Origin of the sequence: Azospirillum brasilense (assembly GCF_007827815.1) — a bacterium.
Classification (GTDB): Bacteria; Pseudomonadota; Alphaproteobacteria; order Azospirillales; family Azospirillaceae; genus Azospirillum; species Azospirillum brasilense_C.
Genome location: NZ_VITH01000006.1, coordinates 1 through 57671, shown reverse-complemented (window position 1 = coordinate 57671; position 57671 = coordinate 1). Strand labels below are relative to the sequence as shown.

Here is a 57671-nt window from a genome sequence, read left to right as displayed (position 1 = left end):
CTCCGGCGGCGGCGTTTGGGCGCCGGCCGCGATGCTGTTCACCACCGCCTTGGCGACACCGAGCGCGTTGCGCGAGCGACGGGCGGCCAGGGCGGCGCGCTCGGCGACGAAACCGCGCAGTTCGCCAGCGGGCAGCACCCGGTTGACCAGCCCGGCGGCGCAGGCCTCCTCCGCCGACAGAAAATCGGCGAAAAACAGGATCTCCTTGGCGCGCCCCGGCCCGACCAGCGAGACCAGACGGCGGGTGTCGTCGTAGGAGTAGGCGGCGCCGATCTTCACCGGGGTGATGGCGAAGCGGCTGCGCTCGCTGGCGTAGCGGAGGTCGCAGGCCATGGCCAACGCGCAGCCGCCGCCGACGCAGGCGCCGTCGATCTCGGCGATGACCGGCTTGGGGCACCCGGCGACCGTTTCCAGCGCGTGGGCGATCGCACCGCCGTAGGCCGCCGCCGCGTCCGCCGTGGCGAAGGCCGTCGCGAACTCCGCGATGTCGGCGCCGGAGCAGAAGGCACGGCCGCCGCGGGCCGCGATCACCACGGAACGGACCTCCGGCGCGGCCCCCAGCGCCGCGACCGTCTCTCCGAGGGCGACCCAGGCGTCGCGGTCGAGCGCGTTGTGCTTGTCGGGCCGGTCCAGCGTGATGCGGGCGACGGGCCCGTCGCATTCGAGGTTGAACGAGGCGAGGTTGAACGAGGAGGGGCTGAAGGAGGAGGGCATGGTTCGGGTTCCTGTCGGTTCGGGCCTCAACGGAGCGCCGCGGGCAGCCAGGTGACGATCGCCGGAAAGAGGGTGATCAGCGCGACGTGGACAACCATCAACGCGCAGAAGGGGGCTGCCGCCCGCGCCAGCCAGGCGATCGACTTTCCGGTCATGCTGTTGAGGATGAACAGGTTGAAGCCGACGGGCGGGGTGATCTGGGCCATCTCGATCGTCACGATCAGGAAGACGCCGAACCACAGCGGGTCCAGCCCGGCGTTGACGACCAGCGGCAGCGTCACCGGCAGGGTCATGACGATGGTGGACAGCCCGTCGATGACGCAGCCCAGCACGAGGTAGAAGGCCAGCAGAAGCAGCACCAGCATCATCGGCGACAGGTGCAGCCCCTCGATCATCCCGGCGACCTGACCCGGGATGGCCAACCGCGCCATGGCCTTGGTCAGGAACAGCGCGCCGGCCAGGATCAGGCCGATCATGCTGCAGGTCTTCACCGTGCCCAGCAGGCACTTGCCGAGCATGGCCCAGGAAAGCTGCCGCTCCCAGGCGACCAGGATCACGGCCCCCAGCACGCCCATCGCCGCCGCCTCGGTGATCGAGGCGAAGCCGCCCAGCATCGAGCCGATGACGAAGGCCATCAGCAGCACCGTCGGGGTGAGCTGGCCGATGGCCCGGACCCGCTCGGCCATCGTGAAGCGCGCCTCGTCCACCGGGGCGAGCGACGGATCGAGCGCGCACCGCACCGCGATGTAGCCGAAGAACAGCGCCGCCAGCAGCAATCCCGGCAGGACGCCGGCGATGAACAGGTCGAGGATCGAGACCTCCGACAGCACGCCGTAGACGATCATCGGGATCGACGGCGGAATCAGGAAGCCCATCGTCCCCGACCCGGCGAGCGAACCGTAGCTGAGCATCTTCGAATAGCCGCGCTTGTCCAGCTCGCGGATGGTGATGCGGCCGACCGTGGCGGTGGTCGCCGCCGAGGAGCCGGAGACCGTGGCGAACAGCGTCGAGGCCAGCACATTCACCTGGATCAGCCGCCCCGGCAGCAGCCGGGCGAAGGGGCTGAGCCCGGCGAACAGGTTCTCGGCCAGCCGGGAGTGGAACAGCACTTCGCCCATCAGGATGAACAGCGGCAGGGTGACCAGCTCCAGCGCCGTCCCGGTGCTCCACAGGTCGGAGGCCAGGAAGCGGTCCACCCGCATGTCGCGGAAGAGTTCGAGGGAGAAGACGCCGACGGCCATCAGCGACATCCCGACCCACAGGCCGGAGACGAGCAGGCCGGCCAGCGCGAGGACGATGAACAGGGAGGGAGCGAGCATCTCAGACGGACTCCACGGCGGCCGGGGCGCTGCGCGCCGGCAGGGCCGGCTGGCCGCACAGGAGCCTCAGAAGCCGGTTGAGGAAGCCGAGCGCCAGCAGCGCCATGGACAGGGCGAGGAAGCCCTGCGGCAAGGCCAGCGGCGTGTGGCTGACATAGACGCTGACGGAGCCCGTGCCGAGGCTGCGCAGGGCGTTCTCGGCGGTGGCCACCGCCATGAACAGCGCGACGCCGAAGCCGAACAGCACCGTGACGCCCTCAAGCGCCGCCTGGAACCGCTTCGGCAGCCGCGCCGTCAGCAGCGAGACGCGGATGTGCGCTTCCTGGTCGAGCGCCCAGCCGGATCCGGCGAACAGGATGACGGCCAGGAGATAGCCCGAATATTCGATGGCCCAGGGCTGCGACCAGGTGAAGAAGGAGGTCGTGACCACCTCGAAGATCAGCATGACCGCGAGCAGGGCGGCGGCGGCGCAGGCGAGGAGTGCGCCGCCGAACAGAATCCGGTCGAAGACGCCGATGATGCTCTGCATGACAAACCCTCCGGACGGGACAGGGAAGCCCGGACGGGCGGCGACGCCGGTGCCGCCGTCCGGGACGGAGCGGCGTTTACTTTTTGAAGGCCGCGATGACATCGGCCGACGGGCCGCCGACCTTGCGGATGAAGTCGGCGGTCATGTCGGCGGTGGCCTCCTCCAGGGCCTTGCGCAGCTCGGGGGCGATCGGCCCGACGGTCATGCCGTGCGCCTGGAGCTCCGCCATGCGGCGGGTGTGCTCGCCCTCCGAGACCGTCCAGAAGTCCGGCTCCAGCCCGGCGGCGACCGCCTCGATGGCGGCCTGCTGCTGCGGGCTCAGCGTCTTCCCGGAGTCGAGGTTGACGGTCATCAGGTTCGACGCCCAGAGATGGTTGGTGTTGAAGCCGTATTTCAGGAACTCCCAGTATTTCTGGGCGGCCGCGGTGGAGCCGGCGGTCATCGCGGCGTCGACCTTGCCGGTGGCCAGCGCCGCCACCACCTCGGCGTTGCCGAGCTGGAGCGGCACCATGCCCAGACGCTGGACCATCGCCGTGGTGTTGGCGTCGTAGGTGCGCATGCGCACCCCCTTCATGTCCGCGACCTTGGCGATGGGGGTCTTGGTGAAGAAGTTCTGGCTGGGCCACGGCACCACATAGAGGATCTTCTGGTTCCGCTTCGCCAGCTCCGCCTCCCAGATCGGGCGCAGGAGCGTGTGCAGCCGGCGCAGCTCCGCGTAGTCCTTGACCAGGAAGGGGATGGCTTCGAGACCGAGGATCGGCACGTCGCCGACGTTCAGGAAGCCGGCGACCTCGGCCATCGGCACCGCCCCGTCCTCCACCGCACGCAGCGATTCGTTGGCCCGGATGCCCAGCGAGCCGCCGGAATGGATGGTCAGCGTCACCTGGCCCTTGGTCGCCTCGCCCACGGCCTTGGCGAAGCGCTCGGCGTTGACCGTGTGGAACTCGGACGCCGGCCAGGGCACCGAAACGTCCCAGACGGTGGCGGCGCGGGCGGTGACGCCGCCGGCCAGAACGAGCGCCGCGACGGCGGCGGCCTTCAGAACCGCGGCGGGGGTCGCCTTCAGAACAGCATGAAGCATCCTGTCGTCCTTTGATGGGGGGCCGTTCCGGGAAGCCGGCCGATCACGGGAAAGGGGAGTTCAGACGCCCGTCCAGGGCACGCAGGCGGCGAAGCGCCGGGCGATGTCGAGCCGCGAGGTGATCCAGACGTCCGGATGATTGCCGACGTGGCGGAGAAACTTCTCCAGCGCCCGGATGCGGCCGGGCCGGCCGATGATGCGCAGGTGCAGCCCGACCGACAGCATCCGCGGCCCCTTGCGCCGGGATTCCGCCAGCATCCAGTCGAAGCTGTTGCAGACGTAGGACAGCCACTGCTCCGGCGTGTAGGAGGGGTGGGTCCAGAACTTCATGTCGTTGGTGTCGATGGCGTAGGGGACGCAGACCAGCGGCCGCAAGCTGCCGTCCGCCATGGTCACCGGCTCCCAGCGCGGCACGTCGTCGGACACATCGTCCATGTGATAGAGGAACCCCTCCTCCACCAGCAGCCGGCGGGTGCGCGGCGTGTGCAGGTAGCGGCTGAGCCAGCCGGCCGGGCGGCGGCCGGTCGTCCGCTCGATGCCGTCGGCGGCCTTGACGATGAAGTCGCGTTCACGCGCCTCGTCGTAGGAGAACTGGTGGACCCAGCGCCAGCCGTGCGAGCAGACCTCGTGTCCCTGGGCGACGATCCGGCCGGCCAGCTCCGGCGCCCGCTCCAGAGCGACGGCGGCGGCGGTGAAGGTCGCCGTGATGCCGTGGTCCTCCAGCAGGTCGAGCACGCGCGGCCCGCCGGCGCGGATGCCGTACTGGTAGTTGCTTTCGTTGACGTAGTTGCGGATGGGCAGGCCGAGCGCCAGCCCCAGCTCGTCCACCGGCTCCGGCTTCTTGTCGCCGTCGGCCAGGGACATCTCGGCCCCCTCCTCGACGTTGACGACGATCGACAGGGCGAGGGTCCGGCCGTCCGGCCAACTCAGTTCAGGCGATGGGTCAGGCATGTCCGTCGTTCCGTTTCGCAATCGTGGGATCGGGGGTCACCGCCCGTAGAGCAGGACCGTCTTGGCTTCGCCGAGCGCGTTGGCCTTGCTCAGGAAGCCGACCAGGGCCGGCATGGAGTCGGCGGTCACCATCGCGGGCAGGGTGGGGAGGCCCAGCGCGGTGAGGGTGACGGTGTAGCGATGCTCGGTTCCCTGCGGCGGGCACGGGCCGCCGAAGCCGGGGGCGCCGAAGTCGGTGCGCGATTCCAACGCCCCCGCCGGCAGGCGGTCGGCCTTGCCGCTGGCGCCCTCCGGAATGACGCGGGCGTCGGCCGGGATGTTGGCGACCACCCAATGGGTCCAGCCGATGCCCGTGGGCGCGTCGGCGTCGTGGATGGTCAGCACAAAGCTCCGCGTTCCCTCGGGAGCGTTGTCCCAGCGGATCTCCGGCGAAAGGTTGGTGCCGTCGCAGCCGAAGCCGTAGGCCGCCGGAAGGCTGTTCTTCGCCTGGAACCGTCCATCGGCGTGGCCCGGCAGGGTCAGGGCGAAGGGCTTGGCCTGGGGCTGGCTCTGGGCCTGGGCGGTGGCGGTCACGGCGCCGAGGGTCAGGGCGGCGGCCAGCAGAGGCGCCCACAGAGGCTCTGGACGGGCGTTTGGCCGGGTAAAGGGCATGGAAGCATCCTGTCGTCGTGGTCGGCCTCCAGCCTAGGGCCACTCCCCTCCCCCCGCTGTCCCGAGCCGATCAAACCCGATGCCGGACTGCTCAAAATGGCGCGCGCCTCCCGATGCGCCGTCACATCGCCGGGACGGCGGGCGGCGCCGCCAGCCGCAGCGAGGAGGGCGGGAAGCCGAAGCGGCTGCGGAAGCGCCCGGCGAACTTCGACGGGCTTTCGTAGCCGACGGAGAAGGCGACCTGGATGATCGGCAGGTCGGTGGACTGGAGGAGCCGCAGCGCCTGCCCCATCCGCATCTCGGTCAGCAGGACCGACAGCGAGGTGCCCTCCTGGGCCAACCGGCGGCGGAAGGTCGCCTCGCTGAGGCCGAGGCGGCGGGCGAGCTGGTCGGTCGTCCAGCGCGCCGCCAGATCCTCGGTCAGCAGCGCGCGCACCCGGCCGGTCGTCGAGCAGCGGGCGGGGCGCGGAAGGAAGCCGCACAGCTCCTCCACCCAGGCCAGCAGTTCCATGACGCGCGGCCGCCCCACGGCGGCGGGCGCCACGCACTCCTTCAGGATCGCTTCGCAGGCACGCTCCACGCTGTCCAGGAACACCTCCTGGACCTCCGAATTCGGCGCGTTCACCGGGCTGGCCACCGTCCGGCGGTCGCCACCGCCCTCCCTGGCGTCGCCTTCCCTGGCGTCCAGGGCCCCCAGCAGGCGGTTGTCGAAGGCGATCCAATGCGCCTGGTAGAGGCCGTCGCCGTCCGGGACGTTCTCCACGTCGATGGCCTCGCCCGCCTCGATCAGGACGGCCTCGCCGGCGTGCACCTCCAGACATCCGGATGGCGTGGAAATGATCTTGTAGCCTTTTTGAACGGCAACCAGCATCGGGTCGCCGAGCACGAGGGAGCGGGTCAGCAGCCGGACGTTCTGATCGACGCGGGCCGCCGACGCCACGCCGTGGAGCTGCGCGATGGACCGCGGCATCCGCAGACCCTGGCGCTCGGCAATCGCCGCCATCTCGCCGTCGCTGTAGCGCGCGGCATGGAAACCGGTCTGCGGGTCCCGCCCCTTCATCGCCATGCCGGACTGCACGTGGCTCGACATTCGGCCTGCTCCCTCGTTGCCCGAAATCCGTTTCGGTCTCGGAATTACGCAAGGATTGGGCCACAAGGCGCCGTCAAATCCGGTGAGACCACCGGGCCGGGTGCCGGCGCACGGAGGCGGGCCGGACCGGTTGTTCCCCCCTCGAACGCCCGGCGTTTCCGCTCCCGCCCGTGGAAATGTCACCGTTTGGTTCGCCTGAGCGGCGGCGGGGGCCTGCCGAACGTGGCCGTTCCGCGTCCGGTGTGCCAAGATGATCGACCGCCCCCGATCCAGGGAGGCGGCTCGGACAGGGTGGGGGCATGAAGGGGCGTTTCAGAACCAAGATCATCATCGGTATGACCGCCGTTCTGGCCGTGGGGGCGGCGGCGGTCACTTCCGTCTCCCTGCTCCTGTCGCGCGACGCGGCGGAGCGGGCGGTCACGACCCTGGTGGCCGAAACCGCCGACCACCACGGCGCGCGGGTGGCCGCCGACATCTCGGCCGCTCTGGCCGACGCCCGCTCCGCCGCCGCGCTGGTGGAGGTCGAACGCTCCACCGGCGCGCCCCGCCGGGAAACCGTCAACCGCTACCTCAACCGCCTGATGGCGGTCGGCCCGCTCTACGCCGGGGTCTGGGTCGACATGGCCGACGACGGATTCGACGGCCGCGACCGCGAGGTCGCCGGGCTGGACCGCGCCGGCGAGATCCTGGGCCTGCCCGGCACCGGGCGGATGAGCCTGCTGTGGCTGCCCGGCCCGAAGGCCGACGACAGCGAGGGCTATCCCTTCGCCGACGTGAAGGAGAAGGAATATTACCGGTCCGCCGCCGCGGCGGGAAAGCCGGTGCTGACCGAACCCTATCTGGACGATCTGACCAAGGCGCTGATGACCAGCGCCGCCGCACCGGTCAAGGACGGCGACCGGGTGATCGGCGTCGCCGGCGTCGACCTGACGCTGAGCGGCCTGACCGATCTGGTCCGCCGGGTCAAGCCCTACGGCGACGGCCACGCGGCGGTGCTCACCGGCTCCGGGGTCTATGTGGCCCATCCCGACGCCGGCCGCCTCTCCCGGACCGCCGACGACCTGCCGGCGGAGGCGCGCCGCGCCATCGCCGAGGGGCGGGCCTATGACGGCGTCGTCACGCTCGGCGGTGCCCCACATTACCTGCGCCTGTCGCCGGTGCGCTTCACCGGCGCCGACGGCGCGTGGTCGTTCCTGGTCGCCGCGCCGCAGTCCAGCGTGATGGCCGACGCCAACCGGCTGACCCTGCTGACCATCCTGGTCGGGGCGGGCTGCATCCTGCTCGGCGGTCTGGTGGCGTGGCGGGTGGGCGACGGCATCGCCCGGCCGGTCGCCGGGCTGACCGCCGCCATGGACCGGCTGGCCGCCGGCGATCTGGACGCCGCCATCCCCGGCGCCGACCGCAAGGACGAGGCCGGCGCCATGGCCCGCGCCGTCGTGGTGTTCAAGCAGGGGCTGGTGCAGGCCCGCGACCTGGGCCTCCAGCAGGAGGCGGAATGGCGCGCCAGGGAGGCGCGGACCGCCGCCCTGCTCGACCTGCAGCGCGGGTTCGAGGGGCGGGCGGGCGGCCTGACCGGGGCGCTGGCGTCGGCGGCGCAGCAGCTCGAATCCACCGCCCGCGCGCTCACCGGCATTGCCGAGCAGACCCATGGGCGGTCGGAGCGGATGACGCTGTCCGCCCATTCCGCCGCGGACAACGTGCAGACCGCCGCCGCCGCGACCGAGGAGCTGTCGGCCTCGGTGGAGGAGATCGGGCAGCAGGTGGGCGAGTCCGCCCGCATCGCCGAGGCGGCGGTGGCCGATGTGAAGCGCGCCGACGCCGCCGTCGCCGTTCTGGCCGACAGCGCGGAGCGGATCGGCGCCGTCGTCGGCCTGATCAGCGACATCGCCGGCCAGACCAACCTGCTGGCGCTCAACGCCACCATCGAGGCGGCCCGCGCCGGCGAGGCCGGAAAGGGCTTCGCGGTGGTCGCCGGCGAGGTCAAGAGCCTGGCCAACCAGACCGCCCGCGCGACCGAGGACATCGTCGGCCAGATCAACGGCATCCGCAACGCGACGGGCGATGCCGTCGATGCGGTGCGGGGAATCAGCCAGACCATCGCGCAGGTCAGCCGCATCGCGTCCGGCATCGCGGCGGCGGTGGACCAGCAGTCCGCCGCCACCCGCGACATTGCCCGCAGCGTCCTGCAGGCCGCCGACGGCGCCCGCGAGGTCAGCGGCGGCATGGGCGAGATCCGGGTCGGGGCGGGCGACACCGGCGCCGCCGCCGACCAGCTCCTCGCCGCCGCCGCCGGGGTGGCCGGCCAGTCCAAGGCGCTGGCGCGCGAAATCGACCATTTCATCGCCGGGGTCCACAAGGCGTGAGCAGCGAGGCGTGAGTAGCGGGGAGCAACCCGCCGTGAGGCGCCGGGGATTGGGAAGCCGTCAGGCGGCCAGCCCGTGGTCGATGGCGATGCGGATCAGGGCGCGCGTGCTGTCGGCGCCCAGCTTGTCCTTGATCTGGGTGCAGGCGTTGGCGACGGTCTTCTGGCTGATGCCCAGCGCCTCGGCGATGGCCGCCGCGGTCAGGCCGCGCCCCACCAGCGCCAGAATCTCCCGCTCGCGCGGGGTCAGCACCGCCAGCGGGTCGTCGGCCGGGGCCAGCGCCATCAGCGCCAGTTCGCGCGCCAGCGCGTGGTCGAGATGGACCCGGCCCGCCAGCACGCAGCGCACCGCCGTCACCAGCGTCTCCGGCGCGTCGTTCTTGGTGACGTAGCCCCTGGCCCCGGCCTTCAGCGCCCGCGCGGCGATGGCCGGGTCCTCGTGCATGCTGAAGATCAGCACCGGCACCGCCGGATTCTCCACCCGGATCAGCCGCAGAACCTCCATCCCGCCGCCATCCCTCCCCCCAATGCCGCCGGGCAGGTTGAGGTCGAGGATGACCACGTCCGGCCGCTCCGAACGCCACAGCGCCAGCGCCGCCGCCACGTCTGCGGCCTCGACGACGCGGCCGAGCCTGGCTTCGGCGAGCAGGCTCTGACAGCCGGCGCGCACCACCGGATGGTCGTCCACCAGGAGGATGGTCGGGGTCATGCCACGCCCTCAAGCCCGGCCGGGGCACAGGGAAGGCAGGCGGCGACGCGGGTGCCCTGCCCGCTGTCCGATCCGATGCGCAGCGTGCCGCCCAGCGCCCTCACCCGCTCCGCCATGCCGGAGATGCCCAATCCACCGCGCTCGCCCTCGTTGGTTTCCATGGATTGCCCCTCCGCGAACCCCGGCCCGTCGTCGGTCACCACGACCTCCACTTGGTCGGCCCGGCGCCGCACGGTCACCGACACGCGGGTCGGGCGGGCGTGGCGGAGGGCGTTGACCAGCGATTCCTGGGCCAGCCGGAAGACCGTCAGGCGCAGCACCTCGTCCAGCCCGTCGATTCCGTCCGGCGCATCGTCCCCGGCGACGTCCAGCGACCAGCGCACCGCCGGCTCCCGCCGCGCCCACTCGTCGATCAGCCCGGACAGCGCCTCGCCCAACGGCAGCTGGTCGAGCAGGGACGGGCGCAGGCGGACCAGGATGCGCCGGCTCAGCCGGTGCACGTCCGAGGCCATGGACAGCACGGCGCGGGCGCGTCCGGCGATCTCCACCCGCTCGCTGATGGTCGCCTCCGGCTTCGGCTCCTCGCTCAAGCGCAGGATGCGTCCGGCGTCCACCTTGATGGCGAACAGCGCCGCCCCCAGCTCATCGTGGATCTCGCGGGCGATGTCGCGACGCTCGCGGTCCTGCGCCTCGATCAGCCGCTGGCCGAGCCGACGGTTCTCCCGCCCCGCCGCCGCCAGCTCCCCGGCCAAGTCGGCGATGCCGGTGCCCAGCCGGGCCAGTTCCGGCACGCCACCGCCGGCGAGGCCGTTGCGCGGTCCGGGTTCGTAAACACCCTGGCGCAGGCGCCGCACCGCCGCCTCAATGCGGGCAAGCGGGGCGAGCGCCCGCCCCACCGCCACCCAGGCCGCGCCCAGCAGCAGCAGCCCGACCAGCAGCATCGCCAGGGCGAGGTCCCGCATGTCCTCCCAGACCTCGGCCACCTCGTCCTGCGGTTCGGCGACCACGGTCAGCAGGACGCGCCCATCGCCACCGCTCAGCGCCTGGGCCTGCGGCGCCACACCGACGAGCGCCCTGAACCAGCCGGGGACCGAGGGGTGGCCGGGCTCGCCCTCATCGGCGGGTTCGGGAGGCGCGTCGCCCACGACGAAGCGCAGATGGCGCAGGCCCAGCCGGTCGAGCGCCGCGACGGCGTCCGGAACCGCTCCCCGCCCGGCCTCCGCCCGCCCCACCGCGACGCCGAGATCAAGGGCGGAGGCCATCTCCGCGCGGACGGCGTCGCGCGCGTTGGCGATCATCACCGCAGCACCGGCCCCCGCCAGCAGAGCCAGGAACAGCCCGATCAGGGCCAGCATGCGCACCCGCAACGACACCGCCGTCCGATCCTTCCAACAGAACCAATAGGACCATCGGCGGAATGTTAACGAAACATCCGGTCGTCCCGCTATGCGTCCTTCGACCAAGGAAGGGCGGCCGGCCGGCCTTTTGCCGCAGCGTCGGGATGTTTTCCCGTCCCATCCGGGATGCCGTCACGCCCGACTTGCCAGAGTTTCGTTCCCGTATCGTCCAATGGAACCGGAGAAGCGCCAAGACGAACATGCAGGGCGTAAGACGCGGTGCCGGAGCCGGGGCGGATCGGGCGGACGATCCGCCCCGGCAAAATTCGGCCTTTCACGGGGGGAAACGCATGACTTCATCCTTGCACACCAAGCCGGAAACCAAGGCGGACAGCGGGGCCGGACGAGTCCGGCGCCGGATCGTCACCGCGCTGGTGGCTGGTTTCCTGGCTTCCACCGCCCCGGCGGCCTGGGGAGGCGCCCAGGCCGCCAACGTCACCTGGGACGACATCGCCAACGACGCCAAGTCGGCCGGCGACGTGCTGATGTACGGCATGGGGGTGGAAGGCAAGCGCTTCAGCCCGCTGAAGCAGATCGACACCACCAGCGTGTCGCGGCTGGTCCCCGCCTGGTCCTTCTCCTTCGGCGACGAGAAGCAGCGCGGGCAGGAGACGCAGGCGCTGGTCCATGACGGGGTGATCTACGTCACCGCCTCCTATTCGCGGATGTTCGCGTTGGACGCGCGCACCGGCAAGCGGCTGTGGACCTACGCCCACCGCCTGCCCGACGACATCCGGCCCTGCTGCGACGTGGTCAACCGCGGGTCGGCGATCTACGGCGACAAGGTGTTCTTCGGCACGCTCGACGCCTCCATCGTCGCGCTGAACAAGGACACCGGCAAGGTCGTCTGGCGCAAGAAGTTCGCCGACCACAAGGTCGGCTACACCATGACCGGCGCGCCCACCGTCGTGAAGGACCAGAAGACCGGGCGCATGCTGCTGATCCACGGCTCGTCGGGCGACGAGTTCGGCGTGGTCGGCCGCCTGTTCGCCCGCGATCCCGACACCGGCGAGGAGATCTGGATGCGCCCGCTGGTCGAGGGCCACATGGGCCGGCTCGACGGCAAGGACAGCACCCCCACCGGCAACGCCAAGGCGCCGTCCTGGCCGCGCGATAAGGACGGGCAGCTCGTCGAAGCGTGGAACCACGGCGGCGGCGCGCCCTGGCAGAGCGCCACCTTCGACGTGGAGACCAACACCATCGTCATCGGCACCGGCAACCCGGCGCCGTGGAACGGCTGGGCGCGCTGGCCCGGCGACAGCCTCTACACCTCCGGCCAGGCCTACGTCGATCCGACCACGGGCGAACTGAAGGGCTTCTACCAGCACACACCCAATGACACCTGGGACTTCTCCGGCAACAACGAGCTGGTGCTGTTCGACTACAAGGACGCGTCGGGCAAGACGGTGAAGGCGACCGCCCACGCCGACCGCAACGGCTTCTTCTACGTCACCGACCGGACGAAGCTGGCGACGGCGGGCGGCGAGGCGAACAAGCCGAACAGCGTGCTGGCGGCCTTCCCCTTCGTCGACGGCATCACCTGGGCCAAGGGCATCGACCTGAAGACCGGCCGCCCCATCGAGGTCGAGGGCCAGCGCCCGCCGCCCCCCGCCGAGGGCGAGAAGCGCGGCAAGGCGGTCGAGGTCTCCCCGCCCTTCCTCGGCGGCAAGAACTGGAACCCGATGTCCTACAGCGAGGACACCGGCCTGTTCTACATCGCCGCCAACCACTGGAAGGAGGACTATTGGACGGAGCATGTCGGCTACAACCCCGGCTCCGCCTATCTCGGCATGGGTTTCCGCATCCACAAGATGTTCGAGGACCATGTCGGCGTCCTGCGCGCCATCGACCCGACGACCGGCAAGGTCGCCTGGGAGCACAAGGAGGAGCTGCCGCTGTGGTCCGGCACGCTGGCGACCGCCGGCGGGCTGGTCTTCACCGGAACCGGCGACGGCTACGTCAAGGCGTTCGACGCCAAGTCCGGGGCGGAGCTTTGGAAGTTCCAGACCGGCTCCGGCATCATCTCCTCCCCGGTCACCTGGGAGCTGGACGGGGTGCAGTATGTCGGCATCACCACCGGCTATGGCGGCGCCGTGCCGCTGTGGGGCGGCGATCTCGCCGACCTGACCACCCGCGTGACCCAGGGCGGCTCCTTCTGGGTGTTCAAGCTGGCCGACGTGAAGGTCTCCAGCGCCAAGTGACCGCCGCTAAGTGACCGCCCGCCGGGACGGGGAAGCGGGCGGTCCGGCCCGTTTCCCCGCCCCGGTCTTCATGCATCGCAGCGATGGGAGTTCTCCCCATGAACCGCCTCTTCCGACCCGCCTTCGCCCTGTGCGCCCTGCTGTCCCTGTCCGGCCCGCTCACCGCCCCGCTGGCGGCGGAGGTTGAAACCGCCAGCCTCGGCGGCGGCGAGGAGGAGCGCGTCACCGAGGTCGCCGGCTGCGTCCTGACGGCTAAGGCGGTCTGCCCCGGCATCGACCTGCGCCACCGCAACCTGCGCGGCCTGTCGCTGGCCGGTGCCGACCTGCGCGGTGCCAACCTGATGCGGGCCGACCTGCGCCACACCGATCTGCGCGGGGCCGACCTCAGCGGGGCGATCCTCGACGGCGCCGATCTGCGCACCGCCTTCCTCCAGGGCACGCGCCTGTCCGGCGCCCGCCTGCGCGGCGCCAACCTGGAGTTCGCCCGCGCCAACGGCGCCGACCTGCGGCAGGCCGACCTCACCGCCGCCAATCTGGAGGCGCTGCGCGCCGACAAGGCCGACCTCACCGGCGCCAACCTGGAGGGCGCCAACCTTCAGGAGGCCAAGCTCTCCCTCACCAACCTGTCACAGGCCAACCTGGAAGGTGCGAAGATCCGCTTCGCCATCTTCCAGGATGCGCTGATGACCGACTGCCGCTCCTGCCCCACCGACTGGTGACGGGAAGGCCGGCGGGCGGAAGAGGATCAACAGGGCAGCGCGGCTTAAGGCGCCGTTACAGCGCCGTCAGCACCTCGTCGAGCGTGGCGAGGAACAGCGTCGCGTCCTCGGACGAGAAGACCAGCGGCGGGCGGATCTTCAGGATGTGCCCTTCCTGGCCGGTCGCGCTGATCAGCACCCGGCGCTGGCGCATTCCGTTGACCACGCGGGCCGTCTCCTCCGACGCCGGGGTCTTGAGCTTGCGGTCGCGCACCATCTCGACGCCGATGAACAGACCGCTGCCGCGCACGTCGCCGATCAGCTCGTGCTTGGCGGCGAGCGCGCGCAGGCCGTCGATCATCTGCGTGCCGACCGCCAGGGCGTTCTCCTGCAGGCGGTCCGTCTTGATCACGCGCAGCACCGCCAGCGCCACCGCGCAGGACACCGGGTTGCCGCCGAAGGTGTTGAAATAGCGCTGGCTCCTGCCGAACGCCTCGATCACCTCCGGCCGGAACACCGCGCCCGCCACCGGGTGGCCGTTGCCCATCGGCTTGCCGACCGTCACGATGTCCGGCACCAGCCCGTGGCGCGCGAAGCCCCACATGTGCGTGCCGAGCCGCCCGAAGCCCGGCTGCACCTCGTCGGCGATGAAGAGGCCGCCAGCCTTGCGCATCACCTCCACCGCCGGGGCGAGGAAGCCGGCCGGGTCGGTGAAGACGCCGCTGCTGGAGAAGATGGTGTCGACCAGCAGCGCCGCCGGGGCGATCCCCTTCTCCCGCAGGTCGGCAATGGCCGCCTCGACGGAGCGGGCGAAGGCGGCGCCGACCTCGGCCTCCGGCATGCGGTAGCCGTCGGGCGCCGGCACCACGCGGACATGGTCGCCCAGCTTCACCGCCGCGCCCAGCGAGGGCGACATCTCGGCCAGCGCCGAGGTCACGCCGTGGTAGGCGTTGTGCGCGATGACGACGCCGGTGCCGCCGGTGTGGACGCGGGCGACGCGCAGGGCCAGATCGTTGGCCTCGCTGCCGGTGCAGGTCAGCATCAGGTGCGACAGCTCCGCCGGGAACTCCGCCAGGAAGGCTTCGGCGAAGTCGAGGATGCCGTCGGTCAGGTAGCGCGTGTGGGTGTTCAGCACGGCCGCCTGCTTGGCCATCGCCTCCACCACCTCCGGCCGCGAGTGCCCGACCGAGGCGACGTTGTTGTAGGCGTCCAGATAGCGGTTGCCCTCGGCGTCATAGAGGGATGAGCCCTCCCCGCGCACGACATGGATCGGGTCGGCGTAGAACAGCCGGTAGGCCGGGCCGAGCAGCCTCTCGCGGCGGGCGATCAGGGCGCGCTCGCGCTCCGGCAGGGTCCCGGCGGAGTCGGGCGCGTAGGCGTTGATCATGGTCATGGCGGTTCACACTTTCTGGCAGGCGAGATGGAGCAGGCGGCGGGCGGTGGCGGCCTCGTCGCCGGTCAGCCGGTCCAGGCCGGCGAAGGCGCGTTCGGCGTTGCGCAGGATGTAGGCGGCGTTGGCGGGGTACTCGGCCGCCCGCCAGCCGGTGATTCCGATGGTCAGGGCGAGGCGGCCGGCCACCAGATCGGGCAGCAGGTCCACCTCGTCCGCCGTCAGCGGCAGCACGGCGTTGTAGGCGCGGGTCATCTCGACCACGGAGCCGAAGGGCGTCTCGCCGGTGGTGACGTGGTAGGCGAGCGCCGTCGCCAGATCGTTGACCAGCGGCGCCCGCAGCGCGTCGCCGAAGTCGATGATCCCGGTGACCGCCTCGTGCCCGACCGGATCGACCACCGCGTTGTGGGGGTTGAGGTCGTTGTGGATGACTTGGTGGCGCAGGGCGGGCAGCCGGGGGGCGATCTCGTCGGCGAAGCGGGCGACGAAGCGCTCGACCATCCCACGGCGCCGCTCGTCCGCCACATAATGCAGCCGGTCGGCGACGCTGGCGGTGCGGGTGATGTCCCACAGCAGGTCCCGCTCCGAGCCGGGATGCTCGTAGTCGGCCAGCGCCCGATCCAGCCGGGCCAGCGTCGTTCCCAGCGCCCGCATCAGCCCCGGCGAGGGCGGTGCTGCGTGGAGCGGCGTTCCTTCGAGATAGGTCAGCAGCCGCAGCACCATGGCGCGGCCGTCGATGTGGACGATCGCCTGGGCCTCCCCGTCCAGCGTCGGCACGACACGCGGCACCGGCAAGGTCGGGTCGCGGTCGGCCACATGCTGCATGGCCCCGGTCTGGAAGCTTGTGACGGGTTGCGGCTCCGCCGGGTTGGTGAACTTCAGCACATAGCCCTGCCCGTCCTCCCCTCGCTCATTGGGCGTGGCGATGTGGAAATTGCGGTCGCGCTCGCTGCTCAGTTCGCGGACGGTGCCGGCCACGCCGAACCAGCGCTGCAGGATGGCGCTGGCCTCCTCCATGGAGATTGCCGGCGCGGCGGTGGTCAGAACGTCACCCTGGGTCGGGGCCGGTGTCATCGCCGGTGTCTCCTCGTGGTTCGAAGCGGTCAATGTTTGATGCATCATGGTGGCGGGTGGATCGGCTGCGGAAGCGGATGGGATCGGCGGGGAAATCAGACGGCGAGCGGCTCGGGACACACGCCGTCGATCCTCTCCAGGATCGGACCGCTGGCCAACAGGATGTCGGCCTGGATGGCGCGGGCGGCGGCTGGTCCGTCGTGGCTGCGGATGGCGTCCATCAGCGGGTAGTGATGGTCGATCATCGTGCGCCCGGCGCCGCCGTAGACGTCGGCGATCAACGGCCCCATCTGCAGCCAGAGCCGCCGCAGAATGTCGCCGAGCACCGGCATGTCCGCGATCTCGGACACCGTGAAATGGAAGATCTGGTTGAGTTCGGTGGCCAGCGCGGTGTTGCTGGCGGCCATCGCCTCCTCGTTGCGCTTGAGCAGCGATTCCAGGGCTTCGATCTGGGCGGGCGTGGCCTGTTCGGCGGCCCGCGCGGCGGCCAGCCCTTCCAGATTGACGCGGATGTCGCGGATCTCCAGGTAGGTGGCCCGGGTCAGCATCGGGACGCGGATGTCGCGCGGCGAGCGCAGCACCAGGGCCTGATCCTGCACCAGCCGCAGGATGGCGTCGCGCACCGGCGTGACGCTCGTCCCCAGCCGGTCGGCCAGATCGCGGATCTTGAGGCGGTCGTTCGGCTTGAAGGCGCCCTTCATCAGGGCCTCGCACAATTTCTGGTAAATCGTGCCGCCGAGATTGTCGTGTTCGAGAAGGGTGAGATCAAAACTGCTCATCCTCCGCCCTTCCCGCCGTTGCCGGTCATCTGATGTATGATGCATCATAATGCCGTGGAGGCGGGCGCAGGTCAAGCCGGTCTGAGCGGTCATCTAGAATTGTTGCGATTGCCCCCCTCTCCCGCCCTGGGAGAGGGGAGGGGCCCGCGCGAAGCGCGGGAAGGGTGAGGGTGCCGACAAGGCTTGGTCCACCGATCCTTGGCTTTACCCTCACCCGCCCGCTCCGCGGGCACCCTCTCCCGGGACGGGAGAGGGGTTAAACGCCGAACGCACTCCCGCCGAACGCCCCACCCCAACCGGCATTATTGCGCTGGCTGTAATGATGAACTGCCAAACCGGGTCATTCCGATGATCGGCTGACAGGCGCACTCTCGGTGTGCGGATCGGGATGGTCCCGGCCGGCATCGCAGGAGTCAGCCATGAAGCTCTATCATCACCCGCTGTCGGGCCATGCGCACCGCGCCCGTCTGTTCGTCTCCCTGCTCGGATTGCCGCATGAGTTGGTCGAGGTCGACCTGAAGGCGGGCGCGCACAAGACTCCCGAATTCCTGGCGCTGAACCCGTTCGGTCAGGTGCCCGTGCTGGAGGACGACGGCGTGGTCGTCTCGGACTCGAACGCCATCCTGGTCTATCTGGCGAAGAAGGCCGGCCGCAGCGACTGGCTGCCCGAGGACGCGCGGAACGCGGCGGCCGTCCAACGCTGGCTGTCGGTCGCGGCCGGCGAGGTTGCCTACGGCCCGGCGGCGGCGCGGCTGGTCACGGTGTTCGGCGCCGGCTTCAACCCCGATGAGGTCATCGGCCGCGCCCACACCCTGCTGAAGCGGCTCGACAGCCACCTGTCCGGCCGCGACTGGCTGGTCGGCGTCCAGCCGACGATCGCCGACGTCGCCATCTACAGCTACGTCGCCCGCGCCCCGGAGGGCAACGTCGATCTGTCGGGCTATCCGGCGGTCAACGCCTTCCTCCGCCGGGTCGAGGCGCTGCCGGGCTTCGTCCCCTTCGCCCAGACGCCGGCCGGACTCACCGCCGCCTGACGCGCCGCCAGGGCGCGCGCCGGCGCGCCCGCTTCTTTCACCGGGGAGACGGAATATGGGCGAGACCGCGAAGCCGCTGCCGATCTGGCATGAGGGCGAGACGTTCCTGCAGGAAAAAGTCGGTGCCGGCGTCGCCGAGCGGATGGCGATGGTCGGGCAGCGGGTCATCCGCGACTTCATGCCCGACCAGCACCGCGACTTCTACGCCCAGCTCCCCTTCCTCGTGATCGGCAGCGCCGACCCGGACGGCGATGCGTGGGCGACCGTGCTGGAAGGCCGGCCCGGCTTCCTGTCCTCGCCGTCGCCGACCCTTCTCGACATCGCCGCGCGCCCGAGCGCTGGCGATCCTGCAGCGGCCGGACTGACCGACAGGGCGCCGGTCGGCCTCCTCGGCATCGAGATGAACACGCGGCGGCGCAACCGCATGAACGGCGTCGCCTCGACAATGCCCGCGGGCTTCCGCGTCGCGGTCGACCAGAGTTTCGGCAACTGCCCCCGCTACATCCAACTGCGCGACGCCACGCTGGCCCGCGACCCCGCCCAGCCCTTCGCCGGTCCCGTCGAGGAGATGACGGCCCTCGATCCGGCGGCGCGGGCGGTGATCGACGCGGCGGACGCCTTCTTCGTCGCCTCCTACGCCGACCGTGGCGACCATCGGCAGGTCGACGTGTCGCACCGCGGTGGCAAGGCCGGGTTCGTCCGGGTGGCCGGGGACGGCACGCTCACCATTCCCGACTTCGACGGCAACCTCTTCTTCGCCACGCTCGGCAACATCCTGCTCAATGGCAAGGCGGGGCTGCTCTTCGTCGATTTCGCCAGCGGCGACCTGCTGCAGATGACCGGCGACGCCGCTTTGGTCCTGGAGTCGCCGGAGATCGCCGCCTTCCAGGGCGCCGAGCGGCTGTGGACGTTCAAGGCGCGCAAGATCGTCCGCCGGCGCGGCGCCCTGGCCCTGCGCTGGACGCTGCGGGCGGACGGCTGGTCGCCCAGCTCCCTGATGACCGGCGACTGGAGCCAAGCCGCCGACCGGCTGCGCGCCGAGGAAACGGCGACGCGCTGGCGGCCGATGACGGTGACGGACATCGTGGAGGAAAGCGCCTCCATCCGCTCCTTCCATCTGCGGCCGACCGACGGCGCCGGGCTGCCGCCGCATCTGGCCGGCCAGCATCTGCCCATCCGCGTCACCCCGGCGGGCGCCGAGAAGCCGGTGGTCCGAACCTACACGCTGTCGGTCGCCCCGTCGGACGGGATCCACCGCATCAGCGTCAAGCGCGAGGGGCTGGTGTCGCGGCATCTGCACGACCATGTCCGGATCGGCGACGTCATCGAAGCGCGCGGGCCGGCGGGCGGCTTCACCATCGACGCCCGCGCGACGCGGCCGGCGGTGCTGCTGGCCGGCGGCGTCGGCATCACGCCGCTGCTCGCCATGCTGCGCCACGTGGTCTATGAGGGACTGCGCACGCAGCGCATCCGCCCGACGATCCTGGTCCACGCCGCGCGCTCCACGGCGGAGCGCCCCTTTGACCGGGAAATCGCCGACCTCGTCACGGCGGCGAACGGCGCCGTCCGGCTCGTCCGCGTCCTCAGCGACCCCGGCGAGGCCGCACCGGGCGTCGATTGCGACGCCGTGGGCCGCATCGACATGGCGCTGCTGACGCGCATCCTCGGCTTCAACGACTACGACTTCTACGTCTGCGGCCCCCCCGCCTTCACCCAGGCGCTCTACGATGGCCTGCGCGGCCTCAACATCGCCGACGACCGGATTCACGCCGAGGCGTTCGGGCCGTCGTCGCTGAAGCGGACGGGTCAGACCATGGAAACCGCCGCCGCACCGGCGCGCCGGCCGCCCTCGACTAAGCCGGTGCCGGTCGCCTTCATGAACACGCTCAAGGAAGCGCGCTGGACACCCGGCTCCGGCACGCTGCTCGACCTCGCCGAAGCGCGCGGCCTCGATCCCGCCTTCAGTTGCCGCGAGGGCACCTGCGGAACCTGCCGCACCAAGCTGCTCAAGGGCGCCATCACCTACGTCAAGGAGCCGAGCGCCGCGGTCGCCGCGGACGAGGTGCTGCTGTGCTGCGCCGTGCCCGCCGAAGCGGAGACCGGCGAGGACGCTCCCCTTCAGCTCGCGCTCTGACCTGCCCCTTCACCCTTCCCCTCCCCCGTAAAACGACAGGAGTTCCCCATGTCCCGTCCTCCCCTGCCCCCCTTCAGTGAAGAATCCGCCATCGAAAAGGTCCGTCTGGCGGAAGACGGCTGGAACAGCCGCGACCCCGCCAAGGTCGCGCTGGCCTACACCACCGACACGCGCTGGCGGAACCGCGCGGAGTTCGCCAACGGCCGCGCCGAGGTCGAGGCCTTCCTGACCCGCAAGTGGAACCGCGAGCTGGACTACCGGCTGATCAAGGAGCTGTGGGCGTTCGGAGGCAACCGCATCGCCGTGCGCTACGCCTACGAGTACCACGACGACAGCGGCCAGTGGTTCCGCGCCTACGGCAACGAGAATTGGGAGTTCGCCGAGGACGGGCTGATGCGCGTCCGCCACGCCAGCATCAACGAGCACCCGATCGCCGAAGCCGACCGCAAGTTCCACTGGCCGCTGGGCCGCCGTCCGGACGACCATCCGGGCCTCAGCCATTTCGGCTTCTGACGCGGCGGAGGAGTCGGAGGTTGCCATCCGAAGCCTCTTCGGCCACAGACTGTGACGGAGACGCGGCGAAACGGGGGCGCGCATGGACCGGCTGCAGGCGATGCGGATCTTCGTGAAGGTCGCAGAAGCGGAAAGCTTCGCCGAAGCCGCCCGCCTCCTGCACCTCAGCGCGCCCGCGGCGACGCGCGCCGTGGCGGCCCTCGAGGACCTCATCGGCGCCCGCCTGTTCGTGCGCACCACCCGCTCGGTCAAGGTCACCGAGGCCGGATCACGCTATCTCGAGGACTGCCGCCGCATCCTGTCGGACATCACGGAGGCGGAGGCCGCCGCGGGCGGTTTCTACGCCACCCCGACCGGGACGCTCGCCGTCACCGCCTCCGCTCTGTTCGGCCCGATCCATGTGCTGCCGATCGTGACCGAGTATCTGGACCGCTACCCCGGCATGCGCGCCCGGACCTTCTTCATCGACCGCCCGGTGAACATCGTAGAAGAGGGCATCGACGTCGCCGTGCGCATCGGTCACCTGCCGGATTCCGGGTTCACGGCGATCCGGGTCGGCACGGTCCGGCGCGTGGTCTGCGGCGCCCCAGCCTATTTCGAACGCCACGGCGTTCCGCAGACGCCGGCCGACCTCCGACACCACCGCATCGCCCTGTCGACCGGCGCCTGGGCCTCGCCGGAGTGGCGGTTCGCGCGGGACCAGCGGGTGACCATCGACCCGGTCCTGCAATGCAACACCAACGAGGCGGTGATCGCGACCGCCAAGGCGGGCTGGGGCCTCGCCCGGGTGCTCCATTACCAGATCGGCCCGGCCCTGCTGGCCGGGGAGCTTCGCATCGTGCTCGCCGACCATGAGGAACCGCCCCTGCCCATCCACGTCCTCCACCCCGAGGGGCGCCACGCGCCGGCCAAGGTGAGGGCCTTCGTGGACCTCGCCGTGGCCCGCCTGCGCGAGAACCGCTTCCTCAACTAGGCCCGGAGACGGGTCAGGGGATGGTCGGAGCCGGCGTGCTCAGGCTCCACATGGCATCGAACATGGACGCCTGGAAGGCCGCGAAATCGGCGCTGTCGAGGATCAGGCCGTAGCTCTCGCGGGCCGACGAGATGACCGACACCTTGCTGCCGTGGATGAAGCAGGTCATCGCGAGGTTGTAGGTGGCGGGCGCGTAGCGCAGTTCGCGCCGCTCCTCCTGGCTCGACGGCCAGATCGGCGCGATGTCGCGCTCCTCCGAGCGGATCACCCGCAGCCAGATGCCGCGCCGCGCCCGCTCCTTCAGATAGCGCTCCATCTCCTCCAGCCCCGGCTCGACCATCAGCTCCCGCATGGAGAGGGTGGCGCGCAGTTCCTTCTCGTCGCCGCTCAGCGTCTCCCAGAGGACGGTGCGGATGCCTTCGGGGCCGGGGTGGAAGCGGACGTTCGGCTGGCCGTTCTCGTGATGGTACATCGACCGCAGGACCGGCATCACGTCCTCGAGCATCTGCCGCCGCGCCTCGCTGCGCTCCAGCAGGATGCCCGGGTCCTGGGCGACCACAAAGCGGCGCTTGCCGTGATCGACGAAGCGGACGAGCCCCTCCGCCTCCAGCTTGGCGAGGGCGTCGTGCGCCGTGGTGCGGGCCATGCCGGCGCCCGCGGCCACCTCCGTGACGGAGCCCCCGCCAAGGCGGATCGTCGTCAGATAGAGCTTGTAGAGCGTCCCCGATATGCCGATCCGGGACAGCTTCTCCTCGAGATTCACCCACGTGCTCCCTTTTGAATCGCGTCGCAACATGCCCGATTCCGCGCCACCCGTCCATCGTCGGTTTTTACCGATAAATTGCCGACTCTTCGCGGGGCCCCCTTGGTGGAAAGACGCTTTAATGGGCTGTCATCCCGCCGAATGCCCGCTAAATCGGCAAGTTTCGGCCTGCTAAGCGTCATTCATTTGTATTTTTCGAATTGACGGATTTTTCCGACATTGTCATCGTTTTGTGGTCGTCCAAGGACGCTGACGTCCCGCGAGGCGGCGCCGAACGGTGGAACGAGGGAAGGTGATGGAAGCGAACACGAAAGCGCATGCGGCGCCGCCGCCTTTCATGCAGAGGGCGCCGCGCCGCGCCGTGAGCCCCCGCATTCTGACAGACCGGTCCTTCCGCGCGGCGCTGGGCCTCACCGCCTTCTTCGCCGTCTGGCAGGCGCTGACCTCGCTCGGCCTCATCGACGCCTTCCTGCTGCCGTCGCCGGTCGCGGTGGCCGGGGCGCTGTGGGACATGGCGCTCGACGGCTCGCTGTGGGTCCATCTCGGCGCCAGCCTGCAGCGGGTGGCGGTCGGCTTCGCGCTCGCCTGCGTCGTCGGCATGGCGCTCGGGCTGATCTGCGGCTGGTGGCGCGGCGTCGCGGACTTCGTGCGGCCGGTGGTCGAGGCGCTTCGCCCCATCCCGCCGCTCGCCTGGATCCCGATCACCATCCTGTGGTTCGGGCTCGGCGACGCCGCGTCCTACTTCCTGGTCTTCCTCGGCGCCGTCTTCCCGGCCTTCGTCGCCACCTACACAGCGGTGCGCGGCCTCGACCGGAACCAAATGAACGCAGCGCTCTGCCTGGGTGCCACGCCCTGGCAGCTCTTCACCGACGTGCTGATCCCGGCCTCCCTGCCGATCATCCTGCCGGGTCTGCGGATCGCGCTGGGCGTGGGCTGGATGTGCGTGGTGACCGCCGAGCTGATCGCGGCGCAGACCGGCCTCGGCTACCTGATCCAGCAGTCGCGCATGCTGTTCCAGATCAACAACGTCGTTGCGGGCATGGTGGCCATCGGTCTCGTCGGCTTCGCCATGTCCGCCGTCCTCGAACGGATCGAGCGTCGGGTGAACGCCTGGGCGCCTTCCGAGCGCAATTGAGCAGGAGGCGAAGGAACATGGCCGCCAACACCGCACTCAAGACCCCCGCCCCGCCCCCCGGCTCACCGCAGGCCCAGCCGGCCGACATCCAGATCGACATCCGGAATCTGGGCAAGGTCTATGGCGGGACCTCGTCCGACAACATGGTGGTCGCGCTCGACGGGGTCGATCTGCGCATCCGCCGCGGCGAGTTCATCTCGCTGCTCGGCCCCTCGGGCTGCGGAAAGTCGACCCTGCTCGGCATCGTCGCCGGTTTCCAGTCGGCGTCGAGCGGGACGCTCCTGCAGAACGGCCGCCCCATCGTCAAGCCGGACCCGTCGCGCACGGTCGTCTTCCAGGACTACGCGTTGTTCGGCTGGATGACCGTGCAGCAGAACGTGGAGTTCGGCCTGAAGGCCAAGGGCATGGCGAAGAAGGAGCGCGCGGAGATCGCCCGCTCGCTGATCGACATGGTCCGGCTGACCGGCTTCGAGGAGAAGTACCCGCACCAGATCTCCGGCGGCATGAAGCAGCGGGCGGCCATCGCCCGCGCGCTCGCCCCGGACCCCGACATCCTGCTGATGGACGAGCCGTTCGGCGCGCTGGACGCGCAGACCCGCGTGCTTCTGCAGGAGGAGATCGCCCGCATTTCGTCCGAGGCCGGCAAGACGGTGATCTTCGTCACCCACGGCATCGACGAGGCGGTTTTCCTGGCCGACCGCGTGGTGGTGATGAGCCCGCGGCCCGGCCGGGTGCGCGAGGAGGTCGCCGTGCCGCTGCCGCGGCCCCGCACGGCCGAGATGCGCTCCGATCCCTGGTTCGTCTCCACGGTCAACGACCTGTGGGAGACCCTGAAACCCGAATGGCAAAAAGGGGAATGAACGTGACCTCGACACTCTCGCGCCGTCGCTTCGGCCAGCTCGCCGCCGGCATCGCCGCCGCCGCAACCCTCGCCAAGCCGGCGATCCTCCGCGCGCAGGGCGCGGACGTCGTCAGGATGGGCTGGTTCAACACCACCACCGTCTCGGCCCAGATCGCCCATGTGCTGATGCGCACCGACATCGCGGCCCGCAACGGCCTGCGCATGACCATGATCCAGCTCAACGCCTCGCCGGCGGTGAACGAGGCGATCGTGTCGAACGCGGCCGATGTCGGCACGCTGTCCGACTTCGCCGCCGTCACCACCATGGCGGTCGGGGCGCCGGTCACCACCATCGCCTCGCAGGCGCGCTTCCGCTCGGCGGTGCTGGTGACCAAGAAGTCGGGGATCACCGACGTCGCCGGGCTGAAGGGCAAGCAGGTCTACGGCACCTTCGGCATCACCGCCTTCCAGAACGCCCAGGAGGCGATGATCAAGGCCGGCCTCACCCCTGGCCGCGACATGACCTTCGTCAATGTCGGGCCGGCGGAGCTGGCCGACGCGGTGGGCGCGCAGCGGATCGACGCCTTCTTCACCTACGACCCGTTCGTGAGCTTCTTCGAGAACGCGGGCTTCGCCCAGGTGATCTCGGAGAATCTGACTCCCGTCATCGTTCTGACCGCGAACAACCGCTTCTTCAAGGACCGGCCCGAGGTGGCGGAGCGCTTCCTGCTCGCCAACTCCCAGGCGCTGTACTTCGCCAGCCAGAACCACGACCTCGTCAACGGATGGTTCCGCTCGCTGGAGCCGGCGAAGAACATCCCGGAGGCCGTGCTGGAAAAGGCGTCGGGCTACGACCCCGCCTGGAACGCCAAGGCGCCCACCGACATCAAGGCGGCGCTCTCCGCAGAGCAGATCAAAAAGCTGAACCAGCTCGCCGAATGGGGCGTCGAGGCGAAGCTGCTGCCGCGCCTGCCGGACGTGTCGAAGTTCGTCGACACGACCATCGCCGGCAAGGTGGACGCCGCCTTCGCCGCCCAGAACTTCGATCCGAAGACGGTCAAGATCGTCGGCTGATCGGCCGGCGATCGCGACTCAGCGCGCAGAACGGGCGCAGGACGGGGCGGCGGCCGTGCCGGGCCGCGCCGAAGGAGACTTCATGACCTTACGACTTGACGACGCCCCCGCCCCTCCAACGCGCCATTTCGACTTCGCGACGCTTCCGGCGCCCGACCGCTACCGCCTTCTGACCGCCGCGGTCCTGCCGCGGCCGATCGCCTGGGCGGTGACCCGCTCGGCCGAGGGCCGGGTGAACGCGGCCCCCTACTCCTTCTTCAACGTCTTCGGCTCCGACCGGCCGGTGGTCTGTCTCGGCGTGCTGGCGCGCCCGGACCGGCCGAAGGACACGGCGGTCAACATCCGGGCGACCCGCGAGTTCGTCATCAACCTCGTCCCCTTCGCCCTGGCGGAGGCGATGAACCTCACCTGCGTCGAGGCGCCGCCCGAGGTGGACGAGACCCGGCTCGCCGGGCTCGCCACCCTGCCGAGCGTCGCGGTCCGGCCGCCGCGCATCGCCGCATCGCCGGTCGCCTTCGAATGCCGTCTGATCCACGAGTTCGAAAGCGGCCCCGGACAGTGGCTGTTCGTGGGCGAGGTGCTGCACGCCCATGTCGCGACGCGCGTCCTGACCGGCAACCCCGACCGCCCCCGCATCGACCATGAGGCGCTCGACCTCGTCGCCCGCATGCACGGCCCCTCGGCCTATCTGCGCACCCGCGACGTCTTCGATCTGGTGAGGCCGGTCTGGGTCGACACCGCGCCTCAACCCACCGAAACACACTGCAAGGAACGACAAGCATGACCAAGGTTAAAGTGGCCGCGGTGCAGGCGGCGACGGTGCCGTTCGACGCCGCCGCGGCGACCGCCCGCACGGTCGACCTGATCGCCGAGGCGGCCGCCACCGGCGCGTCACTCGCCGTCTTCCCGGAGGCCTTCATCGGCGGCTACCCGAAGGGGCTCGATTTCGGCTGCTCGATCGGCCGGCGCACGGCGGAGGGGCGCGCCGACTTCGCCCGCTACGTCCGCGGCGCGATCACTGTGCCGGGCCCGGAGACCGAGACGCTGTCGGCGGCCTGCGCGCGGCACGGCATCCACGCGGTCGTCGGCGTCATCGAGCGTGACGGCGGGACGCTCTACTGCACGGTGCTCTACCTGTCGCCGGACGGCCGGATGGGCAAGCACCGCAAGGTGATGCCGACCGGGTCGGAGCGGCTGGTCTGGGGGTTCGGCGACGGCTCGACCCTCACCGTCATGGACACGCCGTTCGGCCGTGTCGGCGGCGCCATCTGCTGGGAGCATTACATGCCGCTGATGCGCGCGGCCTACTACGCCAAGGGCGTCCAGCTCTGGGCGGCGCCGACGGCGGACGACCGCGAAAGCTGGATCGCCACCATGCGCCACGTCGCCATGGAGGGGCGCTGCTTCGTGATCGGCGCCTGCCAGGTGATGCGCCGCTCGGACTTCCCGGAGGACTACGCCAGCCGCATCGACGCCGGGCCGGACGAATGGATGATGCACGGCCGCTCGGTCATCGTCGGGCCGCTCGGCGAGATCCTGGCCGGACCGCTGGTCGACGCGGAGGGCATCCTGACCGCCGAGGTGGACGTCGAGGATCTGGTCGGCGCCAAGCTCGATTTCGATCCGGTGGGCCATTACGCGCGGCCGGACCTGTTCAGCATGCGCGTTGACGAGACCCCGCGCGCGCCGGTCGCCACGGTGCGCGAGGCCGCCCTTCCGGAGCGCAACGAGACGGTCGAAGAGGCGGCCTGACGGGCGAAGGGGCTTGCGTCGCCGTTGGACGACGCAAGCCCCGGTTCCCGCGTGTGCCCGGCGATTAATGCCGGTTAATGATCGGCGCCTTGTAACTGATAATGCTTCTCATGATCATTTGCGGAAGATTTGGCCCTGTCCGGACAGGCCGACCACACCGCATCTTGTCAAGGGAAGCCCCCAATGCCCGACACCCACCTGCTCACCGCCGATCCGATCCTGTCCACCTTCCCCGGCTGGGAGAACGGCGCCGCCCGCCCGATGCGGCTCGCGGTGGACTGGACCGACGCCCTGAGGAAACTGGACGTTCTGGGGACCGTCCGGGTCGTCACCGGCAACCGGAGCATTACCCACGGGAAGACCGGGCGCTTCGGCAACGTCGACGGCAACGGCCCGGCCCTGATCGTGCTGAACCGCGAGGTCGATCTGCGCGTCTTCCCGCGCCACTGGGCCATCACCGTCCACACGCCGGAAACGGACGGCGAGGCCGAGGCCATCCGCGTCTTCGACCGGCACGGCCGCGCCGTCCACGCCATCCACCGCACCGCGGAGACGAACGCCGCCGCCTGGGACGCCTTCCTGATCCTGCACCGCGCCGCCGACCAGGACGCGCCGGCCCTGGAGCCGCTGCCCGCCCCCGCCGCCGAGCGGCCCGACGCGGAGATCGACGTGGAAGGGCTGCGCGCCGCCTGGAGCGCCATGATCGACGTGCACGAGTTCTTCGGCATGCTGAAGACCTTCGGGGTCGGGCGCCGGCAGGCGCTGCGCCTCGCCGGGCCGGGCTTCGCGCGGGAGCTGCCGGCCGCCTCCGTCCTGCCGCTGCTGGAGGCGGTGCGCGACCGCCGGCTGGACATCATGATCTTCGTCGGCAACGCCGGCTGCATCCAGATCCACACCGGCACGGTGGACCACCCGGCGGCGGCCGACGGGCTGCTGCGCATCGACGACGCCGGCTTCACCCTGCGCGCCGTCCAGGCCCGGCTGTCCAGCGCCTGGGTCGTCCACAAGCCGACCGACAAGGGCGGCATCACCACCGTCGAGCTGTACGACGACCGGGGCGACAACGCGGCGATCCTGTGCGGCCAACGCGACGAGGACAAGCCGGAACGGGCGGAGTGGCGCGCGCTCGCCGCGTCCCTGTGACGGGCGGGGACCGGCCGATGAGGCGCCTGCGCTTTCTCCCCGCGGCAATCGCCGCCACCCTCGCGCTCACCGCCGTCCCCCTGGCCGGGGCGGCGGAGCGGCGGATCGTCACCGTCGGCCCTCCGGTGACCGAGCTGGTCTACGCGCTCGGCGATGGCGGCTCGGTCGTCGGGCGAGACACCAGCAGCCATTATCCGCAGCCGGTGAGCGGCCTGCCCGACGTCGGCTACATGCGCGCCCTCTCGGCGGAGGGCGTGATGTCGCTGGCCCCGACCCACGTCCTGGCGATCCAGGGCGCCGGCCCCGAGACGACGCTCGACCAGCTTCGGGCGCTCGGCGTCACGGTGGAGGTCGTGCCGGAAACGCCGACGCTGGCCGGGCTGCTCGACAAGGTGGAGCGGGTCGCCCGCCTGCTCGGCCGGGAGGCGGAGGGGCGGCGGCTGGCGGACTCGCTGAACCGCGACCTCGCCGCTCTGGCCGCCGTCGCCGCCAAGTCCGGAGAGCAGGACGGCGCGCCGGTCGTGCTCGGCGTGGTCGGCGGCGGGCCGGGCGGTCTGATGGCGGCGGGCAGCCGCTCCGTCCCCGCCGCGCTGATCGCCATGGCCGGCGCGCGCAACGCCCTGGAGGTCGAGCGCGACTATGTGCCGATGTCGTCGGAGGCCGTCCTGGCCGCAGCACCCGACATCCTGCTGGTCAGCCGGTCGCTGGTCGACCGCTCGGGCGGGCTCGACCCGTTCCTGGCGACGCCGCAGCTCGCCCTGACCCCGGCCGCGAAGGCCCGCCGGGTGGCGGTGGTGGACGGCGCGCTGCTGATGGGGCTCGGCCCCCGCACGGCCGAGGCGGTCGCCGAACTCACCCGCGTCCAGGACGCCTCTTCCCAAGGACAACCATGAGCCTGACCTTGTCCATGCCGTCCTCCCGGAAAGGGGACCGGGCGGCGCCGTCCTTTCGGCGCCCGCCCCTCGTCCCGGTGCTGGCGGCGCTGGCCGTGGCGCTGGCGCTGGCCGTGCTGATCGCCGTCGCGACGGGCGGCGTGTCCGTCCCGCTCGACCGCAGCCTGTCCCACCTCGCCGCCCTGATCGGCCTGCCCGGCACGCCGCTGTCCGAACGCGACTGGATGGTGCTGACCATGCTGCGCCTGCCGCGCATCGTCCTGGCCGCCGCGGTCGGGGTGACGCTGGGCGTGGCAGGGGTGGCGCTCCAGGCCGTGTTCCGCAACCCGCTGGCCGACCCTGGGCTGGTCGGCGTGTCGAGCGGCGCGGCGCTGGCCGGCTCCGCCGCCATGGTGCTGGGGGTGTCGGGGCTGGGGCTGGCGCGCAGCGGCCTGTCGCTCGCCACCGTGCTGCCGCTGGCCGCCTTCCTCGGCGCGCTGGCCGCCACCGTGCTGATCCTGGCGATCTCCCGCCGCGACGGGCGCAACGCCCCCGCCACCATGCTGCTGGCCGGCATCGCGGTGAACGCCATGGGCGGGGCCGGCATCGGGCTGTTCAGCTACCTCGGCGACGATCTCGCGCTGCGCCAGATGACCTTCTGGATGATGGGCGGCTTCGGTGGGTCGGGCTGGGCGCAGATCGGGCCGGCGATGCTCCTGATGGGGCTGGCGACCGCCGGGCTGCTGGCCGGGGCGCGGCGGCTCGACCTGTTCGCCATGGGCGAGCGGGAGGCCTTCCTCCAGGGCCTCGACCCGCACCGCTTCGCCGTGCGCACGGTGCTTCTGGTGGCTCTGGGCGTCGGGGCGGCGGTGGCGGTGTCCGGCCTGATCGGCTTCGTCGGGCTGATCGTGCCGCACGTCATGCGGATTCTTCTGGGGCCGGTGCACCGCCGGCTGATGCCGGCGACGGCGCTGGCGGCGGCGGTCCTGCTGGTCCTGGCCGACACGGTGGCCCGCAGCATCGCCGCCCCGGCCGACGTGCCGGCCGGCCTGCTGCTGGGCGCCGTCGGCGGTCCCTTCTTCCTGTGGCTTCTGCGCCGCCGCGCCGGCGGACTGGGAGGGGCCTGACCATGCTGGAAGCGATCGACGCCGGCCTGACCATCGGCCGCGCCCGCCTGCTCGACGGCGTCACCGCCGCGGTGCGGCCCGGCCGGGTGCTGGCCATCCTGGGACCCAACGGGGCCGGCAAGTCCACCCTGCTCTCCCTCCTCTCCGGGGAGCGGCGGCCGACCGCCGGCCGCGCCCTGCTCGACGGGGTGGCGATGTCGGCCATCCCGGCGCCGCGGCTGGCCGTCCGCCGCGCCCTGGTGGCGCAGCACCAAGCGGTCGCCTTCGCCTTCTCGGTGGAGGAGGTGATGGAGCTGGCGACCGAGCCCTGGCTGATCCGCCCCGGCGACCGGCGGGCGCTGATCGCCGACTGCCTGATCCGGGCCGGAGCCGGGGGGCTGGCCGGCCGGTTGATGCCCCAGCTCTCCGGCGGCGAGCGCCAGCGCGTCGCCTTTGCCCGCGCGCTCGCCCAGTTGGCCGCCGGTCGGCACGGGCGCGACGTGGCGGGGCCGTCCTACCTGCTGCTGGACGAGCCGACGGCCAGCCTCGACCCCGCCCACCAGCACCATCTGCTGCGGGCGGCGCGCGACTGGGTGGAGCGGACCGGCGGCGGCTGCGCGGTGATCCTGCACGACCTGACGCTGGCCGCGCGCTACGCCGACGACGGGCTGCTGCTGGCCGGCGGGCGCGTTGCCTGGACCGGGTCCATGGCCAACCTGCCGGTGCCGGTGCTGGAGCGCGTCTTCGGCACGGCCTTCGTCCGGCTCGACCTGCCCGAGGAGGAGGGCGTGGTCTACGCCGCCACGGGACGCGCCGCGGCGTCTGGAAAAATCATTTGCGAATGATTATTAATATCAAATAGGGAACGAGACGGGGCGCCCCGAAGAGGCGCCCCAAAAAGGCGTTGGAGGGAGGGGACGGTGCGTGTTCTGGTCGTTGAGGACGACGCGGCGGTCAGCTACTGGATCGGGGCGAAGCTCGGCGGCTCCGGCCATTCCTGCCGCTTCGCCGGCGACGGCGAGGACGCGCTGCGCCTGCTGCGCGAGGAGGCGTTCGACGTGGTGGTGCTGGACCGCATGCTGCCCAAGCTGGACGGCATGGAGGTGCTGAGGCGCCTGCAGGGGACCCGCCACCCGCCGGTTTTGGTGCTGTCCGCGCTGGACGAGACGACGGAACGGGTGGCCGGGCTGCGCGCCGGGGCCGACGACTATCTGGGCAAGCCCTTCGACTTCGCCGAGCTGCTGGTCCGGCTGGAGCATCTGGCGACCCGCCGCGCCGTCCTGGCCGGGGCCGGCGACGTGCTGGAGGTCGGCGATCTGGTGATGGACGTCACCCACCGGCGGGTGACCCGGCGCGGCGTGCCCATCGAGCTGACCGACAAGGAGTTCAAACTCCTGCACATCCTGATGAGCAACCCCGGCCGCACCGTGACCCGCAGCATGCTGCTGGAGAAGGCCTGGGGCTACGGCTTCAACCCGCCGACCAATCTGGTGGAGGTCCATGTCTTCAAGCTGCGGGCGAAGATCGACAAGGATTTCGACCCGCCGCTTCTGAAGACCGTGCGGGCCATCGGCTATGTCCTGGGCTAAGCCGCGCGGCGCCGGCCCGCCCTGGGTCCGGAGAGTCCGCCGCCATCTCGACACGCGCAGCTTCCGCCAGGCCATGGCCATCGGCGCGGTCTTCCTCGTGGTGGCCGGCGCCGCCGTGCTGTGGAGCCGCGATCTGCTGGTGGAACTGGTCAACGAGCATGTTGGCGACCTGCTGGAGCGCGACCAGGAAACGCAACGCCTGCACGGCGGCTTCGGCGACGCCGCCGCTCTGGTCGCCGAACTGCGCGGCCGCGAGCGCTTCGCGCCGGAGGGCACGCGGCGGCGCATGGTGATCGACCGCGACGGCCGTGTGCTCTACGGCGACGAGGCGATGGCCCGGCGGCTGCTCGCCGTCGTCGCCTGCGGCGGTCCGGCCCCTTGCGAGACCGGCCGCATCGACCAGCGCGGCGACGGCTGGAAGGTCCGCGGGATGGTGGTGCGGCTGGGCGACGGCGGGCGCTACGTCAACGCCTACGACCTCCAGCCCATGCTCGACCAGCTCCGCGCCGTGCCGCTGGCGGCGGGCTGCGGCGTGCTGGTGTTCCTGCTGACCAGCGTCGCCTTCGGCCTCCGCTTCAGCGCCGGCACGCTGCGCCGGGTGTCGGCCATCACCATGGCGCTGACCGCCTACGCGGCGGGCGACCGCGACCGCCGCGTCGCCATCGCCGGGCCGGACGACGAGTTCGCCCGCCTCGGCCGCGAGGTCAACCGCACGCTCGACCGCGTGACCCGGCTGGTCGAGGAGGTCTCCAGCGTGTCGAGCAGCATCGCGCACGAGATGCGCACGCCGCTGACCCACCTGCACAACCGGCTGGTCACCATCGCCGAGAGCTGCCCCGACGACGCCCTGCGCCGCGAGCTGGAGGAGGGCATCGAGGAGACGCGGCGCATCCAGCACCTGTTCCGCGCCATCATGCGGCTGGGCGAGATCGAGACCGGGCGCTGCGCCCTGGCGGTGGAGCCGCTCGACGCCAGGGCGCTGCTCGACGAGGTGGCCGAATCCTACCTGCCGCTGGCCGAGGGCACCGGCACGGTCATCACCGTCGCCGTGGAGCGCGACCTCGATCTGCGCGGCGACCGCACGCTGCTGTTCCAGACCGTCGCCAATCTGGTGGACAACGCCCTGAAATACGCGCCGGGCGAGGCGCTGCACCTGTCGGCCGTGCCGCGCGACGGCTGGAACGAGATCACCGTCGCCGACCGCGGACGGGGGCTGGCGCCCGGCCAGCGCGCGCTCGCGGTGCAGCGCTTCTGCCGGCTCGACCCGTCGGACCGGGTGCCCGGCCATGGGCTCGGCCTCGCCATCGTTGACGCCATCGCCCGGCTGCACGGCGGCGCCCTGCGGCTGGAGGACAACGGGCCGGGCCTGCGCGCGGTGGTCCGGCTGGAACGCCGGGGCCGGCCGGTGGCTGCTCCCCCCGTTCCCGGCGCCATCACCGGCCTTCTCCATTAAGCGAAATTAAGCGAAGCGCCGTTGAGCCAATTTGCGAATGCGAACTATTCTCAAATGAATTCGCAACCGACGCTTCGGACCGCTTCCATGCCGCACAGCAGCTCCACTGCCCCATCCCCCGACACGCTGGCCGCCCTGCGCGACCGCCTCGCCACCGCGCCGAACGGCGTGCTGGAGGCGGTCGCGACGGAGACCGGCGTCAGCCTGCTCGCCGTCACCGAATGCCTGCCGGACGGCTTGCGCGCCTTCGCGCCGGGGGAAACCGCCGAGGCGGCGATGCTGGACATGGCGGAGTGGGGCACGGTCACCGTTCTGGTGCACAGCGCCGACCTCGTCCTGGAATGCAAAGGGCCGCTGCCGCGCGGGCAGTTCGGGCGCGGCTTCTACAACCTCGCCGGCGGCAGCTCGATCGGCGGCCACATCCGGCTGGACCGCTGCCGCACCGTCGGCTTCGTCCGCCGGCCCTTCATGGGCAGCGCCGACAGCGCCTCCGTCGTCTTCTTCAACGGCGACGGGGAGGCGATGTTCAAGGTCTTCGTCGGCCGCGACGACGCCCGCCAGCTCCTGCCCGATCAGGTGGAGCGGTTCGAGGCGCTGAAGGCCCGCCTGTGCGGGGCGCCGCGCCAGACCGCCTGAACCGGCGCCTGAACCGGCGCCGGGCGGCTTCAGTCCATCAATTGCGAATAAGACGCAATCGCATTTTTATAAGAACAACACGCAGAAAAACCTCGTGCAGAGAGACGGAGATGATCGTGCCACCCGAGTCCCACCGCCCTGCCCTCCCACCGTCCCGCTCCCGCCTGCGCGCGGCGCTGTGGCTGTCGGCCTCCGCCCTGACTCTGCTGGCCCCCGCCGCCCAGGCGCAGCAGCAGACTCAGCAGGCCACCACCCAGACCGCGCAGGCGACCACCGCGCCGCCCCCGACCATCCTCGACGCGGTGACGGTCTATGGCGAGCGCGGCCTGCGCAGCGTGGGCGAGAACACGGGCACGGTGTCGGTCATCCCCGATTACGAGCTTGAGAAGCGCGGCGTCCACCGCCTCCAGGACCTGCCGCGCTACGAACCCGGCGTGACGGTCAGCAACTCCCCGTCCCGCGCCGGGGCCGGCGGCTTCACCATCCGCGGCATCAGCAACAACCGCATCCTGATGCAGGTCGACGGCACGCGGCTTCCGGAATCCCCGGCCTCCGCCGCCCCGTCCGCCGGCTACAACCGCGACGTGGTGGACCTGGACTCGGTCAAACAGGTGGAGATCGTGCGCGGGCCGGCCTCGGCGCTCTACGGGTCGGACGCGCTGGGCGGCGTGGTGACCTACGTGACCAAGGACCCGGCCGATTACCTGCGGCCCGGCCGCGACAGCTTCGTCTCGCTGAAGACGACCTACGACAGCGTCGATTCCAGCCTGTCGGAGACCGGCACGGGGGTGCTGCGCTCCGGCGACTTCTCCCTGCTCGGCATCTACACGCGCCGCGACGGGGAGGAGTACAAGTCCAAGGACAAGGCCTTCCGCAACCCGCAGGATTACGAGGGCAACAACGGCCTCGCCAAGCTGGTCTGGGACCACGGGCCGGACAAGGTGACGCTGACCGGCGAGTATTTCCACCGCCAAACCGACACGACGCTGCGCAACGACGTCGGCGGCAGCGCCAGCTACATCTTCTCCATGGTGCCGATGCGGATGACGCGCGGCGCCTTCACCGGCTCCACCGCCGACGACACCGCGACCCGCTGGCGCGTCAGCCTGGAGCACGCGCACGACGCGCCCATCGGCTTCATCGATCACATCGACTGGCGCCTCTACGGCACCCAGTTCGACCGCGAGGAGAAGCGGACCCGCAACGCCCGCGTCGCCACCTCCACCAGCCCGCTGTTCACCGCCGGCACCGCCCTGCGGGAATCCACCAGCAACGAATCCAAGCAGACGATCGTCGGCGCCGCCGTCAACCTGCGCTCCGACACCCAACTGTTCGGGCTGCGCAACAGCATCTCCTACGGTTTCGGCGTCGATTCCATCCGCACCGAGCGGATGCGCGACGTGACCCTGACCAACCTCGCAACCGGGGCCACCGCGAAGAGCTACAACGGCGACACCTACCCCAGCCGCACCTTCCCCAACACCGACACGCTCATGGCCTCGGCCTATGTGCAGGACGAGATCACCATCGACCGGCTGCGGCTGGTGCCGGCGCTGCGGCTCGACTATTACCGGATGGACCCGGACAAGGACGCCGCCTACTTCGCCGCCCGGCCGTCCACCCAGCCGGAAAAGCTGGACAAGCTGGCCCTGTCGCCGAAGTTCGGCGCGACCTACGACCTGACCCGGGAATACGCGCTGTTCGGCCAGTACGCGCACGGCTTCCGCGCGCCGCCCTACGACGACGCCAACCTCGGCTTCTCCAACCCGACCTACGGCTACGAGGTGCTGCCCAACGCCGACCTCAAGCCGGAGAGCAGCGACGGCGTCGAGGCCGGCCTGCGCGGCAAGTTCGGCGACGGGTCGAGCTTCCAGGTCTCCAGCTTCTACAACCGCTACAGCGACTTCATCCTGCAGAAGGCGGTCGGCACCGGCGCCGGCGGCATCCTGCGCTATCAGGCGCAGAACGTCTCGAAGGTCGAGATCTTCGGCGCCGAGGGCAAGGGCGAGTGGCGGTTCCGGCCGGGCTGGGCGCTGTTCGGCGCGGCGGCCTTCGCCCGCGGCTTCGACATCGACGCCGGCACCGCCATCGACGAGGTGGCGCCCTTCACCGTCAACGCCGGCCTGTCCTACACCGCGCCCGACGATGTGTGGGGCGCGCAGGTCGCCGCCACTCACGTGATGGCGAAGAAGGCCGATGACGTGAGCAACCCGACCTACCTGACGGCTCCGGCCTACACCACGGTGGATCTGGCCGCCTACGTCAACCCGACGGAGAACATCAGCCTGGGCACCTCGGTCAACAACCTGTTCAACCAGGGCTATTACAACTACGTCAACGTCGTCGGCGTCAGCGAGACCTCGGCCGACCGCCGCCGCTATCTGGAGGCCGGCCGTTCCTTCCTGGTGCACGCCACGCTGAAATGGTGACGATCCGACCTTGACCTTGGTAGGCCGCGCCGGAACCCGTCGGCGCGGCTCACGACATCCGGCTGATGGCCTTGCGGAAGCGCGCCAGCGACAGGCCGAACAGGGCCATGCCGATTCCGATGAGCGCGAGGAACTGAGGCCAGACCACGTCGAGGCCGGCGCCGCGGTACAGGATGGCCTGGGCCAGCGTGACGAAATGCGTCGTCGGCGCGGCGAGCATCACGTCCTGAACCAGGGCGGGCATGCTCTCGCGCGGCGTCATGCCGCCCGACAGCATTTGCAGCGGCACCATCACCAGGATCAGCAGCATGCCGAATTGCGGCATGCTGCGCGCCACCGTCCCCAGGAAGATGCCCATCGACGTGGTGGCGAACAGGTGCAGGGCGGCGCCGGCGAGGAAGAGGGCAACGGACCCGCCGATGGGAACCGCCAGCAGCCCCTGGACGACGAAGACCAGGGAAAAGGCGCAGGCGGTGAGCACGACCAGCGCCATCGACCAGATCTTGCCGACCATGATCTCGGCGGGCGTGACCGGCATCACCAGCAGATGCTCGATGGTGCCGTGCTCGCGCTCCCGGATCAGGGCGGCGCCGGTCAGGATGATCGACAGCATCGTGACCTGGTTGATGACCTCGATCACCGATCCGAACCAGCCCTTGTTCAGCTCGGGATTGAAGCGGACCCGCAGGGCGAGGTCGACCGGGAGGGTTTGCTCCCCGCGGTAGCGCTGCACGAAGGCGGTGACCTCGCCGCTGACGATCTGCTGGATGTAGCCGCTTCCGGAAAAGGCCTGGGTCATCCGGGTCGCATCGACGTTGAGCTGGATCGCCGGCTGGCGCCCGGCGAGGACGTCGCGCTGGAAGTTGGGCGGAATGTCGAGCGCGAAGGTGTCGAGCCCGGCGTCCATGCGGGCGTCCATCTCGGCGGGGGTGATCAGGACCGGCGGCAGGAAATAAGGTGGATAGAAGGCGCCGACGATGCGGGCCGACAGCGGCGAGCGGTCCTCGTCGACGATGGCGATCGCCGCCTTGTTGAGCGTCTCCGGGATGGCGGTGGCCGCCGTATAGATCGCCAGCGTGAAGGAATAAACGATGAGGGCCAGAAGCATCGGGTCGCGGCCGAGGCTGCGCAGTTCCTTGATGCCGAGGTTCAGGACGTTGGACGCCTGCATCGCTCAGACCTCCTGCTTCTTCAGCAGCAGCGCGCTCACGCCGATCAGGACCGGGACCGCGACCAGCAGCGCGGCGAAGGCGGCGTGCAGATCCCCGAAGCCCAGGGCCTTGGAGAAGACGCCGCGCGACATGGTCAGGAAATGGGTGGTCGGATAGACCTCGCCGATGAGCGCCGCGGCACCCCCCAGGGACGACACCGGATCGATCATGCCGGAATACTGGGTCGCCGGGATCAGCGTGGCGATGGCGGTGCCGAAGATGGCGGCGATCTGGCTGCGCATGAAGCTGGACATCAGCAGCCCCATGGCCGTCGCCGCAACGGTGTACAGCACGGCGCCGGCAGCGAGGGCCAGGACGTTGCCGGTCAGCGGCACCCCGAAGGCGGTGACCGCCAGCGCCACCATCAGAAGGAAGTTGAGCATGGCCAGCCCGACATAGGGCAGCTGCTTGCCGAGCAGGAACTCCAGCTTGGTGACCGGCGTGGCGTAGAGGTTGATGATCGAGCCGAGTTCCTTTTCCCGAACCACGCTGAGCGCCGCCAGCATCGCCGGGATCAGCAGCAGCAGGATCGGGATGACCGCCGGCACGATGGCCTTCAGGCTCTCGACGTCCGGGTTGTAGCGGAAGCGGGTCTCGATGGAGGCGAGGCTGGGCGTGCCGGTCCGCGAGGCCAGCCATTGACTGTGCATGCCCTGCACATAGCCGTTGACCGTTTCGGCGCGCGTCGGCATGGAGCCGTCGATCCACGCCCCGATCTGCACCGGGCGGCCGCGGGCGACGTCGCGGCCGAAGCCCGGAGGGATTTCGAGCGCCAGGGAAAGCTCGCCCGTCCGCATGCGCCGGTCGAGATCCGCGTAGTCGGCGATCGGTGCCCGCTCGATGAAGTAGCGGGATCCCGCGAGGTTGAGCGTGTAATCGCGGCTGACCGTCGTCTGGTCCCGGTCCAGAACCGCGAAGGGCAGGTCTTCGACATCCATGTTGATGCCGTAGCCCATGATGACCATCAGCAGGAGGCTGCCGACGAGGGCCAGCGTCGCGCGGATGGGATCGCGCCGCAGTTCCAGCGCTTCCAGCCGCGTGTAGCTGAGCATGCGCCGCAGGCTGAAGAGCCGGCCCGTCGCTTGTTCGCCGGAAGGGGCGGCGGGCGGCGGGGCCTGTCGGCGATCATCGGGGGCCGCCGCCGCATCGCTTTCCCGGCCCTCCGCCACGGCCTCTTCCAGATAACCGATGAAGGCTTCCTCCAGCGTCGCGGCACCGCGCGTCGCGACGAGCGCCGCCGGCGTGTCGCTGACCAGCACGCGGCCGGCGTGCATCAGCGAGACGCGGTCGCAGCGCTCGGCCTCGTTCATGAAATGGGTCGAGATGAAGATCGTCACCCGGTCGCGGCGCGCCAGCCCGATCATGATCTCCCAGAAGGCGTCGCGCGCGATGGGATCGACGCCGGAGGTCGGCTCGTCCAGGATCAGCAGGGCGGGCTCATGGACCATCGCGACGGCGAGGGACAGGCGCTGGCGCCGGCCGAGCGGCAGCCGGTCCGGCAACGCCTCCATCGCGTCGGCGAGGCCGAAGCGCTCGGCCACCGCCGAGACCCGGCGGGGAAGGACGTCCTCGGGCACCTGGAACAGGCGGGCGTGCAGTTCCAGGTTCTGCCGGATCGTCAGCTCCGAATAGAGCGAGAAGGCCTGCGACATGTAGCCGACGCGCCGCCGGGTCGCGATGTTGCCGGCATCCACGGGCTGCCCGAACAGCCGGGCCTCGCCCTCGCTCGGCGGGAGCAGGCCGGTCAGCATCTTCATCGTCGTCGTCTTGCCGCAGCCGTTGGAGCCGAGGAAGCCGAAGATCTCGCCGCGCGGGATGCGGAAGCTGACATGGTCAACCGCCACAAAATCACCGAACCGCATGGTCAGGCCCTTCGCCTCGATGGCAATGTCGTTCCCGTCCCCTGTGCGCGGCACGATCGCGACGGCCTTGTGGCCGCGGCGCTTCTCCTCGGGCATCAGCGCGACGAAGGCCGCCTCCAGCGTCGCGGTCGCGGTGCGGTCGAGCAGGTCCCGCGGGCTGCCGGTGGCCAGCACGCGCCCCTCGTCCATGGCGACGAGCCAGTCGAAGCGCGCCGCCTCCTCCATGTAGGCGGTGGCCACCACCACGCTCATGCCCGGACGGTCCGCCCGGATGCGGTCGATCAGCTCCCAGAACTGCCGCCGCGACAGCGGGTCCACGCCCGTGGTCGGCTCGTCGAGGATCAGCAGGTCCGGGTCGTGGATGAGCGCACAGCACAGGCCGAGCTTCTGCTTCATGCCGCCGGACAGCTTGCCGGCGGGCCGGTCGAGGAAGGGTGCCAGACCGGTGCTGCGCGTCAGGTCGGCGATGCGCCTCCGGCGCTCGGCCCCGCCCTGGCCGAACAGCCGCCCGAAGAAGTCGAGATTCTCGGCGATCGACAACGTCGGGTAGAGGTTCTTGCCGAGTCCCTGCGGCATGTAGGCGATGCGGGGGCAGACGGCGCGGCGGTGGCGCGCCTCGGCCATGCTGCCGCCCAGCACCTCGACCGTACCCTCCTGCAGGGCGCGCGCGCCCGACATCAGCGACAGCAGGCTCGACTTGCCGACCCCGTCGGGACCGATCAGCCCCGAGACCCGCCCCGCCGGAAGGTCCAGGCTGACCCCATCGATGGCCCGAACCTTCCCGTACACCAGACGGACGTCCCGCAGACGGGCGACGCGCGGCGTGGCAAAGGGGGCCGCGGCGGCGCTCATGGCACGAGGTTTTGCAGGTTGGCCGGCCATACGGTGTCCGGATCGATCCGCACATAGGCCACCCCCGGCAGGCCGGTCTTCACGTCGCGGATGTATTTCCTGAGCAGCGGCGGCGGGATCTGCGCCTTGACACGGAACATCAGCTTCTGGCGTTCGCTGGCCGTCTCCACGGTCTTCGGGGTAAACTGGGCAACGTCGGCCACGAAGGTGGCCTTGGCGGGAATGACGTATTGCGGGAAGGCGTCGAGCGCGATCCTCACCTCCGTCCCGATCCTCACCCGCCCGGCGGCCTCCGTCGGCAGGAAGAAGGTCATGTAGACGTCGCTGAGATCGACCATGTTCAGCACCCGGCCGCCGGCGCCGAGCACCTCCCCCGGCTGCGCCACCCGGAACTGCACCCGGCCGTCGCGCGGCGAGCGGAGCGTGCTGTCCCGGATGTCGGCCTGGATGCGCTCGATGGTGGCCGCGGCGGCCTCGACCGCCGCCTGGGCGTTGACGACCTGGGCCTCGGCGGTGGCAATGGCGGCGTCGGCCGCGGCGACCTGGGCCTTGGCCGCGCTGACGGCGGCGTTCGCGCTCTCGAAGCGGGCGCGGTCGGTGTCGAGCACCTGCCGCGACGTCGTGCCCCGCGCCTCCAGCTCCTCGGACCGGGCGAGCTGCTTCTGGGCGACGTCCCGCTCGGCCTCGCGCTGGGCGACCAGGGATTGCGCCGCCTGCCGTTCGGCCTGGCGCTGGAGCACCTGATGGCGGGCGGTCTCGACGCCGATCACCGCCTGCTGCTTCTGCGCCTCGGCCTGCTTGGCCTGGGCCTGGAGCACGTCGGTGTCCATCCGGGCGAGCACTTGGCCGGCGGTGACGAAATCGCCCTCATCGACCAGGATGTCCTCGACCCGCCCGGCGGTTTTCGTGGCGATGTCGATCTCGACCGCCTCGATCCGGCCGTTGCCGCTGGCCAGACCGGCGGGCAGCCCCCTGGGCTGCAGGAACAGCCACGCACCGTAGAGGATCACGACGACGGACAGCGCGGCTGCGGCCTTGAGCAGCCACCGGCTTGGCTTCCTCATCATCCACCAATCCATTCGCTTGCAGGCGTACGCCTTCAAGGGCGACCAGCCTATCAGACCAACCGCGCAGCGCCACCGACTTTTTCAGCTTGAGGTGGAACGCTTCTCCTGTCGCCCCACGGGGTCCGGCGCGCGCGCCTGAACGGGAGACTGTTCATTCGGACGCGCAGCGCAACCGGCCGCGTCCGTGCGTTGACCGTCTTCGCATGGCACGCGACGGCACGGCGGAGAGCTTCCTGCGGTCAGCGCATCTCGACCAGCAGGCGCCGCAGCCAGATGCCGGACGGGTCGGCTTCGGTGCGGCGGTGCCAGACCAGCGAATAACTGAAGTTCGGGATCAGGAACGGCAACGGGAAGGACAGCAGGCCTTGCGACAGGGCGATCGATTCCAGCAGTGACGGCAGGGTGGCGACCATTTTCGTCCCCACGATGGCGGTGATGTTGCTCATGAAGCTGGGGGAGCGCAGGGCAATGGTCCGGTGGCGCCCGATGTTCTTCAGAAAGACATCGATCGGGCTCGATCCCGAAGCGCGGAACTGCGCGACGGCGTGGGGGTAGAGCAGATAGTCGTCGATCGACACGCCCTGGTCGCCCAGGTCCACCAGCGGGTGGTCCGCGGAACAGAACCCGACGAAACTGTCATGGAACAGGAATTGCGACAGATAGGGCGATTCCGGCGGCTGGAGGCCCCAGAAGGTGCAATCGAGTTCCCCATTGGCCAACTGCGCCAAGGTGTGCTCCCCGACATTGATCAGTTCCAGCGTCGCGTTGGGGGCGACCTGCTGAAGCTTCCGGGTGAGCCTGGGCACGATGGTCAGGGCGGCGAAATCGCTGATGCCGATCCGGAAATGGCGGTTGTCCTCGACGATGTCCAAACCGTCGCTCCTCATCAGGACGCGGACGGATTGGAGGATGCCCGCCACCGGCCCAATCATCGATTGTGCCCGCTCCGTCGGCACCAGACGGTTGCGGGCGCGCACGAACAGCGGATCGTCCATCAGGACCCGGAGCCGGTTCAACGCATGACTGACCGCCGGTTGGCTCAGCGCCAGTTGCGGAGCCGCATCCTTCACAGAGCCGGTGCGCGCGATCGCGTCGAAAACCACCAGCAGATTCAAGTCGATACGGGTCAAATTCATGGCGTGAATTCCGGACTTTATAACCCTGCATTTTACTAAAGCAACTTGTGTGTGTATAGGCCGAAAGGAGGTCCCAAAGCGCCTAACCCCTTCGAGGAATGCTCGTCATGCTCCATTCGACCGCGTCCCGGCCCGTCTCCGCCATCCTGGGCTGTGAGGGTGCTCCCGAGGCTTCGAGGCGCGAGGTCGCGTTCATCGACACGGCGCTCGACGACTGGCGGGCCCTGGAGGCCGGGACGCCGGCCGGCATCGAGGTCTTCCTGATCGACAGCCGGGCCGACGGCATGGCGGCGATGGCGCGGACGCTGGATGGCCGACGCGACATTCACGCCATTCATGTGCTCAGCCACGGCTTCGAAGGCGGCCTCCAGCTCGGCTCCGGCCGTTTCGACACCACGGCCCTGGCGCAGCGCGTCGAGGAACTGGCGTCCATCGCCTCCAGCCTCGCCCCGGATGGCGACATCCTGCTCTACGGCTGCGACGTGGCGTCGGGCCGGGGCGCCGACTTCCTCACCGCGCTGGCGGAGGCGACGGGGGCCAACGTCGCGGCCTCGCGGACGCCCACGGGTGCCGCGGACCGGGGCGGTGACTGGGACCTCGACTGGGTGCACGGCGCTGTCACCACCGATGCGCTGCGGTTCGACTCGTATTGCGGGGTGATGGCGGCTCCGACCATCGTGAGCGGCGTCGCCTACGTCGGTGAAAACACCATCGTGCTGACGTTCGATCAGGCGCTGGACGCCGCAAGCCAGCCGACCCTGAGTTACTTCGCCTCCGACATGCTGACCCCGAGCAGCGTGGAGATCAACGGTGCCGCGACCAACTTGTCGGCCGCCGTGATCTCCGGCAACACGCTGACGCTGACGCTTCCAATGGAGACGTTCACCAGCGGTGACGTGCTCACCATCAAGTATGAGGACCCGACCGGCAATCAGACCAGCGGCGTTCTCCAGGCATCGCTGTCCGGTGACGATGTCGCGACCTTTCAGAACAACGTCACGGTTTATGGAGCCCGTCCGACCACCGACCCGACACTGACGGCGACGGGCGGCACGACGACGTTCAACGCCAGCCCGGTGGATCTGTTCTCGTCGGTCACCGCCGACACCAACGACACGGGGCAGGTTTTCACCGGCCTGACGCTGACCGTGACGGGCCTCGTCGACGGCGCGTCGGAAATGCTGGGCTTCACCATACCGGGGATGATGGGGGGGCCCGTCACCATCGCGTTGACCGGCGCCGGCACCCTGACAGGTCCCTTCGTCGGGTCGGCTGTCGGCGGCGTCACGCTCAACGGCAGCACCGCCACGGTGACGATCAGCGGCCTGCAATACTCGGCCGCCGACATGCAGTCGTTCATCGACAGCATCGCCTACAACAACACCGCCGGCACGCCGTCCAACGGCCAGCGCGTCGTCACCCTCACCAGCGTCACCGACGACGGGGCGAGCAACAACACGGCCAGTCTGACCGGCATCGCCGCCACCATCAATGTCGGCGCACCGCCGCTGACCCTGCCCACCCTGACGGCGACGGGCGGCACGCCGGCCTTCAGCCAGGGATCGCCCGTGGGCGTCGATCTGTTCTCCGGGGTGACGGCGAACACCAACGACACGGGGCAGGTCTTCACCGGCTTGACCCTGACGATCACCGGCGTGTCCGACGCCGAGGCGCTGCTCGGCATCGGGAGCAGTGCCCTGCCCCTGTCGATCGCCGGTGGCGGCCCGACGCCGCTGCCGGGGATCACCGGGTCCGTCATGGGGGTCTTCGCCAACGTGGCGGTCAACGGCACCACGGTGACCGTCACGCTGACCGGGCTGAACCACACCAACGCCCAGCTCGCGACGTTGATCGACGGCCTGTCCTACATCAACTACACCGGCGGAACCCTCGTCTCCGGCAACGTCACGCCTGGCAACCGCGTCATCACGGTCACCAGCGTCACCGACGACGGCGGCAACAACCACACCGCCAGCCTCACCGGCGTTTCCGCCACCGTGAACGTCTCGGGCCCGGCGGCACCCGTCCTGGTCAGCGCCGTGGCCCATGCCGGCGAGAACACGATCACGCTGACGTTCGACACGCTTCTCGACAGCACGGGTCCGGTGCCGCGCAGCCTCTTCCTCGGCACGTCCGGCCCTTGGGCCTACGGTGCGAACAAGGTCGTGCTCACGAGCAACGGAAGCACCAGCCCGGTCGAAATAAGCTCCGTGTCGGTGTCCGGCTACACGCTGACGCTGACCCTCAGCAACGCCACGCTCACCGCCGGCGACTCGATCAACTTCCGCTACATCGATCCGAACAGCGGTACGGACGACGCCAGCGGAGTCATCCAGAGCGCCTCCGGGGGGCTGGACGCCCTCGGCTTTGACGCCGCCCTGACCGTGGGCGCGGCGCGGCCTGTCCCGGTCCTGCAAAGCTCCGCGGTGACCGGCGATTCGCTGGTGCTCACCTACGACGTGGCCCTCGATTCCGTCAACCCGCCGGCGGCGGGCGCCTTCACCGTCACGGTCGGCGGCACCTCGGTGGCGGTCAGCAGCGTCGCTGTGGACGGCGCCAACAAGACGGTCACGCTGACGCTCGGCCAGGTGGTCGCCTATGGCGACACCGTCACCGTCTCCTACACTGATCCCACCGCGGGCGACGACGCGAACGCCATCCAGGCCGGCACCGGCGGGCGCGATGCCGCCAGCTTCACCGGCCAGTCGGTCACCAACAATTCGCCCGATCCGAGCACCACGCCGCCATCCGTCACGGCCATCGATGCCTATGTCGGCGAAAACGTCATCATCGTGACGTTCGATCAGGCCCTTGACGCCCAGAGTCCGTTGCTGCTTTCCAGTTTCGGCGCCGTCGACAGCTATATTCCGCTGGATCTGGGCACCGACGCCATCCTCGTGGGCAGCACGAAGGTCGATCTGCGCTCGGCGGTCATCTCCGGCAACAAGCTGATCCTGACCACGGCGAGCCCGCTCGCTCAGGGAGATTACGTCCGCTTCACCTACACCGATCCCACCGCGGGCAACGACACCGCCAACGTCCTGCAGAACCTGTCGGGCCTGGATCTCCCCGACACCCGCTTCGCCACCATGGTCACGACCACCCGCGCGGTCAACACCCCGAGCCTGACGGCGACGGGCAACGCGACGACCTTCACCAACTCCTCGAGCCCGGCGGACCTGTTCTCGTCGGTCACGGCGAACGCCAATGATCTGGGACAGGTCTTCACCGGTCTGACCTTCACCGTGACCGGCGTCCTGGACGGTGGGTCGGAATATCTGATCTTCATGGTCCCCGGGGGCACGTCCTCCATCATGAATTTGACCAATGGCGCCAGCTTGATGAGCGGCACCTTTGGGGTCACCGGCGGCGCCACGCTCAACGGCAGCACCTTGACGGTGACGATCAGCGGCCTGCGGTTGTCGGCTGACGAAATGCAGTCCCTCCTGGACGGCTTCTACTACAACAACAACGCCAGCACGCCGTCCAACGGCCAGCGCATCATCACCCTCGCCAGCGTCACCGACAGCGGCGTCAGCAACAACGTCGGCGCCCTCACCGGCATCTCCGCCGTCATCAACATCGGCGCCCCCTCGTCGCCGGTCCTGCAAAGCGCCGCGGTCAATGGCACGTCGCTGGTGCTGACCTACGACACGGCGCTCGACGCCGTGAACATTCCGTCCGCGGGCAGTTTCACCGTCCTGGCCGGCGGCAGCCCGGTGACCGTCAGCGGCGTCGCCGTGGACACCGCGACCAAGACGGTCACGCTGACGCTCGCCCAGCCGGTCGCCCACGGCGCCGCGGTCAGCGTCTCCTATGCCGACCCCACCGCGGGCGACGACGCCAACGCCATCCAATCCTTCGGCGGCGGCCTCGACGCCGCCGGCTTCACCGGCCGGTCGGCCACCAACACCACGCCCGACCCGAACGGCGTCCCGCCGACGCTGGCGCTGACCGCCAAGGACGGCGGCTTCCAATCCGGCCAGGGCAGCGGCGGCACCGACCTGTTCGACGGGGTGACCGCCTCCACGGTCGACAGCGGTCAGACCTTCACCGGCATGGTGCTGACCGTCCACAACGTCGGCGGCACCGGCAGCACCGAGTTCCTGAGCATCGGCGGCACCGACATCGCGCTGAGCAACGCCAGTTCGGGCAGCGTCGCCGGCGGCGCCTACACGGTCACGCTGGCGAACGGCGTCGCCACGGTGACGCTGAGCGGTATGGCGCTCAGCAACGGCGGCATGGACACGCTGATCGACGGCATCGCCTACAAGAACACGGGGTCGTCCAGCGTCGCCGTCGGCAACAGCGAAACCCGCTCGGTCGTCCTGCGCTCCATCACCGACAGCGGGGCGTCCGCCAACACCACGGTGATCGACAAGGTCGCCACGGTCTCGATCGCGAACACGACCAGCTACAGCCCGTTCCTGACGGTCGTCCCGACGAACCCGTCCATCACCTTCACGCCGGGAACGCCGCAGCAGGTGTCCTTCACCCTGACGGCCACCCAGGCGAGGACCCTGGTCGGGTCGAACGTCATCTTCGGGATCAACGCCCCCAGCGGCTGGTCGGTGGGCAGCGCGACCCTTTCCCCGACGATCTCCGGCATCGTCAGTTCGGGCGACACCTTCACGCTGACCTTCGACGTGATGTCCTCCGGGACCGACACGACCGGCGCGTTCCCCATCAGCATCTACTCGATGTCCACCGGCATCGATCTCACCAATTCGGCGATCTCCAGCTCCGTCATGGTGACGGTCGCCAATCCGCCCGTCGTGCAAAGCGCGACGGTGAACGGCACGACGCTGGTGCTGACCTATGACAAGGACCTCGACGCGGCCAACCCGCCGGCGGCCGGCGCCTTCGAGGTCAAGGTCGGCGGCACCACGGTCTCTGTCAGCAACGTCGCCGTGGACGGCGTCAACAAGACGGTCACGCTGACGCTGGCCCAGGGCGTCACCGACGCGGACACGGTCACGGTCGCCTACACCGACCCGACCACCGGCAACGACGCCAGCGCCGTCCAGGCCACCAACGGTGACGACGCCGCCAGCTTCACCGCCCGGCCGGTCACCAACAACTCGCCCGACACCACCCCGCCGTCGCTGGTTTCGGCGTCGGTCAACGGCACGACCCTGACCCTGACCTATTCCGAAGCGCTGGACGGCGCCGCCGACGCGGCGGGGTCGGCCTTCACCGTGATGGTGAACGGCGTGGCGCGCACGGTGACGGGGGCGAACGCTTCCGGCACGACGGTGACGCTGACGCTGGGAAGCGCGGTGGAACGCTACCAGACGGTCACCGTCGGCTACACGCCGCCGGGGTCGGGCGCCAAGACGCAGGACGTGGCCGGCAACGCCGCCGCCGCGGTGACCGGCCGGGAGGTGCGCAACGTCACGGTGGGCGATGCCAACTTCATCCTGCTCGGCACCAACCCCTTCGGCCTCGTCGACATCGGCACGACCGCCCGGCCGACCCTGGTCGACATCGACGGCGACGGCGATCTCGATCTGGTGACCGGCAACAGCGGTTCGTCCGTCCGGTTCTACCGCAACGACGGCACCGCGGCGGAGCCCAGCTTCACCTTCGTCGGCACCAACCCCTTCGGTATCGGCAACACCACGTACGGCACGCCGACCTTCGGCGACCTCGACGGCGACGGCGACCTCGACCTGTTGCTCGGCAACGGCTCCGGCCTCACGGTGGTGTACCGCAACAACGGCACCGCCACGGCGCCCAGCTTCACCATGGTTGGCACCAGCGCCTTCGGCATCGGCCAAGTCGGCGGCGGTTACGCCAAGGCGACTCTCTGGGACCTGGACGGTGACGGCGACCTCGACCTGCTGTTCGGCGGCAACGACGGCACGTTGACCGTGTACCGCAACGTCGGAACGTCGGCGTCGCCCAGCTTCACCGTCGTCGGCACCAACCCCTATGGTCTTGAAGATGTCGGCTTCGCCTCGACGCCGACCTTCGTGGACATCGACAACGACGGCGACCTCGATGTGCTGGTCGGCAATTTCGACGGCAACACGGTGGTGTTCCGCAACGTCGGCACCAACGCGGCGCCCAGCTTCACCGTCGTCGGCACCAACCCCTACGGCCTGGGCGACGTCGGCACCGCCGCCCTGCCGGTGTTCGCCGACCTCAATGGCGACGGCGACCTCGACGCGCTGATCGGCAATGGCGACGGCAACTTCGTCGTCTACCTCCAGGGTCCGCCGCCGCCCGCGGCGCCCTCGGCCCTGGCGCTGACGGCCGGCACCAACACCGGCTCGACGGCCGACACCATCACCGGAAACACCGCGCCGACCATCACCGGCTCGGCCGTGCCGCTGTCGGAGGTGGTGCTGTACGACGGCGCCTCGGCGATCGGCACCGTCACGGCGGACTCCCTCGGCCAATGGACCCTGACCACGGGGACGCTGGCCGAAGGCCTCCACACCCTGACCGCGAAGTCCACCAGCGCCTATTACACCGGCACGTCCGCGGCCTCGACGGCGCTGAGCGTGACCATCGACACGACGGGACCGACGCTGACCTCGGCGCGGCTGAACGGCACAACGCTGACGCTGACCTATTCGGAAGCGCTGGACGGCGCCCAGGCTCCCACCGGCGCCTTCGCGGTGACGGTGGGCGGCGTGGCGCGGACGGTGAGCGCGGTCTCGGTCAGCGGCCGGACGGTCACCCTGACGCTGGACGCCGGGGCGACGCTCTATCAGAGCGTCGCGGTGGACTACACCCCGCCGGGTTCGGGCGCGAAGACGGCGGATGCGGCGGGCAACGCCGCGGGCGCGGTGAGCGGCCGGACCGTCACGGTGGTCGGTGATCCGACCTTCACGCTGGAGGGCACCAACCCCTTCGGCCTCGGCGATGTCGGAGACAACGCCACACCGATCTTCGTGGACATCGACGGCGACGGCGCCCTCGACGCCCTGGTCGGCAACTTCGCCAGCAAGATCGTCTTCTACCGCAACGTCGGGACGGCGACGGCGCCCACCTTCACGCTCGCTGGCACCAACCCCTTCGGCCTCAACCCCGTGGGGTCCGGCGGGGCGCAGCCGACCTTCGCCGACCTCGACGGTGACGGCCGTCTTGACGCCCTGGTCGGCACCGCCGGCGGCAACACCTACTTCTACCGCAACGTCGGGACGGCGACGCAGCCCACCTTCACGCTGCAGGGCTCCAACCCCTTCGGCCTCAGCCGCGCCGGGTTCGGATCGTCGGTGGAGCTGGCGGACATCGACGGCGACGGCGACCTCGACGCCCTGATCGGCGTTGACGACGGCCACACGGTCTTCTACCGCAACGTCGGGACGGCGACGGCGCCCACCTTCACGCTGGAGGGTTCCAACCCCTTCGGTCTCGGCAACGTCGGGGTCAGCGCGACTCCGAAGCTGTTGGACATCGACGGCGACGGCGACCTCGACGCCCTGATCGGCAGCGGGGACGGCAAGACATACTTCTATCGCAACGTCGGAACGGCGGCGGCGCCCACCTTCGTCCTGGAGGGCACCAACCCCTTCGGTCTCGGCGATGTCGGGGACAACGCCACGCCGATCTTCGTGGACATCGACGGGGACGGCGACCTCGACGCCCTGATCGGCAACACGGACGGCGATACGGTGCTGTTCCGCAACGGCCCGCCGCGGCCGGCCGCGCCGGGCGGTCTGGCGCTGACGGCGGGATCGAACAGCGGCTCGACCACCGACACGCTGACCAAGGTCACGACGCCGACGATCACCGGCACGGCGGAGGCGTCCGCCACGGTGGTGCTGTACGACGGGGCGACGGTGGTGGGCACGGCGACGGCCGACGGCGCGGGCCTGTGGACGATCACGTCCGCGTCGCTGAGCGACGGCGCGCATTCGCTGACCGCCAATGCAAACACCGCCAACGGCGCCTCGGCGGCCTCGACGGCGCTGAGCGTGACCATCGACACGGCGGCGCCGACGCTGACCGCGGCGGTGCTGAGCGGAACGACCCTGACGCTGACCTATTCGGAGGCGCTGGACGGCGCCCAGGCTCCCACCGGGGCCTTCACGGTGCTGGTGGGCGGCGTGGCGCGGACGGTCACCGCGGTCGCCACCAGCGGCAAGACGGTTACCCTGACGCTCGACGCCGGGACGACCTCCGCCTATCAGGCCGTTACGATCGATTACACCCCGCCGGGCTCCGGCGCGAAGACCGCGGACGCGGCCGGCAACGCCGCGGGCGCGCTGACCGGCCAGCCGGTGCGCGAGGTGGCCGACCCCTCCTTCGTCCTGGAAGGCACCAACCCCTTCGGCCTCGCCACGACCGGGCCCTGGTCGATCCCGACCTTCGCCGACATCGACGGCGACGGCGATCTCGACGCGCTGGTCGGCATGAGCGACGGCACCATCCGGTTCTACCGGAACGATGGAACGGCGACGGCCCCCAGCTTCACATTGGCGGGCACCAACCCCTTCGGGTTGGGCGCGCTCGATATGAACGCCGCCCCGACCTTCGTGGACATCGACGGGAACGGCACGCTCGACGCGCTGATCGGTGACTTCAACGGAAACACGGTGGTCTACCGGAACGTCGGAACGGCGACGGCTCCCAGCTTCACCCTGGTGGGCACCAATCCCTTCGGGTTGAGCACCGTCGGCTCCGCCACCACCCCCTCCTTCGTGGACATCGACGGCGACGGCGATCTCGACGCGCTGATCGGCAACTACGACGGCAACACGGTGTTCTTCCGGAACATCGGCACGGCGACGGCTCCGAGCTTCGCCCTTGAAGCCACAAACCCCTTCGGGCTGACCGACGTCGGCAGCTACGCCCAGCCGACCTTCCAGGACATCGACGGCGACGGCGACCTCGACGCGCTGGTCGGCAATTTCGCCGGCGACATGCTGTTCTTCCGCAACGTCGGCACGGCGACGGCGCCCAGCTTCACGCTGGAGGGCACCAATCCCTTCGGGCTCAGCAACGTCACCTTCAAGTCCGTCCCGAGCCTCGTGGACATCGACGGGGACGGCAGCCTCGACGTGCTGGCCGGCGGCGACACCGTCGGCAACAACATCATCCTCTTCCGCAACCTGCCGCTGCAGCCGGCGAGCCTCGCGCTGACCAACGCGTCCAACAGCGGTTCCACGACGGACACGCTGACCAACGTCACGGCGACGGCGATCACCGGCCAAGCCAAGGCGTCCACGACGGTGGTGCTGTACGATGGGGCGGTGGCGCTCGGCACGACGACGGCCGACGCCAACGGCCTGTGGACCATCACGGCAGCCTCGCTGAGCGAAGGCGCTCATTCCCTGACCGCCGTGGCGAGCAACGGCACCAACGCGTCGCTGCCGTCCTCCCGGCTGAACGTGACCATCGACACGACGGCACCGACTCTGACCTCGGCGGTGCTGAGCGGGACGCGGCTGACCCTGACCTATTCGGAAGCGCTGGACGGCACCCAGACGCCGGTGGGCGGCGCCTTCACGGTGACGGTCGGCGGGGTGGTGCGCACGGTCACCGCGGTCGCCACCGCCGGCCGGACGGTCACCCTGACGCTGGATGCCGGAGCCACCTCACTCTATGAGGGCGCGACGGTCAGCTACACCCCGCCGGGCTCCGGCGCCAGGACCGTGGACGCCGCCGGCAACGCCGCGGGCGCGCTGAACGGCCAGCCGGTCCGCGTGGGCGGCGACCCCAAATTCACCCTGGAAGCCACCAATCCCTTCGGCCTCGGCACCTTCGTCGGTCAGTCCGCCCCGGTCTTCGCCGACATCGACGGCGACGGCGACCTCGACGCGGTGGTTGGCGACTGGTACGCCAACATCGTCGTTTACCGCAATGTCGGCACGGCGGAGGCGCCCAGCTTCACCCTGGTGGGCACCAACCCCTTCGGCCTGAACACCGTCGGCGGCGGCATGCCCGCCTTCGCCAAGCCGACCCTCGCGGACATCGACGGCGACGGCGACCTCGACCTGCTGGCCGGCAACGCGGGCGGCGACATCGTCGTCTACCGCAACAACGGGACGGCGACGGCGCCCAGCTTCACCCTGGTGGGCACCAATCCCTTCGGCTTGAGCAATGCCGGGGGCTTCGCGTCACCGTCCCTGGCGGACATCGACGGCGACGGCGATCTCGATGCCCTGATCGGCAACGCGGATGGCAATACGCTCTTCTATCGGAACGTCGGAACGGCGGCGGCGCCCACCTTCGCGCTGGAAAGCACCAATCCCTTCGGCCTCGGCAATGTCGGAAGCAACGCCACACCGATCTTCGTGGACATCGATGGGGATGGCGACCTCGACGCGCTGATCGGCAACGACAGTGGCAACACGGTCCTCTACCGGAACATCGGAACGGCGACGGCGCCCACCTTCACGCTGGACGGCACCAACCCCTTCAACCTGGGCGATGTCGGCAGCAACGCGAAGCCGATCTTCGCGGACGTCGACGGTGACGGCGATCTCGACGCGCTGATCGGCCGGGACGACGGCAAGACGGTCCTCTTCCGCAACACCACGCCGCCGCCCGCGACCCCCACGGCACCGACGCTGACAACGGCGTCGAACAGCGGATCGACGACCGACACGCTGACCAACGTCACGGCGCCAACGATCGTCGGAACGGCAGCCGCCTCGTCGACGGTGGTGCTGTACGACGGCGCCACCGCCATCGGCACGGTGACGGCCGACGCCGCCACCGGCCTTTGGACCTTCACCACCGCGTCGCTGAGCGATGGCGCGCACACGCTGACCGTCACGTCAGGCAACGTCCACGGCACCTCGTCGGCATCGACCGCCCTGACGTTGAGCATCGACACGACGGCGCCGACCGCGCCAGCGGTGACCAGCGCGGCGCTGAGCAACAACGCCACCCCGACCCTCACCGGCACGGCCGAGGCCGGCAGCACCGTCACCGTCACGGTGGGTGGGGCGACCTACACCACCACGGCGACCAACGGGACCTGGAGCATCGACCTCGCCACGGCGACGCCGGCCACCGGATCGCTGAGCCTGAACGCCAACGGCGCCAACCCGGTTTCGGTCACCGCGACCGACGCCGCCGGCAACACATCGTCCGCCGGGACACAGACGCTCACCATCGACACCACAGCTCCGAACGCCCCGGCGGTGACCAGCGCGGCGCTGACCAACAGCGCGACGCCGGTGGTCAGCGGCACGGCGGAAGCGGACAGCACGGTCACCGTCACCATCGGCGGCGCCACCTACACCACCACCGCCACCAACGGAAGCTGGTCGATCAACCTCGCCACGGCGGTGCCGGCGACCGGCTCGCTGAGCCTGAACGCCAACGGCAGCAACCCCGTCTCGGTCACCGCCACCGATGCGGCCGGCAACATCTCAACGGCCGCTACGCAGTCGCTGGTCGTCGACACCACGGCCCCCACCGCCCCGACGGTCACCAGCTCGGCCTTCACCAACAACACGACCCCGACCATCGCCGGCACGGCGGAGGCCGGCAGCACCGTCACCGTCTCGGTGGGCGGCGCCACCTACACCACCACCGCCACCAACGGCGGCACCTGGGACATCGACCTCGCCACGGCGACGCCGACCACCGGCACGCTGAGCCTCCTGCCGAACGTTCCCGTACCAGTCGTCGCGACCGCCACCGACCCCGCCGGGAATCCCTCGTCCCCCGGGACGCAGATGTTGACCATCGACACCGTAGCGCCGAACGCGCCTGCGGTGAGCAGCCCGGCGCTGAGCAACAGCGCCACCCCGACCATCACCGGCACGGCAGAGGCCGGCAGCACCGTCACCGTCTCCATCGGCGGCGCCACCTACACCACCACGGCGACCAACGGGACCTGGTCCATCGACCTTGCCACGACGACGCCGACCACCGGCACGCTGAGCCTGAACGCCAACGGGACCAACGCCGTCTCGGCGACGGCGACCGACGCCGCCGGCAACACCTCCACGGCCGGCACGCAGTCGCTGACCATCGACACGACGGCACCGACCGCCCCGGTGGTGACCAGCGCGGCGCTGACCAACAATGCCACCCCGACCCTCACCGGCACGGCGGAAGCCGGCAGCACCGTCACCGTCTCGGTGGGCGGCGCCACCTACACCACCACCGCCACGAACGGAGGGACCTGGACCCTCAACCTCGCCACCGCGACACCGACCGCCGGATCGCTGACCCTCGACGCCAACGGCAGCAACGCCATCTCGGCGACCGCAACGGACGCCGCGGGCAACGTCTCCACGGCCGGCACCCAGTCGCTGACCATCGACACGACGGCACCCAACGCCCCGGCCGTCACCACGGCGCTGACCAACAGCGCCGCCCCGACCATCGACGGCACGGCGGAAGCCGGCAGCACCGTCACCGTCTCGGTGGGCGGCGCCACCTACACGACCACGGCGACCAACGGCACCTGGTCCATCAACCTCGCCACCGCGACGCCGGCCACCGGCACGCTCAGCCTGAACGCCAACGGTGCCAACCCGGTGTCGGCAACGGCGACCGATGCCGCGGGCAACACGTCCACGGCCGGGACACAGACGCTGACCATCGACACGACGGCGCCCAACTCCCCAACCGTCACCAGCGCCGTGCTGAGCAACAGCACGACGCCGATCCTCACCGGCACCGCCGAGACGGGCAGCACGGTCACCGTCTCGGTGGGTGGGGCGACCTACACCACCACAGCGACCAACGGGGCCTGGAGCATCAACCTCGCCACCGACACCCCGGCGGCTGGTTCGCTGAGCCTGAACGCCAACGGTACCAACACCGTCTCGGCGACGGCGACCGATGCGGCGGGCAATGTCTCGGCGCCGGGCACCCAGTCGCTGACCATCGACACGACGGCTCCGAACGCGCCCACCGTCACCACGGCGCTGAGCAACAGCACGACGCCGACCCTGACCGGCGCGGCGGAGGCTGGAAGCACCGTCACCGTCACGGTGGGCGGTGCCACTTACGCCACCACAGCCACGAACGGCGGGACCTGGACTCTTGACCTCGCCACGGCGACGCCGACCTCCGGCTCGCTGAGCCTGAATGCCAACGGCGCCAACGCCGTCTCGGCCACGGCGACCGACGCCGCGGGCAACGTCTCCACGCCGGGCACGCAGTCGCTGACCATCGACACCACGCTGCCCAACGCCCCGACCGTCACCAGCGCCGTGCTGACCAACAGCATCACCCCGACCCTCACCGGCACGGCGGAAGCGGACAGCACGGTGACCGTGACCATCGGCGGCGCCACCTACACCACCACGGCGACCAACGGGACCTGGAGCGTCAACCTCGCCACGGCGACGCCGACCACCGGCACGCTGAGCCTCAACGCCAATGGGACCAATCCGGTCTCCGCGACCTCCACCGACGCCGCGGGCAACGTCTCCACGCCGGGCACGCAGTCGCTGACCATCGACACCACCGCTCCGACCGCCCCGACCGTCACCACAGCGCTGAGCAACAGCGCCACCCCGACCCTGACCGGCACGGCGGAAGCGAACAGCACGGTGACCGTCACGGTGGGTGGGGCGACCTACACGACCACAGCGACCAACGGCACCTGGTCGATCAACCTTGCCACGGCGACGCCGACCACGGGGGTGCTGAACCTCAACGCCAACGGTGCCAACCCCGTCTCGGCCACAGCCACCGACGCGGCAGGCAACATCTCGACGGCCGGCACCCAGTCGCTGACCGTCGACACGACGCTGCCCGATGCCCCGACCGTCACCACAGCGCTGAGCAACAGCACCACGCCGACCCTCACCGGCACGGCGGAAGCGAACAGCACCGTCACCGTCACGGTCGGTGGTGCCACCTACACCACCACCGCGTCGGGGACCGGCGCCTGGAGCCTGAACCTCGCCACGGCCGTCCCGACCGCCGGCACGCTCAGCCTCAACCCGAACGGCGGCAACGCCATCTCGGCGACGGCCACCGACGCCGCCGGCAACGTCTCTGCGCCGGGCACGCAGTCGCTGGCCGTCGACACGACTCTGCCCGATGCCCCGATCATGACCAGCGCGGCGCTGAGCAACAGCACGACGCCGACCCTCACCGGCACGGCGGAAGCGGATAGCACGGTGACCGTCACGGTGGGTGGAGCCACCTACACCACGACGGCGACCAACGGCACCTGGTCGATCAACCTTGCCACGGCGACGCCGACCACCGGGTCGCTGAACCTGAACCTCAACGGGGGCAACGCCGTCTCGGCCACCGCCACCGACGCTGCGGGCAACGTCTCCACGGCCGGCACGCAATCGCTGACCATCGACACCACCGCGCCCACCGCCCCAGCGGTGACCTCGGCGGCGCTGAGCAACAGCACGACGCCGACCCTGACCGGCACAGCGGAAGCCGGCAGCACCGTCACCGTCACGGTGGGCGGGGCGACCTACACGACCACCGCGACGAATGGTTCCTGGAGCGTCAACCTCGCCACGGCGACGCCGACCACCGGCTCGCTGAGCCTGAACGCCAACGGTGCCAACCCGGTCTCGGCCACCGCCACCGACGCCGCGGGCAACACGTCGGCGGCCGGCACCCAGTCGCTGGTTGTCGACACCACGCTGCCCAACGCCCCGGCGGTGACCAGCGCGGCGCTGACCAACAGCACCACCCCCACCCTGACCGGCACGGCGGAAGCGGACAGCACGGTGACCGTCACCATCGGTGGCGCCACCTACACCACGACGGCGACCAACGGCACTTGGTCGATCAACCTTGCCACGGCGACGCCGACCACCGGGTCGCTGAACCTGAACCTCAACGGGGGCAACGCCGTCTCGGCCACCGCCACCGACGCCGCGGGCAACGTCTCCACGGCCGGCACGCAATCGCTGACCATCGACACCACCGCGCCCACCGCCCCAGCGGTAACCTCGGCGGCACTGAGCAACAGCACGACGCCGACCCTGACCGGCACAGCGGAAGCCGGCAGCACCGTCACCGTCACGGTGGGCGGGGCGACCTACACCACCACCGCGTCCAACGGAACCTGGAGCATCGACCTCGCCACGGCGACGCCGAGCACCGGCTCGCTGAGCCTGAACGCCAACGGCGCCAACCCGGTCTCGGCCACCGCCACCGATGCCGCGGGCAACACCTCGACGGCCGGCACCCAGTCGCTGACCATCGACACCACGCTGCCCGACGCCCCGACCGTCACCAGCGCGGC

General features: G+C 70.3%; 38 protein-coding genes (1 of these 38 running past the window's edge). 21 read left to right on the top strand and 17 right to left on the bottom strand.

Going from position 1 to position 57671, the window contains the following annotated elements; translation table 11 throughout:
* From FBZ83_RS13475 to FBZ83_RS13445, 7 genes are all read right to left on the bottom strand, one after another.
* Positions 1 to 714: the 5' portion of an enoyl-CoA hydratase/isomerase family protein gene (locus tag FBZ83_RS13475; RefSeq protein ID WP_145683621.1), read on the bottom strand. It extends 93 nt beyond the left edge of the window; the window shows 714 of its 807 coding nt (coding positions 1-714); it begins with the start codon at positions 712 to 714; its stop codon lies off the left edge, out of view.
* A 26-nt stretch (positions 715 to 740) separates the two neighbouring features.
* Entirely contained in the window at positions 741 to 2033 is a 1293-nt protein-coding gene (locus tag FBZ83_RS13470; RefSeq protein WP_145683619.1) for a TRAP transporter large permease, read from the bottom strand.
* 1 nt (position 2034) lies between these two features.
* Positions 2035 to 2562 carry a TRAP transporter small permease subunit gene (locus tag FBZ83_RS13465; RefSeq protein WP_145683617.1) on the bottom strand — a complete coding sequence of 176 codons (528 nt, stop codon included), beginning with the start codon at positions 2560 to 2562 and terminating at the stop codon, positions 2035 to 2037.
* 76 nt (positions 2563 to 2638) lie between these two features.
* The gene (locus FBZ83_RS13460) at positions 2639 to 3643 is read right to left on the bottom strand and encodes a TRAP transporter substrate-binding protein (protein ID WP_145683614.1); all 1005 of its coding nucleotides are present in this window, start codon (positions 3641 to 3643) and stop codon (positions 2639 to 2641) included.
* A gap of 60 nt (positions 3644 to 3703) precedes the next feature.
* Positions 3704 to 4594, bottom strand: coding sequence for a polysaccharide deacetylase family protein (locus FBZ83_RS13455; protein WP_145683612.1), 891 nt, complete (start codon positions 4592 to 4594; stop codon positions 3704 to 3706).
* Between the two features lie 36 nt (positions 4595 to 4630).
* Positions 4631 to 5245 carry a YbhB/YbcL family Raf kinase inhibitor-like protein gene (locus FBZ83_RS13450; RefSeq protein ID WP_145683610.1) on the bottom strand — a complete coding sequence of 205 codons (615 nt, stop codon included), beginning with the start codon at positions 5243 to 5245 and terminating at the stop codon, positions 4631 to 4633.
* A gap of 121 nt (positions 5246 to 5366) precedes the next feature.
* The gene (locus FBZ83_RS13445; protein WP_145683608.1) at positions 5367 to 6335 is read right to left on the bottom strand and encodes a helix-turn-helix domain-containing protein; all 969 of its coding nucleotides are present in this window, start codon (positions 6333 to 6335) and stop codon (positions 5367 to 5369) included.
* Between the two features lie 299 nt (positions 6336 to 6634).
* Between FBZ83_RS13445 and FBZ83_RS13440 the strand changes: the two genes are divergently transcribed.
* Positions 6635 to 8698 carry a methyl-accepting chemotaxis protein gene (locus tag FBZ83_RS13440; protein ID WP_145683606.1) on the top strand — a complete coding sequence of 688 codons (2064 nt, stop codon included), beginning with the start codon at positions 6635 to 6637 and terminating at the stop codon, positions 8696 to 8698.
* Positions 8699 to 8758: 60 nt separating this feature from the next.
* Here FBZ83_RS13440 and FBZ83_RS13435 read toward each other — a convergent pair whose 3' ends face one another.
* Both FBZ83_RS13435 and FBZ83_RS13430 read right to left on the bottom strand, forming a co-directional pair.
* Complete coding sequence (locus FBZ83_RS13435; protein WP_145683604.1) at positions 8759 to 9406, bottom strand: response regulator; 648 nt, start codon at positions 9404 to 9406, stop codon at positions 8759 to 8761.
* Complete coding sequence (locus tag FBZ83_RS13430) at positions 9403 to 10779, bottom strand: ATP-binding protein (RefSeq protein ID WP_247888291.1); 1377 nt, start codon at positions 10777 to 10779, stop codon at positions 9403 to 9405. Before FBZ83_RS13430 ends, FBZ83_RS13435 begins: the two co-directional genes overlap by 4 nt.
* A 314-nt stretch (positions 10780 to 11093) precedes the next feature.
* On the opposite strand from FBZ83_RS13430, the gene FBZ83_RS13425 reads away from it, so the two are divergent.
* Positions 11094 to 13004 (top strand): methanol/ethanol family PQQ-dependent dehydrogenase, encoded by a 1911-nt coding sequence (locus tag FBZ83_RS13425; protein ID WP_145683602.1) that lies wholly within the window; start codon positions 11094 to 11096, stop codon positions 13002 to 13004.
* 98 nt (positions 13005 to 13102) lie between these two features.
* Positions 13103 to 13723 carry a pentapeptide repeat-containing protein gene (locus FBZ83_RS13420; protein ID WP_145683600.1) on the top strand — a complete coding sequence of 207 codons (621 nt, stop codon included), beginning with the start codon at positions 13103 to 13105 and terminating at the stop codon, positions 13721 to 13723.
* A gap of 55 nt (positions 13724 to 13778) precedes the next feature.
* Here the strand turns inward: FBZ83_RS13420 and FBZ83_RS13415 are convergent, their stop codons facing one another.
* The 3 genes from FBZ83_RS13415 to FBZ83_RS13405 form a co-directional block, all read right to left on the bottom strand.
* Positions 13779 to 15095, bottom strand: a complete 1317-nt coding sequence (locus FBZ83_RS13415) for an aspartate aminotransferase family protein (RefSeq protein WP_145683598.1) — start codon at positions 15093 to 15095, stop codon at positions 13779 to 13781.
* Positions 15096 to 15101: 6 nt separating this feature from the next.
* Entirely contained in the window at positions 15102 to 16166 is a 1065-nt protein-coding gene (locus tag FBZ83_RS13410) for a phosphotransferase (RefSeq protein ID WP_145683597.1), read from the bottom strand.
* A 95-nt stretch (positions 16167 to 16261) separates the two neighbouring features.
* Positions 16262 to 16945, bottom strand: a complete 684-nt coding sequence (locus tag FBZ83_RS13405; RefSeq protein WP_186466072.1) for a GntR family transcriptional regulator — start codon at positions 16943 to 16945, stop codon at positions 16262 to 16264.
* Between the two features lie 419 nt (positions 16946 to 17364).
* Here FBZ83_RS13405 and FBZ83_RS13400 point away from each other — a divergent pair, with 419 nt between their 5' ends.
* The 4 genes from FBZ83_RS13400 (at position 17365) to FBZ83_RS13385 (ending at position 21599) form a co-directional block, all read left to right on the top strand.
* Positions 17365 to 17979 (top strand): glutathione S-transferase family protein, encoded by a 615-nt coding sequence (locus tag FBZ83_RS13400; protein WP_137118433.1) that lies wholly within the window; start codon positions 17365 to 17367, stop codon positions 17977 to 17979.
* Positions 17980 to 18034: 55 nt separating this feature from the next.
* Positions 18035 to 20113, top strand: coding sequence for a pyridoxamine 5'-phosphate oxidase family protein (locus tag FBZ83_RS13395; RefSeq protein ID WP_145683595.1), 2079 nt, complete (start codon positions 18035 to 18037; stop codon positions 20111 to 20113).
* 48 nt (positions 20114 to 20161) lie between these two features.
* The gene (locus FBZ83_RS13390) at positions 20162 to 20626 is read left to right on the top strand and encodes a DUF1348 family protein (RefSeq protein ID WP_145683593.1); all 465 of its coding nucleotides are present in this window, start codon (positions 20162 to 20164) and stop codon (positions 20624 to 20626) included.
* Between the two features lie 82 nt (positions 20627 to 20708).
* On the top strand, positions 20709 to 21599 hold the full coding sequence (locus FBZ83_RS13385) for a LysR substrate-binding domain-containing protein (protein ID WP_145683591.1): 891 nt from the start codon (positions 20709 to 20711) through the stop codon (positions 21597 to 21599).
* 13 nt (positions 21600 to 21612) lie between these two features.
* Here the strand turns inward: FBZ83_RS13385 and FBZ83_RS13380 are convergent, their stop codons facing one another.
* Positions 21613 to 22362, bottom strand: coding sequence for a TrmB family transcriptional regulator (locus tag FBZ83_RS13380; RefSeq protein ID WP_199230067.1), 750 nt, complete (start codon positions 22360 to 22362; stop codon positions 21613 to 21615).
* Between the two features lie 361 nt (positions 22363 to 22723).
* On the opposite strand from FBZ83_RS13380, the gene FBZ83_RS13375 reads away from it, so the two are divergent.
* From FBZ83_RS13375 to FBZ83_RS13315, 13 genes are all read left to right on the top strand, one after another.
* A complete protein-coding gene (locus FBZ83_RS13375; RefSeq protein WP_247888290.1) occupies positions 22724 to 23497 on the top strand; it encodes an ABC transporter permease in 774 nt (257 codons plus the stop codon).
* 17 nt (positions 23498 to 23514) lie between these two features.
* Positions 23515 to 24357, top strand: a complete 843-nt coding sequence (locus FBZ83_RS13370; RefSeq protein ID WP_145683587.1) for an ABC transporter ATP-binding protein — start codon at positions 23515 to 23517, stop codon at positions 24355 to 24357.
* Positions 24354 to 25412, top strand: a complete 1059-nt coding sequence (locus FBZ83_RS13365; protein ID WP_247888289.1) for an ABC transporter substrate-binding protein — start codon at positions 24354 to 24356, stop codon at positions 25410 to 25412. The genes FBZ83_RS13370 and FBZ83_RS13365 overlap by 4 nt, the downstream gene beginning before the upstream one ends.
* Before the next feature lie 82 nt (positions 25413 to 25494).
* Complete coding sequence (locus tag FBZ83_RS13360) at positions 25495 to 26196, top strand: flavin reductase family protein (protein ID WP_145683582.1); 702 nt, start codon at positions 25495 to 25497, stop codon at positions 26194 to 26196.
* Positions 26193 to 27164: a carbon-nitrogen hydrolase family protein gene (locus FBZ83_RS13355; RefSeq protein WP_145683580.1), complete on the top strand. Its 972-nt coding sequence runs from the start codon at positions 26193 to 26195 to the stop codon at positions 27162 to 27164. The genes FBZ83_RS13360 and FBZ83_RS13355 overlap by 4 nt, the downstream gene beginning before the upstream one ends.
* Before the next feature lie 183 nt (positions 27165 to 27347).
* Complete coding sequence (locus FBZ83_RS13350; RefSeq protein ID WP_247888288.1) at positions 27348 to 28307, top strand: ChuX/HutX family heme-like substrate-binding protein; 960 nt, start codon at positions 27348 to 27350, stop codon at positions 28305 to 28307.
* 17 nt (positions 28308 to 28324) lie between these two features.
* Entirely contained in the window at positions 28325 to 29200 is an 876-nt protein-coding gene (locus tag FBZ83_RS13345; protein ID WP_145683578.1) for a heme/hemin ABC transporter substrate-binding protein, read from the top strand.
* A complete protein-coding gene (locus tag FBZ83_RS13340) occupies positions 29197 to 30306 on the top strand; it encodes a FecCD family ABC transporter permease (protein ID WP_145683576.1) in 1110 nt (369 codons plus the stop codon). Before FBZ83_RS13345 ends, FBZ83_RS13340 begins: the two co-directional genes overlap by 4 nt.
* A 2-nt stretch (positions 30307 to 30308) precedes the next feature.
* Positions 30309 to 31130: an ATP-binding cassette domain-containing protein gene (locus FBZ83_RS13335; protein ID WP_145683574.1), complete on the top strand. Its 822-nt coding sequence runs from the start codon at positions 30309 to 30311 to the stop codon at positions 31128 to 31130.
* A gap of 75 nt (positions 31131 to 31205) precedes the next feature.
* On the top strand, positions 31206 to 31874 hold the full coding sequence (locus FBZ83_RS13330) for a response regulator transcription factor (protein ID WP_145683572.1): 669 nt from the start codon (positions 31206 to 31208) through the stop codon (positions 31872 to 31874).
* A complete protein-coding gene (locus FBZ83_RS13325) occupies positions 31861 to 33327 on the top strand; it encodes a sensor histidine kinase (protein WP_145683570.1) in 1467 nt (488 codons plus the stop codon). The genes FBZ83_RS13330 and FBZ83_RS13325 overlap by 14 nt, the downstream gene beginning before the upstream one ends.
* An 87-nt stretch (positions 33328 to 33414) precedes the next feature.
* Complete coding sequence (hutX, locus tag FBZ83_RS13320) at positions 33415 to 33963, top strand: heme utilization cystosolic carrier protein HutX (protein ID WP_186466071.1); 549 nt, start codon at positions 33415 to 33417, stop codon at positions 33961 to 33963.
* Between the two features lie 110 nt (positions 33964 to 34073).
* Positions 34074 to 36392: a TonB-dependent hemoglobin/transferrin/lactoferrin family receptor gene (locus tag FBZ83_RS13315; RefSeq protein ID WP_145683568.1), complete on the top strand. Its 2319-nt coding sequence runs from the start codon at positions 34074 to 34076 to the stop codon at positions 36390 to 36392.
* 49 nt (positions 36393 to 36441) lie between these two features.
* Here FBZ83_RS13315 and FBZ83_RS13310 read toward each other — a convergent pair whose 3' ends face one another.
* The 4 genes from FBZ83_RS13310 to FBZ83_RS13295 all read right to left on the bottom strand — a co-directional run bounded on the left by FBZ83_RS13310 (position 36442) and on the right by FBZ83_RS13295 (position 42499).
* The gene (locus FBZ83_RS13310) at positions 36442 to 37563 is read right to left on the bottom strand and encodes an ABC transporter permease (RefSeq protein ID WP_145683566.1); all 1122 of its coding nucleotides are present in this window, start codon (positions 37561 to 37563) and stop codon (positions 36442 to 36444) included.
* A 3-nt stretch (positions 37564 to 37566) separates the two neighbouring features.
* Positions 37567 to 40317, bottom strand: a complete 2751-nt coding sequence (rbbA, locus tag FBZ83_RS13305) for a ribosome-associated ATPase/putative transporter RbbA (protein ID WP_145683564.1) — start codon at positions 40315 to 40317, stop codon at positions 37567 to 37569.
* Entirely contained in the window at positions 40314 to 41384 is a 1071-nt protein-coding gene (locus FBZ83_RS13300; RefSeq protein WP_211101657.1) for an HlyD family secretion protein, read from the bottom strand. Before FBZ83_RS13300 ends, rbbA begins: the two co-directional genes overlap by 4 nt.
* A 239-nt stretch (positions 41385 to 41623) precedes the next feature.
* Positions 41624 to 42499 carry a LysR family transcriptional regulator gene (locus tag FBZ83_RS13295; RefSeq protein WP_247888287.1) on the bottom strand — a complete coding sequence of 292 codons (876 nt, stop codon included), beginning with the start codon at positions 42497 to 42499 and terminating at the stop codon, positions 41624 to 41626.
* Positions 42500 to 42627: 128 nt separating this feature from the next.
* Here FBZ83_RS13295 and FBZ83_RS13290 point away from each other — a divergent pair.
* A partial coding sequence (locus FBZ83_RS13290; RefSeq protein ID WP_186466070.1) for an Ig-like domain-containing protein occupies positions 42628 to 57671 on the top strand: 15044 nt, incomplete at its 3' end.

Coding starts and splice junctions, on each gene's coding strand:
- FBZ83_RS13470 (WP_145683619.1), bottom strand. CDS start 2,033: ATGCTCGCTCCCTCCCTGTTCATCGTCCTCGCGCTGGCCGGCCTGCTC.
- FBZ83_RS13465 (WP_145683617.1), bottom strand. CDS start 2,562: ATGCAGAGCATCATCGGCGTCTTCGACCGGATTCTGTTCGGCGGCGCA.
- FBZ83_RS13460 (WP_145683614.1), bottom strand. CDS start 3,643: ATGCTTCATGCTGTTCTGAAGGCGACCCCCGCCGCGGTTCTGAAGGCC.
- FBZ83_RS13455 (WP_145683612.1), bottom strand. CDS start 4,594: ATGCCTGACCCATCGCCTGAACTGAGTTGGCCGGACGGCCGGACCCTC.
- FBZ83_RS13450 (WP_145683610.1), bottom strand. CDS start 5,245: ATGCCCTTTACCCGGCCAAACGCCCGTCCAGAGCCTCTGTGGGCGCCT.
- FBZ83_RS13445 (WP_145683608.1), bottom strand. CDS start 6,335: ATGTCGAGCCACGTGCAGTCCGGCATGGCGATGAAGGGGCGGGACCCG.
- FBZ83_RS13440 (WP_145683606.1), top strand. CDS start 6,635: ATGAAGGGGCGTTTCAGAACCAAGATCATCATCGGTATGACCGCCGTT.
- FBZ83_RS13435 (WP_145683604.1), bottom strand. CDS start 9,406: ATGACCCCGACCATCCTCCTGGTGGACGACCATCCGGTGGTGCGCGCC.
- FBZ83_RS13425 (WP_145683602.1), top strand. CDS start 11,094: ATGACTTCATCCTTGCACACCAAGCCGGAAACCAAGGCGGACAGCGGG.
- FBZ83_RS13420 (WP_145683600.1), top strand. CDS start 13,103: ATGAACCGCCTCTTCCGACCCGCCTTCGCCCTGTGCGCCCTGCTGTCC.
- FBZ83_RS13415 (WP_145683598.1), bottom strand. CDS start 15,095: ATGACCATGATCAACGCCTACGCGCCCGACTCCGCCGGGACCCTGCCG.
- FBZ83_RS13410 (WP_145683597.1), bottom strand. CDS start 16,166: ATGACACCGGCCCCGACCCAGGGTGACGTTCTGACCACCGCCGCGCCG.
- FBZ83_RS13405 (WP_186466072.1), bottom strand. CDS start 16,945: ATGAGCAGTTTTGATCTCACCCTTCTCGAACACGACAATCTCGGCGGC.
- FBZ83_RS13400 (WP_137118433.1), top strand. CDS start 17,365: ATGAAGCTCTATCATCACCCGCTGTCGGGCCATGCGCACCGCGCCCGT.
- FBZ83_RS13395 (WP_145683595.1), top strand. CDS start 18,035: ATGGGCGAGACCGCGAAGCCGCTGCCGATCTGGCATGAGGGCGAGACG.
- FBZ83_RS13390 (WP_145683593.1), top strand. CDS start 20,162: ATGTCCCGTCCTCCCCTGCCCCCCTTCAGTGAAGAATCCGCCATCGAA.
- FBZ83_RS13385 (WP_145683591.1), top strand. CDS start 20,709: ATGGACCGGCTGCAGGCGATGCGGATCTTCGTGAAGGTCGCAGAAGCG.
- FBZ83_RS13370 (WP_145683587.1), top strand. CDS start 23,515: ATGGCCGCCAACACCGCACTCAAGACCCCCGCCCCGCCCCCCGGCTCA.
- FBZ83_RS13365 (WP_247888289.1), top strand. CDS start 24,354: ATGAACGTGACCTCGACACTCTCGCGCCGTCGCTTCGGCCAGCTCGCC.
- FBZ83_RS13360 (WP_145683582.1), top strand. CDS start 25,495: ATGACCTTACGACTTGACGACGCCCCCGCCCCTCCAACGCGCCATTTC.
- FBZ83_RS13355 (WP_145683580.1), top strand. CDS start 26,193: ATGACCAAGGTTAAAGTGGCCGCGGTGCAGGCGGCGACGGTGCCGTTC.
- FBZ83_RS13350 (WP_247888288.1), top strand. CDS start 27,348: ATGCCCGACACCCACCTGCTCACCGCCGATCCGATCCTGTCCACCTTC.
- FBZ83_RS13345 (WP_145683578.1), top strand. CDS start 28,325: ATGAGGCGCCTGCGCTTTCTCCCCGCGGCAATCGCCGCCACCCTCGCG.
- FBZ83_RS13340 (WP_145683576.1), top strand. CDS start 29,197: ATGAGCCTGACCTTGTCCATGCCGTCCTCCCGGAAAGGGGACCGGGCG.
- FBZ83_RS13335 (WP_145683574.1), top strand. CDS start 30,309: ATGCTGGAAGCGATCGACGCCGGCCTGACCATCGGCCGCGCCCGCCTG.
- FBZ83_RS13325 (WP_145683570.1), top strand. CDS start 31,861: ATGTCCTGGGCTAAGCCGCGCGGCGCCGGCCCGCCCTGGGTCCGGAGA.
- hutX (WP_186466071.1), top strand. CDS start 33,415: ATGCCGCACAGCAGCTCCACTGCCCCATCCCCCGACACGCTGGCCGCC.
- FBZ83_RS13315 (WP_145683568.1), top strand. CDS start 34,074: ATGATCGTGCCACCCGAGTCCCACCGCCCTGCCCTCCCACCGTCCCGC.
- FBZ83_RS13310 (WP_145683566.1), bottom strand. CDS start 37,563: ATGCAGGCGTCCAACGTCCTGAACCTCGGCATCAAGGAACTGCGCAGC.
- rbbA (WP_145683564.1), bottom strand. CDS start 40,317: ATGAGCGCCGCCGCGGCCCCCTTTGCCACGCCGCGCGTCGCCCGTCTG.
- FBZ83_RS13300 (WP_211101657.1), bottom strand. CDS start 41,384: ATGATGAGGAAGCCAAGCCGGTGGCTGCTCAAGGCCGCAGCCGCGCTG.